Origin of the sequence: Rathayibacter sp. AY1C6, assembly GCF_002931535.1 — a bacterium.
In the GTDB taxonomy this organism is placed as follows: domain Bacteria; phylum Actinomycetota; class Actinomycetes; order Actinomycetales; family Microbacteriaceae; genus Rathayibacter.
Genome location: NZ_PSWC01000013.1, coordinates 1 through 55,817, shown reverse-complemented (window position 1 = coordinate 55,817; position 55,817 = coordinate 1). Strand labels below are relative to the sequence as shown.

Genomic DNA, 55,817 nt, shown 5'->3' with positions numbered 1-55,817 from the left:
CGATCTGTCGCCTCTGCTCTGCTGGGCGATCGCCGCGGCGGTGTTCCTCGTCTGGGCCTGGTCGACGGCGTGGCCGGCCGGCCCGGAACGCACCCGCGACCTCGCCCGCCACGAGGACCGGTCCCGGAAGCTGGTCGACTCGCTCATCATCGCCGCCACCTTCTTCAGCCTCGTCCTCGTGGTCGTCGCACTCCTCCGCAGCCAGCAGAAGGACCCCGTCGGATCCGCGGCCGCGATCCTCGCGGTCGTCGGGGTCGTCGCGGCCTGGGCGCTCGTCAACACCGTCTACGCCTTCAAGTACGCGCGCATGTACTACCTCGACGACCGCCACCGCTTCGACTTCGACCAGGACGAGGAACTGTCCTACAGCGACTTCGCCTACACCGCGTTCTCGATCGGGATGGCCTACAGCGCGAGCAGCATCACCCAGTCCTCCACCCCCTCACGCCGCGTAGCCCTGGCCCACGCCCTGCTGTCCTACTTCTTCGGCACCTTCGTCGTCGCCGTCGCCATCAACCGGATCACCGGCCTCACCCAGGGAGGGTGAGGAGCGCCGCACATCCTCAGGCAGGCGTGTCGGAGCTCGATACTGAGGTCATGGCATCACCGCTCGTCTCCGACGTCGCTCACTCCGGTCTCACCGTGGCCGACCTCGACGACGCGCTGGTGCTGTGGTGCTCCGGTCTCGGGTTCGTGCTCGAGCGCACCTTCACGCTCGACGCCGACGTCACGGCGGCGACCACGGGCGTCCGTGGAGCCGTGATCCGCGCAGCGACGGTGACCCTCGGCCCCCACCGGGTGGAGCTGCTGCAGTACGACCCGCCCCGACAGCTCGAGTCCGCCGGCTCGCCCGCGCAGGTCGGCACGGTGCACATCGCGCTCACGGTCTCGGACCTCGATCGTGTCCTCGAACTCTGCGCTGGACACGGCTGGAGACCGGTCGGGACACCTCACCGGATGACCGGTGGCGCCCGAGCCGGCACGCGCATCATCTACCTCGAAGGTGCCCTCGGCGGATTCCTCGAACTGATCGCGCCCCCGCAGCTCCCGTAGGCCGCGTCGGCCGATCGCGTCGAGGGCCCGATCTCAGCCCGCCAACCTCGCCATCCACTCCTCCACCGCGTCGGGCGTGCGCGGCATCGCCGCCGAGAGCAGGATCGACGACGTCTCCGTGACCACGAGGTCGTCCTCGATCCGGATGCCCAGGCCCCGCAGCTCGGCGGGGACCGTCAGGTCGCCCGGCTGGAAGTAGAGGCCCGGCTCCACGGTGAGCGTGTGGCCGGCCGCGAGCACTCCGCCGAGGTACGTCTCGTGCGGAGCGTGGTTGCAGTCGTGCACGTCCATCCCCAGCATGTGCCCGGCGCGGGAGATGCTCCACCGGCGGTGGTACGACGCGGACGGGGCCATGGCCTCGTCGACGGAGCAGCGGATCAGGCCGAGGTCGATCAGCCCTTCGGTGAGGGCTCGCCCGCACGCGTCCTGGTAGTCCTGGAAGCGCACTCCCGCGCGCAGGGAGTCGATGCCGGCCTGCTGCGCGCGCAGCACGATCGAGTACACGTCCCGCTGCAGCGGGGTGAACTCCCCGCTGACCGGGAAGGTGCGGGTGATATCGGCGGCGTAGAGCGAGGGCAGCTCGACGCCCATGTCCATCAGGACGAGGTCGCCGTCGACGAGGGGCCCGGTGTTCCGCGTGTAGTGCAGGGTCGTGGCGTGCGCTCCCGAGGCGACGACCGATCCGTAGGCCGGCCCCTGCCCCTCGACCAGGGCGCGGCGGGCGAAGGTGCCCTCGAGGTAGCGCTCGCCGCGCGGCATCGCGCGGGCGACCTGCCACGCCTCGAGGCAGTCGTCGAAGCCCCGCGCCGTGCCGTCGACGGCGAGCTGCAGCCGTCCGATCTCCCAGTCGTTCTTGATGAGGCGCAGCTCGTCGAGCGTCCCCTTGAGCACGAGGTGCGGTCCGAGCTCCGGCCCGCAGATGCTCCGCACCAGCTCGTCGACGCTCTCGTCGAGGGTGGGCAGGACGCGGATGCGCCGGGCCCGCCGCGCGGCCCGCTCCACGTCGCGGGTGAAGTCGGCCAGCGGCCGGGTCTCGATGCCCAGCGCCGCCTGCGTCTCGGCGAGCGACGGCCGCGGCCCGACCCAGAGGTCGCCGAGCGCGTCGTTCTGCCAGAACTCGTCTCCGTCGCGGCCGGAGGGAGCACGCAGGTACAGGATCGAGCCGGCCTCCCCTCCCGTCGTGTCGACGACGAGCACGCTCTCGGCGACTCCGTTGCCCGTCAGCCACACGTGGTCGGTGCCCGGGCGGAAGCGGTGGTCGCTGTCGTTCGAGCGCACCCGCGGCAGGCCGGAGGGGATGATCAGCAGCTCGGCGGGCAGCGCCTGCGCCAGTCGCGACCGGCGCTCCGCGGTGTAGGCGAGCACCGGCTCGTCGGGGTCGATCACCGGCTCCGGATCGGCCCAGCCGGCGGTCATGAACGCGCCGTCCCCGGGGAGCGGACTGCGGTTCACGGCCCTCGGCATGCTCCAGAGAGCGGACTCCTCTGCCCGGGCCTCCTCCACCGCGCTCACGCGCCCGTCCGCTCCAGCGCGTCGGGCAGCTCCTCGAGCCAGGCCGCCCGGTCGGCGTCGAGCGGGGCCAGCGGCAGCCGCCCCAGCCCGTCCGGCAGCGGGATCGCCGCGAGCAGCGCCCGCGTGTACGGGTGCAGCGGGCTCTGCCACACCGTCTCGGTGTCCCCCGACTCCACGACCCGGCCGCGGTACATCACGAGCACCCGGTCGGCGATGCGCCGGACCACCGAGAGGTCGTGCGAGATGAACAGCATGCCCGCGCCGGCCTCGACGCTGAGCGAGCGCATCAGCGCGGCGACGCTCGTCTGGGTCGAGGCGTCGAGGGCCGAGATCGGCTCGTCGGCCACGAGCATCCGCGGCCTCGCCGCGAGGGCCCGCGCGATGGCGATGCGCTGCTTCTGGCCGCCGGAGAACTCGTGCGGGAACCGGCTCGCCATCGCCGGATCGAGCCCGACGCGGCGCAGCCAGTCGGCCGGATCCGAGCCCTCGGCGCCCCGGGCGAGTGCCGCCCGGACGCCGTCGCCGATCTGCTCGCCGATGCGGCGACGGGGGTTGAGCGAGGAGTTCGGGTCCTGGAAGACCATCTGCACGCCGGTCATCGCCGGACTGCGCCGACGGAGTCCGAGCGCGGGCACGTCGACGCCGTTCAGGCGCACGTCGCCACCGCGGCGCTTCTCGATGCCGACCACGGCGCGCGCGAGGCTCGACTTGCCGCAGCCGCTCTCTCCGACCAGCGCCACGACCTCGCCGGCCGCCACCCGGAAGCCGACCCCGTCGACGGCACGCAGCGGCGGTCGCCGCCCGTACTCGACCACGATGCCATCGGCCTCGAGAACCACTCCCGCGCTCATCGCGCACCCCTCTCGACGTCGCCTGCCGTGGCTGCGCCCGGATCGTCCGCGGCGGCGGCCCTCTCGTGCCCCTCGACGAGCTCGGCGACCAGCTCCTCCGGGCTCTCCTCGAAGCTCGAGCCGGGCAGAGCCGCGAGCAGCGCCCGCGTGTACTCGTCCTCGGGCGCGGTGAACAGCCGCTCGCGCGGAGCCGACTCCACGACGAGCCCCTGGCGCATCACCGTCACCTCGTCGGCCACGGCGCTCATCACGCCGAGATCGTGGGTGACGAGCAGGATGCTCAGCCCGCCGTCGTCGACCAGCTCCCGCAGCAGCTGCAGCACTCCGGCCTGCACGGTCACGTCGAGCGCGGTCGTCGGCTCGTCGGCCAGCAGCACCGAGGGCTCGCACGCGAGCGCCACCGCGATCGCGATGCGCTGCCGCTGACCGCCGGAGAACTGGTGGGGGTAGCGCCCGAGGGAGGCCCGGGCGTCCGGGACCCGCACCCGCTCGAGCAGGGCCTCGGCCCTGGACCGCGCGGCCTCCTTGCCGAGACCGAGGTGGTGGCGCAGGTGGTCGGTGAGCTGGCGGCCCACGGTGAGCTGCGGGTGCAGGCTCGTCGACGGGTCCTGGAAGACCATGGCGACCCGGCGTCCGCGCACCGCGCCGAGCACCTGCCGGGACGCGCCGACGAGCTCCGTCGTGCCGTCGCCGGTGTCGTCGGCGAGGCGGATGCTCCCGCTGGCCGTCATCGATCCGGGCAGCAGTCCGAGCACCGCCAGGGCGGTCATCGTCTTGCCCGAGCCCGACTCGCCGGCGAGGCCGTGGATGCCGCCGCGGCGCAACGCCAGATCGATGCCGTCCACGACGGCGTGGCTGCGGGTGCGGATGCGCAGCCCGCTGATGGTCAGTGCGTCGCTCACAGCGTGGCGCCTCCTCCGCGGATCGTCTGCGACCGCGGGTCCAGGGCGTCGCGCAGGGCGTCGCCGACGAAGTTGAACGCGATGACGACGGTGAGGATGGCCAGGCCCGGGAAGACGCCGATCCACCACGCGTCGAAGTTCTGGATGGCGTCCGACACCATCGAGCCCCACTCGGCGGTCGGCGGCTTCGCGCCGAGCCCGAGGAACGACAGGCCCGACAGCAGGAGGATGGCCGTGCCGATGTCGAGGCTCGCCAGGACGAGCACCGGGCCGACGATGTTGGGCGCGATGTCGCGGACGAGCGAGCGCAGCGGCGAGAAGCCGAGCAGCTGGCCGGACACGACGTAGTTCGACGAGCGGAGGCCGAGCACGAGGCCTCGGGTCAGCCGGGCGTAGGACGGCCACGACACGATCAGCGCCGCGAGCACCGCGTTCAGGAGCGACGCTCCGAGCGCGGCCGCGATCACCATCGCCAGGATGACCGTGGGGAACGCCATCACGAGATCGGTGATGCGCATCGCGACCTCGTCGACCGCACGGCCGAAGAATCCGGCGACGGATCCGACGATCGCGCCGATCAGCACCGACATCACGACGAGCAGCAGGGCGAGCGGGATCGTGACCCGGGCACCCCAGATCACCCGCGAGAACACGTCCCGGCCGAGCGCGTCGGTCCCCATCAGCGTGCCCTCGCCGGGCGCCTGGAGGAGGGGCAGGTCCTGCGCGAGCGGATCGTGCGGGGCGATGACGGGGGCGAGCACGGCGATGAGGATCCAGAGCACGCCGACGGCGGCGCCGAGGAGTCCGAGCGGCGCCGACCAGCGACCCAGGCGCAGGCGGGGGCGGCGCAGGCGGAGGCCGGGGGCGGCGACCGGGTCGAGCACTCCGGCACCGACGCCGTCGCGCGGACCGGCCGGAGCGCCGTCGCGCGGGTCGGACCGGGTGGTTCGCGGATCCGTCACGAGGCCAGCCTCACTCTCGGGTCGAGCACGCCGTACAGCAGGTCGACGATCAGGTTCACGAGCAGGTACATCACGCCGATGAGCAGGCCGACGCCCATGATGCCGCGCAGGTCGAGGTGCGACGCGGCCTGGTAGGCGTAGGAGCCGATCCCGGGCCAGCCGAAGACCGCCTCGACGAGCACGGTGCCGCTGAGCAGGCTGCCGAAGGCGAGGCCCACGACGGTGAGGATCGGGATGCTCGCCCCGCGCAGCACGTAGGAGAAGGTGACCGCGCGGTTCGGCAACCCCTTCGCGCGGGCGGCCCGCACGTAGTCCTGGTCGAGGATCTCGAGCACCGCGGTGCGCACGAACCGGGTCAGCAGGCCCACCGTGTAGAGCGTCAGGACGAGGACGGGGAGGAAGAGGTGCGACGCCGCGTCGAGGAAGGTGTCGAGCTGGCCGGCGAGCAGGGCGTCGACCGTGTAGAGGCCCGTCACCGTCGGCGGCGTGGTGAAGTCGCTGCTCAGCCGGCCGGATCCCGGCGCGATCCGGAGCTGGAAGTAGAGGACGTAGTAGAGGACCAGCGCGAGCCAGAAGGTCGGCACGCTGAGGCCGGCCAGCGACACGACGCGCAGAACGTGGTCGGAGGCCCTGCCGCGCCGGTAGGCGGCGACGGTGCCGAACAGCACGCCGATGATCACGCTGAGCACGATGGCGCCGAAGGCGATCTCGAGGGTGGCCGGCAGCGCCTTCGCCAGGTCGGCGACCACCGGGTTGTGCGTGGTGGTGGAGACGCCGAGGTCGCCGTGCAGCAGGTTGCCGAGATAGGTGAAGTACTGCACGACGAGCGGCTGGTCGAGACCGTACTGGGCGCGGAACTGCGCGACGATCTCCGGATCCTCCGCAGCGCGCTGGCCGAGGGCGGCCGCCACGGGGTCGCCCGGCACGAGGTTGGTCAGGATGAAGGTGACGAGGGTCACGCCCACCACCAGCAGCAGCGAGGTGAGCACGCGGCGGAGCGCGTAGCGGAGGAACGGGTGGGCCGCCCGGCCCCCGCGCTGACGCGGGGTCCGGACGGCCGTCGTGGTGGTGGACACGGACTACTGCGCGGCGAGGGCCGCGATGTCGATGGTCCACACCGCGTTGTAGACGACACCCGAGACGTCCTTCGCCGCGGCGATGTTGTTGCCGGGCTGGAGCAGCGGGATGAAGGGGCCGTCGGCGTTCAGCGCGGTCTGCAGCTCCTCGAAGCGCGACTGGCGCTCGTCGTCGCTGCCGCCGGTGGCCGCGGCGTCGGCCAGCGCCGAGATCGCGGGGGCCGCACCGTCGGTCCAGCCGGAGCGGAGGCCCACGACGTCGCCCGGGGTGAAGACGAGGTAGTCGCTCGGGTCCGGGTAGTCCGGGCCCCAGTACCAGAGGCCCATGGTCTCGGTGCCGTTGCGGTAGGCGTCGAGCTCGGTGGCGACGGGGGCCGGTGCGAGCTCGACGGTGATGCCGGCGTCCTTCAGCTGCGACTGGATGCGCTGCGCGATGGTCGGGAAGTCGATGCCGTTCAGGCTGATGTCGCTCGGGAAGTTGAGCGTCACGGACTCGCCGGCGTAGCCGCTCTTCGCGAGGTCCGCCTTCGCGGCGTCGAGGTCCTGGGTGAGCGCGCCGCTCTCGGGCAGGGCGCCGAGCAGCATGCTCGGGATGACGCCGGACGCCTGGGCGGTGCCGTTGCCGGCGATCGAGACGAGGTCGTCGTAGTCGACGGCCTCCTTCACGGCCTTCACGAAGTCGGGGTTCGACGTGATCGCCGAGACGCTCGGGTTCTGGTTGAGCAGCAGGAAGATCACGTTCGCCGACGGGTCGCTGGTCACCGCGACCGAGTCGCCGAGCGCCTCCGCCTGAGTGCCCGAGAGGTCCAGCGCCACATCGGCGCTGCCGCCCTCGACGTTGATCTTCTGGGTCGCACCCTCGACGTTCTGGATGACGACGCGGCCGTAGCCCGGGGCGTCGCCGTCGTAGTTCTCGTTCGCGGTCAGCACGACCTGCGAGGCGAGGTCGAGCGTGTCGAGCACGTACGGGCCGGAGCCGGCGGAGGTGGTGTTGAGGAACGTCTCGGCGGTGTCGGTCTCGTCGGTGGTGCCGCCGTTCTCCTTCACGACCTTCGAGTTCAGGATGCCGAGCGCCGGGTTCGCCAGGATCGCCGGCAGGGCGGGCGTGGGGTTCTCGGTGGTCAGCACCACCGTCGTGTCGTCCTTCTTCGTGACGGTGACGCCGTCGAGGAGGAACGAGGGGTTGCCCTTGAGGCCGATCACGCGCTGCAGCGAGAACACCACGTCGTCGGCGGTCATCGCGGTGCCGTCCGAGAAGGTGTGCTCGCCGTTCAGGGTGAGGGTGAAGGTCTTCGCGTCGTCGGACTGCTCGAGGCTCGCGAGGCCGTCGACGACCTGCGAGACGTCGCCGCCCTCGAAGGTGAGGAGGGTCTCGTAGAGCGCCTTGTCGACCATCTGGCCGGTCGGCTCGTACATGCGGCCCGGGTCGGCGGTCTTGAGGTCGAACGCCTTGTTGATGGTGAGCGTCGCGCTGCTGCCGTCGGCGGTGTCGACGCGGCCCGAGGAGCAGCCCGCCACCAGAAGGGCGAGGGAGACCGCCGCAGCGGCGATCACCACTCGCGTCGGGGCGGAGCGCGGGGTGCGGGTGGAGCGGACAACCATGGAGGCCTCCTGGCGAGGGTTCGGCTGGACGTGTTGCGAAACGATGGCACATCGCGACGCACTCCGTTTCCAGAGGGCCGCTATCGTGGACGAACTGCCGCCCGCAGCGACGAAGGAGTGGATTATGTCGATCACCGATCCGGCCGCCGGTGCGGTCGCTGGACAAAGCGCGGGCGGGCTCGACGACCTCAATCTGCGCATCCTCGCCGTCCTGCGCGAGAACGGGCGCATCTCGATGTCCGCCTTGGCCGAGCGGGTGAACGTCTCGCGGGCGAGCGTCTACAACCGGGTCGAGCAGCTGACCGCATCCGGCGTCATCACCGGATTCTCGGCCCTGGTCGATCCGGGGAAGGTGGGGCTCGACGTCTGCGCCCTGGTGTTCGTGACGGTGCATCCGCAGTCGTGGCACCGGTTCCGCGAGGGCATCCTCCAGATGCCCGACGTCGAGTACTGCTGCATCACGACCGGCGAGCACGACGCGATGCTCCTGGTCCGCTCGCTCGACATCGGCGGCGTGCACGACTTCGTCACCGGCGTGGTCGCGGCCCGGCCCGAGGTGAAGTCGGTGGTCTCGGTCGTCGTGCTCGACGAGGTGGTGCGCAAGGCCTACCTGCTGCCCTCCGACATCCCCGACCGCTCCGGATCGACGAACCGGCTCGGCATGACGCGGTTCACCACCGCGGGGAACGGCCGCGACGCGGCGCGTTGAGCGTCAGACCTCGACGCAGATGCTGACGTGGTCGTCGCCGTCGATCTCGAACTCCTCGACGAGCCGCAGCAGGCCCTCGCCGTCGAGCTCGACGCGGCTGCCGCCGGTGCCGCTGACCACGGTCCCGCCGTCGATCAGCTGGTGCACGAACGAGACCTGCAGGGCGTCACCCGTGCGCGTGCCCACGAACCGGCCGAAGGTCACGGTGTCGCCGACGTAGTCGCCCCACACCACTCCGTCGCGCTCGGAGTAGTGGAACCGCGACGGCGACTCCGGGTCGACCGCGCTGTTGGTAGAGGAGGTCATCACGAACTCGCGGCCGTCGAGACTGGGGGCGGTGGTGGCGTCGTTCACGTCATGGAGTATGCCGGAGAGGTCGAGGTGTCCTGGCCGCACGCCGGTTTCGTCTCGTTCTTCGGGTCCGCGACCCCCGGGGCTGGACGAAAGTGCCATCTGCGGGTCTCTCGACGGTCCATTCGTCTGCGATCCTCCGCCGCCCGTCCCGATCCACCGAGCGACTCCGGGATCGGACGGACGATCTCCGCGGACAGGCGGCGGCGAGGCGTCCGGACTTCCCTTGCCGCCTCGATACTCCATCGACTCGTCCGTGATCGGAAACTTTCCCGTACTCTCAGGACCCGTACGGGAAATGAACCGGGGGCTCATTCGCATCCGGTTCGAATTCGACATCTTGGGGGCGCAATGGATCCGCAGCAATCGGTGAACAGTGATCGCGCCGTGTGCGCCCACGCGAGGAGCGGCGGATGACCGGGTCGAGTGCGACCGGCGCCGTGGTGAAGCGCCCCGAGTCGCGGGAGTGGATCGACTTCGCCAAGGGCGTCGCGATCAGTCTCGTCGTGCTCTACCACTCGTCGTTGTTCCTGGGATTCTTCGGCCTCGAGGGGTACGTTCCGAAGCTCCGCACTGTGCTGCTCTACTTCCCCATGCCCGTGTTCTTCTTCATCGCGGGCCTCACGGCCGCCCGGATGCTGACGTGGACGTTCGCCGAGCTGTGGCGCCGCCGGGTCCTCGCGCTGGTGTACCTCTATCTGCTGTGGTCGTTCATCCGGGTCGTCTTCTACCTCATCGTCCCGTTCTCACGGTCGGAGGCCACCTCACCGACGGACCCGCTCAACGTGCTGGTGCTCCCCATCCTGCCGTCGAGCAGCTACTGGTTCATCTGGGCTCTCGCGATCTTCAGCATCCTCGCCTGGGCGATCCGCAAGGTGCCCCGGTGGATCCAGCTCTCTGTGGCCGGGCTGCTGTCCGTCGCGTCCACGACCACGGGCCTGCTGGACACCGACAACATCGGCTGGGACCGGGTGCTCCAGAACTTCATCTTCTTCCTCGTGGCGATGTTCATCCCCCGCACGTTCTACCGCTTCGCCGCCCGCGTGAAGGTCTGGCAGGCGCTCGCGCTCGCAGTGTCCTACATCGGCATCATCGCGGTGATCGTCGCCTTCGACGCCAACCGCATTCCGGGCGTCATCCTGATCGCCAGTTCGGTCGCGATCGTCCTGGGCATCGCCGGCTCCCAGTACCTCGTCAAGGTCCGCGCACTGAAGATCTTCGTCACCATGGGGCAGCAGAGCTTCCAGATCTATCTCCTGCACCTCTTCGTGATCGCTGTCGTCGTCGCGTTCGTCCCCCTGCTCGGCGAGACGAATGTCCCGACCGGCCCGGCGACGGTCTTCCCGTTCGCCCTGACGGTGTTCTCCCTCTGGGCGTCGCTGTTCCTCTTCCAGTCGCTGCGGCGCTTCTCCTGGTTGTGGGTGAGCCCGTTCAGCACCGGCAAGTCCCAGAAGAAGCGCCTCGCCGCCAAGGAGGCGAGATCGGCCGCGGTCCAGCCCACCGCGGTCGAGTCCGCAGCTCCTGTCGCCCCGGCCGATGAGCCCGCTGACGCGGGGACTGCGGGCAGACCGGAGAAGGACTGACCGGCGAGCACCTCCCGGGTGACTCCCCGGGCGACCCTTCTGCAGGCCCGAGTCGTCTCGGGCGCTGGTGAGTCCGCCTCAGACCGGGCCGGCCCGCGCTGCTCGGTCTCGGGTGAGCCGAGGGAGCAGTCGGACGAGGACGACCATGCCGACGAGTTCCACGAGGGTCTGCGTGACGACGACGACGGGCGCGAGCGACAGCGGTGCCGGGAGCGCGAGTGCGAGGGGCAGCACGACGAGCGAGTTGCGGGTCGCGCCGCTGAACACGAGGGCGCGCGTCGCGGGCACGTCGAGTCGGAAGACGCGTCCAGCACCCAGCCCCAGAGCGGTCATGACCACGAGGAATCCCGCGTAGAGCGGGACGAGAACGAGAAGCCGGCCGGCCGAGGCGCCCACGGCGCCGGACTGGGAGGCGACGACGGCGAAGAGCGTGGCCGTCATGAGCGGCACCATGAGCCCGAGCATCGTGGACTCGACGATCCGGCCGGACACGTGTCGGCGCGCCAGGGCCTGCACCAGCCCGGCCGCGGACAGCGGCACCACGATCAGCAGCAGGAACGCCCGCGCGAACGGACCGGCGTCGACCACCGCCACCCCCGCAGGACCGATGAAGAGCACCAGATACACGGGGAGGGGAGGATCTGCGCGAGCATCAGCAGCGGTGCGGCGGCGAGCAGCCGGTCGGACGCCCCTCCGGCGAGCCCGGCGAACACGATCACGTAGTCGATGCACGGCGTCAGGAGCACCAGGAGGACCCCGAACAGCAGCACCGGAGTGTCGGCGACGAATCGGGACAGCCCGTAGGCGACGAGCGGCACGACGACGAAGTTCAGCACCCCGACCGCGGCGAGGAAGCGGCCGTCGCGCAGAGACCGTCCGATCGCGGCGAACGGGACACCGAGGAACGTGGCGAACAGCAGCAGCGCGAGCACCGGTTCGATCGCGACCTCGAGGTGGTGCGCGGCGGGCAGCAGCAGTCCGAGAGCGGCGCCGGCGGCGATCGCGGCGAGGTAGAGCGGGATCTGGCGGTGCTCGAGCCAGGCGACGAGCGCTCTCACGACAGCAGGTCGGCGAGAAGGAGGGGCACGGGTGCAACGGTAGAGGCTCGCCGCCCGGCTCACCGACGTGGCCGAGACCACCCGCGAACCGCCGGCGCTGACCTGATCGCGCGTCGAGCGGAAGCACCGCCGCACAGTGAGTCCGCTGACGACCGCGACCTGGCGCGCCCGGGCGGATGATGGTCGGGTGAACCGCACCGATCGTCTCTACGGGCTCGTCGAGGAGCTGCGGGCGGTCTCGCCCCGGCCGCGGAGCGCGCGCCGTCTCGCCGAGCGGTTCGAGGTGTCGGTGCGGACCATCGAGCGGGACCTGTCCGCGCTGCAGCAGGCGGGTCTGCCGATCTGGGCGGAGCCCGGCCGCACGGGCGGCTATGTCATCGACGCGTCCGCGACCCTCGGGCCGGCCGGATTCACGGTGGAGGAGGCCGTCGCCGTGCTGATCGGCCTCAGCGCGCTGCAGCGCAGTCCGTTCCGGCAGGCAGCCAGGACCGCCGCCCGGAAGACGCTCGCGGTCCTGCCGGACGACGTGGCCGCCCGCGCCGGCGCGGTCGCGTCCCGGGTGCACTTCCTCGAGAGCGAGGAGGAGGCGGTCGTCCCGGCGGAGTTCGCGACGGCCCTCCGAGCGGATCGTGTCGTCCGGCTGCGCTACCGCGACAGCAGCGGCGCGGAGTCGGTCCGCGACGTCGAACCGCTCGGCTCGATCGGGAAGGAGGAGCACTGGTACCTGATCGCGTGGTGCCGGCTGCGGGAGGGGGTCCGGGCGTTCCGCGGCGACCGGATGCTGTCGGTCGAGGTGACCGACGAGCGGCCTCCGCAGCGCACCCTGCGAGCCGAGGACCTCGCGCTCCAGTACGGACGGCTGCGGTCCGTCGTCGACGACTGACCCGCTCCGGGGACGGCCGCCGCGGACCTCGCGGAGTCGCGGACGATCTTCGGAAACACCGACAGGACGGTGTCGCGACGACCGGCGAGCCTGGTGCCATCACCTCATCCCGGCCCTGAAGGAGCCCCATGTCGTTCACCTCCCTCCGCATCGTCACCGACGACCTCGACGGCCTCGTCGCCTTCTACGAGCAGGTCGTCGGCCGACCGGCCGAGCGCCCGGCGCCGGTCTTCGCGCAGTTCACGGGAGCGGGTGCGACCCTCGCGATCGCCCGCACCTCGACGGTCGCGATGCTCGACGGCGCCGTCGTCCCCGCGTCGAACCGCTCTGTCCTGCTCGAGTTCGAGGTGGCCGACGTCGACCGCGCCTTCGCCGAGCTCGCACCCCGGAGCGAGGACGTGGTGCTCCCGCCGAGCACCATGTCGTGGGGCAACCGCTCCACCCTCGTCCGCGACCCGGACGGGAACGTCGTCAATCTGTTCAGCAGGCCCGCCGGCTGATCGGGCGCACTCCGTCGGTCCGAGCACGCCCATGCCTGGCCGGTGGGACCCGACGGGGATCGCGGAGACCACCGGGGATCCTCTCTCTCGCGACGCGATCCTCCCGAGCGGGCGTGGCGTCGGGCCGAGCGCGACCGGTCTGCGGTTCGCAGGCGGGAGCACGGCGACTCCGTCCAGCGTGACGTCCCGACCGCACTCCGACCGGCGAGACGGCCACCCGCCGCCGGTGTCCTCGGCGGTACCCTCGCGGCATGACCTTCGTGAACGTCGGCACCCTCGGGGCCGTCCCCGGCAGACGCGACGAGCTCGTCGCCGTCCTCACCGAGCACAACGACGACCTCGTCGACGCCGGCTGCCTACTCTACGAGGTCGGGGTCGACGACGAGCAGCCCGACACCGTCTTCGTCGTCGAGCTGTGGGAGAGCGCCGAGGCGCATCGGGCCTCCCTCGCCCTCCCCCGGGTCCAGGCCGCGATCGCGACGGCGCGCCCGCTGCTCAGCGGCGCCTTCGGCGGCTACCGCTTCGACGCAGCAGGCTCTCCCCTCCGGAGCTGACTCGCGCCGAAGGCCTGCCGGCCGTCGGCACAGGCCGACCTGGAGTGAGCGGGCCGTCCGTCAACGGAAGACCTCTTCCTCTCCCGCCACCCCGACACCTCGAAGCGGAGCACCGTGATCAGCACGTTCCTCGTCGACCACGCCGCGCTCGTCCCGATCGCCTTCTGGATCGCGGTCGCGGTGGTCACGGCGATCGCCTGGCTGCTGCACCGGCGCGGCGCGGAAAGGTTTCTTCTCGTCCTCGCCGCGCTCGCCTTCGTCGTGGGGATCGCGCTGACCGTGTATCCGCCCGACGGGACGCCGCGGGTCTTCTGCACCGTGCAGTTCTCGGTGCCGTTCGACGGCATCGACACCCTCGCGAACATCGCGCTCCTGCTCCCCGGGGCCCTGCTGCTCGCGGTCGCGGTCGGCCGGCCCCTGCTCGTCGCCGCCGCCGTCTCCGGCCTGTCCGCCCTGATCGAGCTGGTCCAGGCGGGCGTTCCGGCGATCGGCCGCTCCTGCGACACGAACGACTGGTTCATGAACACCATCGGCGCAGTCCTCGCCGCGTTCCTCGCCGCCCTGATCCTCAGAGGGGAGAAGCGGCGCGGGCGTCGGCGAATGGTCCGCTGACACCGCCTGTCACGTCGCCCTGCTCTCGGCCGGGTGTCTCGGCGGCCGACATCAGCACGGGTCCGTCGATCCACGTCCCTGTGACGCGGACCTGCTCAGAGGACGGCCGACGCCACGGGTGCCGTCTCGGCGACGCCGAGGACGACCGGGCGCGACCGGGCGTCACCGGGTGGCGCGGTCGCGTCTGTCGACCGCCCCAGGAGCTGTCAAGTCTCTCCCCCGTCGGCCTCGGCGCTGCGCACGCTGGGGGCATGAAGCATCTCCTCTTCGCGAACAAGACGATGCTGGTCGGAGACGACGCGGCGGACGCTCTGATCGAGTACGGCGTCGCCCTCGCCGCGAGCAGCACGGCGGACCGCGTGGAGTACACCGGCATCGGCGGCGACGGCGGCACCGTGCAGTCGGTGTTCCTGCTCAACGCCGGCGCCGCTCTGGTCGCCGAGACCACTCCCTCCGATCTCCCGGAGCCGGACAACACGGCCGAGGTCGCCCGCATCCGCGAACGCACCAGGACGCTCACGGGAGTGTTCCCCGTGCAGCCGAGCGAGGACGACGTCACCTTCGACGTCGAGCTCGAGCACGGCTTCGGGCACTGACCGGCCCGCCCATGCCCTCCCTCCACGCCCCCTGGCCGACGCTCTGACCGGGGACACGGACGACGCCGAGGTCCGTCGCTGGGCGGCGTCCCGCGCCCCGCTCACGCCGGGGACGATCGCCGTGCTGCAGGCCGTCGGCTTCATCAGCGCAGCGCAGCGGGTCCCCGCCGACACGGCCCTCGCTCTCCTGCTGACGGCGGCGGAGCACGACCGGCGCGATCCGCCCGACGTGGCTCGCGATGTCCTCGCGCGCCGCCATCCCCTGGCCGATCCCGGTGACGATCGCGGCGCGTCGGTGACCCCGTGATCACCGCCCTTCCAGAGCCGTGGTCGGTCCGCCGCCGGAGGCGCTGTCTCCCGAGTCCGCGACGTGAAGCGCACCGCGCGCCGCCCGCCCCGCGCGCTGGATGCGCGCCCGCACCAGCCGCTGCAGCAGCGCGGGGTAGAGCTGAACGGCGATCGTCGACCCGAGCAGCCAGGCCGCGCCGCCCGTCGCACCCGTGACTGTCGCGGCGAGGGCGAGCGCGACTCCGACGGCCGTGCACGCGACGTGCACCGCCTCGGAGCGGCGGGTGTGCTGATCGAGAGCGGCCAGCCCCGCGCGCGTGCCGTCGAAGCCGCGCTCGCGGGTGACGAGGCGGTTCCACCCGACGACGTCGAGCAGCCGACCGAAGACGCCGACCCCGAGCGCTCGCAGCAGCGCCGGCTCGCGGCGACCCACGTCGAACCAGGACTGCTCGAGCGGACGCGTGCGCCCGCCGAAGGTCAGTGCCGCCCAGCTGGTGAGGACCATCTGCGCGACCGCGGCGAAGACCGGATGCGAGGGTCCGATCGCGGTCCAGCCGGCCGCGAGGAGGGCGGCCGCGAGGACGGTGGCGACGAGGATCCGGATCACGTCCGCTCCCTCCTGCTCGTGCTGCTGTGCTCGAGGCCAGTCCAGCAGATCCGCGGCATCCGTGCGCCGAGTCCTCCTCCGGACGCCCCGCGCCGGGCATCCACCGCCTACTCGGCAGCGCTTCCTTGACACCGCCGCCGGCCGGTCATCATCATGCAGTCACGACCGGCGGCGGCGCGCCACCGGCGTCCCGACAGGAACGGTGCACCGATGCCCACCATGCTCTTCGTCAACCTGGCCGTCGCCGATCTCGCCCGGGCGAGGGCCTTCTACGAGTCGCTCGGCTACTCGATCAACGAGGGCTTCAGCGACGAGAACGCCGTCAGCGTGGTGATCAGCGACACCATCACCGCGATGCTGCTCACGAGGGAGTTCTTCGCCGAGTTCACCAGCAAGCCGATCATCGACGCCACCACCTCGACCGAGGTGCAGCTCGCCCTCAGCGCCGACAGCAGGGAGGAGGTCGACACCCTCCACGGGAAGGCCCTCGCCGCGGGCGCGACTCCGGCCGGCGAGCAGGACCACGGGTTCATGTACTCGAAGAGCTTCGACGACCTCGACGGCCACCACTGGGACTTCGTCTGGATGGACCCGGCGGCCGCGGCGGGCGGTGCGCCGGAGCTGTCCGTCGAGGAGATCCGGGCGAACACGACGCACAGCTGAGTCACGACCCGCGGACTCCGAGCGGTCGACGTCCACGACCCGCGACGGCGCGCCCGCGCAGTCACACTCCGTCACGATCCGGCGCGCACTCCCCTCGGCCTGACAGGCTCCCGGCATCCGCCTTCAGGGCGTCTGGACAGGAGCAAACCGTGACGATCACTGCACCGGCGACCACCGCGACCACCGCTGCGGCGACCACAGCGACCACTGCGGCGAGCGCCGCGACCTCGACCCCGGCGCCCGAAGACCGTGCCTCCGCGGCGGCCGGCTTCACCACGCGCCAGGTGCACGCCGGTGCCGCGCCCGACGGCGCCCACGGAGCGCGCGTCACGCCCGTGCACCTCAGCGCCGGCTTCGTGTTCGACAGCTTCGAGCACGCCCGCGAGCGGTTCGCCGGCGAGGACGAGGGCTACCTCTACACCCGCAACGGGAACCCGACCACCGAGGAGGTCGAGCGTCGGCTCGCCGATCTCGAAGGCGGCGCCGAGGCGATCCTGGTGGCGAGCGGCCAGGCGGCGACCGCCTCCGCTCTCCTGGGGATGCTGCAGGCCGGCGACCGGGTGCTCTCGTCGCGCCGCTTGTACGAGGGCAACCGCGGACTGCTGGTGCAGAACTTCGGTCGGCTCGGGATCGGCGTGGACTTCGTCGACGACGCGTCGGACCTCGGCGAGTGGGAACGGCGGATCGGGCCCGACACCCGGGTCCTCTTCGGCGAGCCGATCCCGAACCCGAAGAACGATCTGCTGGACCTCCCGGCGCTGGCCGCGATCGCGCATCGGCACGGGCTGCCGTTCGTGGTCGACAACACGCTCGCGACCCCGTACCTCCTCCGCCCGATCGAGCACGGGGCCGACGTGGTCGTGCACTCGACCAGCAAGTTCCTCGCCGGGCACGGCTCCGCCCTCGGCGGCGTGATCGTCGACGCCGGCACGTTCGACTGGGCGGCGCGCCCCGCGCTCTTCCCGCACCTCAACCAGGAGGAGCGGTCGTTCGGCGGCCGCAGCTGGACCGAGCAGCACGGCCGGCGCGCCTTCGTCTCGTACACGCGGGACATCGTGGTCTCCCGTCTGGGACCGACGCCGTCACCGCTGAACTCCTTCCTGCTGCGGCAGGGCGTCGAGACACTGTCGCTCCGGGTCGAGCGCCACTCGTCGAACGCCCTCGCCGTCGCCCGCTTCCTCGAGGGGCGGCCCGAGGTCGTGTCGGTCGACTACTCCGGCCTGGAGTCGAGCCCGTCGTTCACCCTCGCGCAGCGCCTGCTCCCCCGCGGGCAGGGCTCCGTCTTCTCCTTCACCGTGGCCGGAGGCGAGGCGGGCGCGGCCGCATTCATCGACGCCGTCGAGCTGTTCAGCCACATGACTCACCTCGGCGACGTGCGCTCGCTGGTGCTGCATCCCGCGTCGACCACCCACGCCGGACGCACCCCCGCCGAGCGCGCCGCCGCCGGGATCCACCCCGGGCTCCTCCGGCTGTCGATCGGGATCGAGGACGTCGACGACCTCCTCCGCGACCTCGAGCGCGGGCTCGCCGCGGTGCGCGCACGCGCCCTCCCCGCGCTCGCGGAGGTGTGAGCGTGGCGCGCCGTCAGCACTTCGGCTGGTTCTTCTCCCGGGGCTTCGGACCGCAGGGATGGGGGCACCCCTACCGGGAGTGGAACCACGACTGGACGAAGCCCGGCCTCTACCAGCAGTCGGCCCGCGAGCTGGAGCAGGCCGGCTTCGAGCTGATCGTGATGGAGGACGCCGTCTCGCTCGGCTCCCCGGAGACGCTCGACCTGCGGGTGCGGGGAGCGTACGGCGGGCCGAAGCACGATCCGCTCCTCCTGGCGCCGTACCTGTTCGCGGCGACCGAGCGGATCGGGCTGGCGCCGACGATCAACGCCGGCATCACGCCCCCGTACCTCGCCGCCCGGCAGGCGGCGACGCTGCAGCACCTCAGCTCCGACCGCTTCGGGATCAACCTCGTCACCGACGTCGGCAGCGCCCGCCACGTGGGCCTGGAGCCGCTGTCGCACGACGCGGCCTACGACCGGGCCGACGAGTGGATGGCGGTCGTCCGCCGGCTCTGGCACAGCTGGGGCGAGGGCGCGCTGGTCGCCGACCCCGAGTCGGGCCGCTACGCCGACGGCACCCGGATCGACGCGTTCCGCCACCGCGGGGAGCACTTCCGCGTGGACGGACCCCTGAACGCCGTCCCCTTCGCGAACGGCGACCCGATCGTCGTCTCCCCCGGCGGGTCTCCGCGCGGCCTGGCCTTCGCCGGCACGCAGTCGGACGTGCAGCTCGCCCTCGCGCCGCTGGAGGCCCGGGCGGTGCGCGACTACCGGGCGCGCGTGCTCGCCGCGGCCGAGCAGCACGGGCGGACCGCGGACGACCTGCGCGTGCTCTTCGTCGTGAAGCCCGAGATCGTGTCGAGCCCGGAGGAGGCCGCGCGCGTCGTCGAGGCGTCGCGCCACCCCGACGAGGACGCGCTGCGGCGGATCGCGCTCGGCTGGTCGAGCGACCTGGAGACCGACCTCACCGGGCTGGACCTGGACCTCCCCGTCCCGCGGTCGGTGTTCGGCGAGCACGTCTCGCACGGCACCATCGCCGGCCTCTACGGCGGTACGGAGGACGCTCCGCTGCGGGAGCTGCTGACAAGGAAGGCGCGCAAGGGCCGCGTCGCCGAGCGCGCCGGCTTCGTCGGCACCGCGGAGGAGTTCGCCGACTTCGTCGAGGAGCTCGGCGACGACGGCGGCAGCGACGGGCTCCTCCTCTCCGGGGACCTGCACCCGGTCACCCTGCACCGGATGCTCGACGACCTCGTCCCCGTCCTGCGCCGCCGCGGGATCCTCCGCGACGAGCTCGCTCCCGGCGGGACCCGCGCCAACCTCTTCGGGACGTAGGGGGGGGTCCGCCCCGTCTCACTCCGGATCCTGCGCCCGGCCGGGCACCGGGCGGAAGAGTCCGTGCTCGATCTCGTGGGCGAGCTGCACAGCCTCGACACGCGAGGCCGCCCGGTCCACCGCCGGCGGCCCGGCCTCATCGGGGGTGCAGAAGGAGCGGAGGCGCTGAAGGACGGCTCCTCGCCACTGTCGTGCGATGCCGCCCGCCTCGGTGCTCCGCCGTCCCACCTCGTCGAGTCCCCGCGAAGGCGCTCCGCCGTTCACACGGCGGCCCGCACGGCTTCGAGCGTCTCGAGGAGGAGGGGACGCGGCATGGCGAAGACGAGACGCACGTGGTCGGCGTAGCCGGCGCCGCACAGGCGTCCGGAGGTGAGCGTCACTCCCGCCTCGCGCTGCAGGTGCTGCGCGGGATCGGCGAGGCCGAGAGCACCCAGGTCGAACCAGGCGAGATACGTCGCCTCCGGGGTGCGGTGCCCGAACTGGGGCAGCTCGGAGGCGAGGAAGTCGGCGATGAGTCGCCGGTTGCCGTCGAGGTAGTCGACGACCTCGTCGAGCCACGCTCCGCCCTCCCGGTAGGCGGCCGTCGAGGCGATCACGCCGAGATTCGAAGCGCCGTGCTGCACCGCGAACCCGAAGCGCGAGTAGACGTCCTCGTCCGCGTCGTTCGTGGTGATCAGCTGCGCGGCCTTCAGGCCGGGGATGTTCCACGCCTTCGAGGCGCTCGTTCCGGTGACGGAATGCCGGGCGGCCTCCTCCGAGACCGAGGCGTAAGGGATGTGGGGGACGCCGTCGAACCGCAGCGGCGCGTGGATCTCGTCGGCGAAGACCCGCCCGCCGTGGCGCTCGACGACAGCGGCGAGACCTTCGAGCTCGGACCGTGGCAGGACCGAGCCCGTCGGGTTGTGCGGATTGCAGAGCAGCAGGGTGCCCGCTCCCTGCGCGAAGGCCGCATCGATCCCGTCGAGGTCGTGCTCCCAGCGGCCGTCGACGATCGTTCCCGGGACCTCGATCACCTCGCGTCCGATGGCCGACAGGTAGGTGAGGAACGGCATGTAAGCGGGGGTAGGCACGATCACCGGTGAGCCGGGGCGGGAGAACTCGGTGACGGCCACTCCGAGCGCGGCCATGACATCCGAGACGGAGTGCACGCGGGCGGGGTCGACCGTCCACGCGTACTGCTCAGCGAGGTACTCCGCGGCGGCCTCGCCCAGCTCGCCCGCAGTCGAGGGGGACAGATAGCCCAGCACGTCGCCGGCCACGGCGTCGTGCAGTGCCCTCCGAACGGCCGGCGCCGTACCGAAGTCCATCTCGGCGACCCAGGCTCCGATGGTGCCGGGGCGGAGGCTCCACTTGCGGCTCGTCGGGCGGTCGAGTCGTTCGCGCGTGAGCGAGTCGAACAGGTGCATGGGAGTCCTCGGGGAAGCGGGCGGAGGGCGCCCCGCTGGTCGATCGGGGCGCCCGAGGCGGGGGCGGCTCAGCTGTTGTCGAGCGGGAGCCCGGGCGGGTTCACCAGGGCCTCGTCCACGGCCTCGTCCTGCAGGCCGTAGGCCGACAGCCAGTCCTGGTACTGACCGTTCCCGATGAGGTAGCCGAGGGCCTGAGCGATCGGCTCGGCGAGTCCGGAGTCCTTCTTCACAGTCGCCGCGATCAGCCCGTCGAGCGATTCGCCCGCTCCGGAGAACGTGCCGGCGTTGCGGGTCGGGTCGGCGCCGTCCTCCGAGATCCGGTTCTGGTAGACCGTCGTCGGGTTGGGCCCGAAGTAGGCGTCGATCCGGCCGGAGCCGAGAGCGAGAGTGACGGAGTTGGCATCGGGCAGTCGCGTGATCTCCAGGGACCTGCCCTCGGACTGCAGACGGGCCTGCCACTCGAGCAGGATCTTCTCCTGGTTGGTGCCGCTGCTGACCGCGACGGTGAGTCCGTCGAGGTTCTCGTAGTCGCCGTCGAACTCCCAGTCGTTCGAGGCGAGGACCTGGAACGCGAGGGTGTCGGCGCGGTAGGAGGCGAAGTCGTACTTCTCCTTGCGCTTCTCCGTGACGGTGATGTTCGAGAACCCGACGTCGCTGCCTCCGGTGTCGATGCCCACGAAGAGGTTGTCCCAGGTGGAGTTCTCCACCTCGGGCTGCAGCCCGAGGACGGCGGCGACGAGGCGGCCGAGATCGGGCTCCGAGCCGGTGAGGGTCTCGGTGTCGGTCCCGGTGAACGCGAGCGGAGGGAAACCTGCGGGGAGAGCGCCGACGCCGATCGTCAGGGTCCCGCGGTCGAGGATCTCCTGCGGCAGCGTGCCGCGGATCTCGTCGACGACCGGCACGTCGATGTCCGTCTCGGTCGCCGCTCCGTTGGAGAGGGCACCCACGGTGACGGTGGTGGTGCCGGAGGCGGCTCCCGGGGAGGCCGGGTCGGAGGCGGCGGCACCGGAGCAGGCCGCGAGGCCCGTCGTCAGCGCGGCGGCAGCGAGAAGCGCCCCGACTCTGGTCCAACGAGTGATGTGCGGTCTGGTCATGATTCGATTCCTGTGTCTGTCGTGCGGATGGAGAGGAGGAGTGCGGGGGCTCAGCCGAGGACTCGGCCGAGGAAGTCGCGGGTCCGCGGATTCTGCGGGCGGTCGAGGACCTCGCTCGGGCTGCCCTGCTCGACGACGAGGCCGTCGTCGACGAACACCACCCGGTCGGCGACCTCGCGGGCGAAGCCGATCTCGTGGGTCACGACGATGAGGGTGCGGCCGCTCTCGGCCAGCGACCGGATGACCTGCAGCACCTCCCCGACGAGCTCGGGATCGAGAGCCGAGGTCGGCTCGTCGAAGAGGATCACCTCGGGGTCGAGCGCGAGCGCACGCGCGATGGCCACGCGTTGCTGCTGGCCGCCGGAGAGCTGCCTCGGATAGGCCGTCGCCTTGTCGGCGAGACGGACGTGCTCGAGCAGGGCGCGTGCCCGCTCGCGGGCCTCCGCGGGCGGCTGCCCCTGCGAGATCGGCGCCTCGGTGACGTTCTCGAGGATCGTCAGGTGCGGGAAGAGGTTGAAGCTCTGGAAGACGAAGCCGATCCTCGCCCTCTGGCGCAGGATCTCCTTCTCGCGCAGCTCCTTGAGCCGACCGCCGCGCAGCCGCACCCCGATCAGCTCGCCGTTCACGGAGACGAACCCCTCGTCGAGCTTCTCGAGATGGTTGATCGCCCGCAGCAGGGTCGACTTGCCCGAGCCGCTCGGACCGAGGATGACCGTGACGGTGCCCGCCTCGACGCGCAGGTCGACTCCCCGGAGCACGGTCCGGTCGCCGTAGGACTTGGTCGCGTTGTGGATCTCGATGGCGGCGGTCATCGCGCACTCCTCAGGCCGGCGAGCGAGCGCCGCACCCGCTGGAGGGGCGTGGGCGCGAGCTCCCGGTGCGCGCCGCGGGCGTAGAAGCGCTCGATGTAGAACTGCACGACCGAGATCGCCGAGGTCAGCACCAGGTACCAGATCGTCGCGACGACGAGCAGGGGGATGATGTCCGTCGGGTACGTGCTGCCGAGGTTCTGAGCGACCCCGAACAGGTCGAGCAGCGAGACGTAGAACAGCAGTGAGCTCGCCTTCAGCAGGCCGATGATCTGGTTCACGTAGGCGGGCACGATCGAGCGGAGCGCCTGCGGGAGGACGATGCGGGTGAACTGGCGGCGCTGCGGGATCCCGAGCGCCTTCGCCGCTTCGTGCTGCCCCTGATCGACCGCGAGCACCCCGGAACGGACGACCTCGGCGCTGTAGGCGATCTCGGACAGGCTCAGGCCGATCACGCCGAGGGCGAGCGGAGGCAGCAGCGACACCGTCGGCACCGACCACTGCGGACCGAAGGGGATGCCGATGCCGACGGTCGGATACAGGTTGCCGAGATTGAACAGGAAGATGAGGACGAGGATCAGCGGCACCGAGCGGAACAGCCAGATGTAGACCCAGCTGAGCGTCGACAGCACCGGATTGCCCGAGAGCCGGGCTACGGCGACGACGATGCCTCCGACGAAGCTGATCACGGCGCTGATGGCGGTGGCGAGGAGCGTCAGCTGCAGCCCCTTCAGGATCGCCGGACTGAAGAGCCAGGTCCCGACCTTCGGCCACTCCCACGACGGGTTCGTGAAGAGGGTCTGTCCGGCGTTCAGCAGGAGCACGAGGACCAGTGCGGCGACCACCCAGCGCACCGGGTGGCGCAGCGGCAGCACCGGCCGCTCGCCGAGTCGGGCGAGGTCGATGCCTCCGGGAAGGGGGCCGGACGTGTCCCGCGGTCGAGGCGGCGCGATCGTGCCGCTCATGAGGCACGCCCCGTGACGCCACCGCGCAGGCGTGCTCCGCCGTCGGGCAGGGACGCGGTGAGCTGCGCGAAGGAGTCGTCGTGCGCGGTCCGGATCCTCGCGACGTCGAGCGGCCGATCGGTGAGCGTCCGCGCATAGCCGTGCAGGACGACCACCTCCGGAGGCTGGGTCACGTCGTAGAGCGGTGTGTAGCCCGCGGTGAGGTAGAGCCGCTGCGCCTCCGGCTGGAGCGGCCCGGTCGTGAGGTAGACGGTCGAGTAGCCGAGCCGGCGGGCCTCCGCCTCGAGCTCTGCGACCACGCGCAGGGCGAGTCCCTGCCGACGGTGCGCCGAGGATGTCCAGATGCGCTTGAGCTCGGCGGTCGTGTCGTCGAATCTCTTCAGCGCGCCTCCGGCGATCGCGGTGCCGTCGCGCAGAAGCAGGACGAAGGATCCCTCCGGCGGGGCGAACACCTCGCTCGGGTAGCGCGCGAGCTCGGCCGATGCCGGCTCGCCCCAGGCGGTGCCGTAGCGGGTGTCGTACTCGCGCTCGAGCTCGTCGAGCAGGGGCCGGGCCCGCGGGTCATCGGCCCGCACATGGACGAACTCGTCGGCCGCGACGGTGTCAGACGAGGACACGAGCGGCCTCCTCGGCGGCCTGGACGGCCACGGCGTCGCGTCGAGCGACCTCCTCGCGCACCAGCGGTATCACGTGGCGACCGAAGTCGAGGGTGTCGTCGACGTAGTCGTAGCCGCGCGCCGAGATGATGTCGACCCCGAGATCGACGTAGTCGAGCAGCGCGGCGGCCACCGTCTCCGGTGTCCCGACGAGGGCGTTCGAGTTGCCGCGCGCTCCCGCGGCGACTCCCGCCCTGGTCCAGAGCGCGCGATCGAAACGGTCGCCTGCGGCGGCGATCGCGAGGAGGCGCTGCGAGCCGGTGTTCTCCGGCGCGGCGAGGCCTCCGGGGGCGGTCTCGCGGGTGCGCGCCTCGATGCGGCGGAGGATCCCCTCCGCCTTCTCCCAGGCCTGCTCCTCGGTGGCCCCGAGGATGGGTCGGAAGGCGACCTGGATGCGCGGCGCGACGTCGCGGCCGGCCGCCGCCGCCGCCTCCCGGATGCTGCGGATCTGCTCGGCGGTGTCCCGCAGCGGCTCGCCCCAGAGCGCGTAGACGTCGCTCTCGGCGGCACCGACGGACAGAGCGGCGGGAGAGGAGCCTCCGAACGAGATCTGCGGCCGAGGCTGCTGCACCGGCCAGACGTCGCTGACGAACCGGGAGAAGCGGTAGTGCTCCCCGACGTGATCGAACGGCTCACGGGTCGTCCAGACCTGCTTGACGATCCTGATGTACTCGGCGGTGCGCGCGTAGCGCTCGTCCTTGCTCAGGTAGTCGCCCTCCGCGGCCTGGTCCGCGTCCGACCCGCCCGTGATCACGTGGACGCTCAGGCGGCCTCCACTCAGCTGATCGAGGGTCGCGAAGGCTTTCGCCGCGACCGTGGGGTAGGAGACGTTGGGCCGGTGCGCCAGCAGCAGCTGGATGCGCTCGAGCCGCGACGCGATGAAAGCGGCGGCGACGGCGGGGTCGGGGGCTCCGGAGTGGTAGGCGAACAGGATGCGGTCCCACCCGCTGTCCTCATGAGCCGCGGCCAGACGCACCGTGTACTCCGGGTCGAAGCTCGCGCCGCTGCGTGCTCGTGTCTCGCTGCCGTCGTTGAGCGCGGCGATGCCGAGGAATTCGATGGGCACTCGAGGCTCCTGCCTGTCGGGGCGCACCGTTCTGCACGCCGTGGGGGCCGACGCTAGGGTCCGCGGCCACCCGGCTCCAACCCGCCGCTACACACTTCTTCACATCGTCACGAGTCGTCACAGAGCGGCGTCCTCACGGGGGAAGGGTCATCGTGGACGCATGTCAGCGCCATCGGACGGGACCCGCTCCCTCGTGATCGTCGGGGGAGGTCCCCGCGCGGTCGGGGTCCTCGAGCGCCTCGCCGCGAACGCCGCCGAGGACGCCCTCGGGCCGGCCGCGCTCGTCGTCCACGTCGTCGACCCGTACCCCGTCGGCCCCGGCCGGATCTGGCGCTACGAGCAGTCGCCGCTGCTGAAGCTCAACTCGCTCGCAGCCGACGTGACGATGTTCACCGACGCGAGCGCGACGATCGAGGGGCCGGTGCGCCCCGGGCCCTCGCTGATCGAGTGGGCGGAGGCGGTGCGGGCCGGCCGGATCGCGCTCGCAGAGGGCGACGAAGCCGTGCGCCGCGAGCTCGACGGGCTCCGCGCCGACAGCTTCCCCACCCGCCGGCTGCAGAGCCTCTATCTGCGCTGGTTCCACCGGGAGGCGCTCGCCGCTCTCCGCCCTGACGTCGAGGTCCGCGAGCACGCGGCGCGTGTCGTCGAGGTGCTCGGCCGCGACGACGGTGCGCAGCGGGTCGTCCTCGACTCCGGCGACGTGATCGAGGCGGACCTGGTCCTGTTCTCGCTCGGGCACAGCGGCGCTCTGCCGACGGTCGACGAGACCCGGCTGGCCGGGTTCGCCGAGCGCCACGGCCTCGCCTACCTGCCGCCGTCGTTCACGGCCGACGCCGACCTCGGATCCCTCCGCGCCGGACGCGACGTGATCGTGCGCGGCTTCGGCCTCGTCGCGGTCGATCTCCTGGTGCTGCTCACCGAGGGCCGGGGCGGCCGCTTCGAACGGGACGACGCCGGCGGACTGCGCTACCACCCGTCGGGACGTGAGCCGCGCATCCTGATCGGCAGCCGCCGCGGGGTCCCCTACCACTCGAAGATCGGCTCGACGCTCCAGGGAGCCGCGCCCGAGCCCCGCTGGTTCTCGGCGTCCGTCGTCGAGGAGCTGCGCTCGCGACACCGCCCGCTCGACTTCAGCGAGGACGTCTGGCCCCTGATCGCCCAGGAGATGCTCTGGGGCTACTACCGTGAGCTCTTCACCGGGCACCCCGACCGGGTGAGCACCGACTGGACGCACTTCTCGGAGGTGTTCTCGCGGCTCGACCCGCGCGCCTCGGTCCTCGCCGGCTCCCGCGGCCCGCGACCCGAAGCGGGACAGGGGTACGCTCTCCCCGCACTCGGGGCCGACGCCGAGCGGGTCCTCGGAGATGCGCGGACCCTGACCGCGCTCGTCGCGGACACTGTGCCGGACAGCCTCGACAGGCTGCTCCTCCCCGATCTCGACCGCCCGTTCGCCGATGTGCGGTTCGCCGACGGCTCGGCGCTGCAGGAGGCGGTGCGCGCCTACATCCGGGACGACCTGGCTCTGCGCAGCCGGCAGGAGCACAGCGCCACGATGGCGCTCTTCCTCGCGCTTCTGCGCAGCCACTTCCTCGTCGCCGATCTCACCGCGTCCGCGAGGTGGACGCCCCGCTCGCGGATCGAGGATCTGCACGGATGGTGGCTCGGCTGGTTCAGCTTCCTCGCGAGCGGGCCGCCCGCGCACCGTCTCGAGGAGCTGCTCGCACTCTCGGACGCGGGCGTCGTCGACTTCCTCGGCCCGGGCATCCGTGTGGAGACCTCCGAAGAGGAGGGCCGCTTCGTCGCGAGCGGCGGGGCGACCGATCAGGTCGTCCTCGCTGACGCTCTCGTCGACGCGCGCCTCCCCCGGACGTCCGTTGCGAGGAGTGACGACGCGCTGATGCGAGCGCTCGTCGCGTCGGGGTCGGCGGTCGAGGACCTCGTCGACGTCGGCGACACTCTCCTGTCGACCGGGAGGCTGCGCGTGCACCAGGACGACACCCTGCTGCGCTCGACGGCGGGAGGCCGCGTCGGCCGCCGGTACGCGATCGGCCCGTACACCGACTCGCCGTTCGTCGGCGCCTTCTCCCGGCCGGGCACGAACGCGGTGTCGTTCCGCGAGAACGACAAGGTCGCGCGCGCGCTGCTGCGCCGCCTCCGCGCACTCGACGACGAGGAGCTCGTCCGAGCCGGCACCCTGATCCGAGGAGCACGATGACCGCCGCCCCACCCCTCAGCCTCGCCGTCGCCCTCGAGGGCGCCGGCTGGCACCCCGCGTCCTGGCGCGAGCCTGGCGCCCGTCCCGACGCGCTCTTCACCGGCGCGTACTGGGCGGACATCGTGCAGCGGGCGGAGCGCGGCGGGATCGACTTCGTGACGATCGAGGACTCCTTCGCCCTGCAATCGGCGGACCCCTTCCTGGCCGACGACCGCACCGACGAGGTCCGCGGCCGGCTCGACGCGCTGCTGATCGCCTCCTACGTCGCCCCCCTCACGAGCCGCATCGGTCTCGTGCCCACGGTCACCGTGACGCACACGGAGCCCTTCCACGTGTCGAAGGCCGTCGCGACGCTCGACCACCTGAGCCGGGGGCGGGGCGGTTGGCAGGTCAGGGTGTCGTCACGCGTCGACGAAGCCTCGCACGTCGGACGACGAATCGCGGCGATCGTGCCGCCGGAGCCGGGCACGCCCCTTCTCGAGGACCCCGCGATCCGCGCCGTCGTCGACGAGCTCTTCGAGGAGGCGGCCGACGCCGTCGAGGTCGCACGGAGACTCTGGGACAGCTGGGAGGACGACGCCGAGATCCGCGACGTCGCCACCGATCGCTTCCTCGACGCCGACAAAGTGCACCGCGTCGACTTCGCAGGACGCTGGTTCTCGGTGCGCGGCCCCGCGATCACTCCCCGGCCGCCGCAGGGGCAGCCCGTCGTCGCCGCGCTCGCACACGCCGACATCCCGTACCGTTTCGCCGCGCGCTCGGCCGACGTCGTGTTCGCGACGCCTCAGAACGCAGCGGACGCCGAGAGGATCCTCCAGGAGATCGCCGAGGCGGAGCGCGGGGCGGGGCGCACGGGCGAGCGCCTGCGGGTCCTCGCCGACCTCGTCGTCGTCCTCGACACCCCGGCGGAGTCCGCCGCGGCCAGACTCTCGCGCCTCGACGCTCTCGGCCGACCGCTCACCGGCGACGCCGCCGTCGCCGCCGGGTCGGCCGCGTCCGTCGCCGACCGCATCGCCGAGCTCTCACGGCTCGGCTACGACGGCGTCCGCCTCCGACCCGCGGTTCTCGCCACCGATCTGCCGCTGATCGCCGACGACCTCGTGCCCGAGCTGCGCCGACGCGGTCTGCTCGTCGGGACGGAGGAGGGCCGCACCCTCCGCTCAGCCCTGGGCCTGCCCACGTCGATCCCGAACCGCTACGCCTCCGAGGAGCAGTCATGACGCGGCGACCGAAGCAGATCGTCCTCGCCGCCTACGTGGGCGGGGTGAACGAGCACACCCTGTGGGAGCACCCCGACGCCGGCAGCCAGGTCGACTTCTCGACGTTCCGCCGCGTCGCAGAGACCGCGGAGCGCGGGCGATTCGACTACTTCTTCCTCGCCGAGGGTCTGGCACTGCGGGAGCGCGCGGGGCGCCCGTTCGACCATGACATCGCCGGACGACCGGACACTCTGCCGCTCCTGGCCGCGCTGGCCGCGGTCACGGAGCACATCGGCCTGGTCGGCACGCTCAACGCGACGTTCAACGAGCCCTTCGAGCTCGCCCGTCAGATCGCGACCCTCGACCACCTCTCAGGCGGACGAGCGGGGTGGAACGTGGTCACGTCCTTCGACGCCTTCACGGGCGCGAACTTCCGCCGCGGCGGCTTCCTCGACCGCGCCGACCGCTACGCCCGTGCCGAGGAAGCCGTCCGCGCGGTGACGACGCTCTGGGACACCTGGACCTCCGACGCCGTGCGAGCCGATGCCCCCTCCGGCGAGTTCCTCGCCGACTCGTCGACGGGGTCGTTCGCCGTCTCGAGCAGCCAGTTCGACGTCTCCGGCCGTTTCACCGTACCGCGCAGCCCGCAGGGCCGCCCGGTGATCGTGCAGGCGGGCGTCTCTCCGCAGGGTCGCGACTTCGCGGCGTCGAGCGCCGACGTGATCTTCTCCCCCTACCACCGGGGACCTGAGGCGCACGAGTTCGCGCGCGACATCGCGGCCCGGGTCGCGGCGGCGGGTCGCCCGGCCGGCTCCGTGCGGATCCTCCCGTCAGCCGCCGTCGTCCTCGGCGGCACCGCTGCGGAGGCGGAGGAGAGAGCGCGGTGGATCCGCGATCAGCAACTCACACCGCGCACGATCCAGGTGCTCTTCGAGCAGGTCTGGAACCGGGACCTGTCGGGCTTCGACGTCGACGGGCCGGTACCCGATCTCGAGCCCGACCTCGAGGCGCCGCCGCTGATCGAGGGCCGCGCACTGATCCACGGTGATCGCGCGGGGACCGTGCGCGCCTGGCGTGCGCTCGCTCAGGAGCGCGACCTCACCCTCCGCGGTCTCGCCGAGACCGTCTTCGACCGCACGGAGTACGTGGGCACGGCTGAGCAGGTCGCCGACCGTCTCGACGAGTTCGTGCAGAGCGGAGGCGGCGACGGGGTCGTCCTCGGATCGCACCTGCACCCGGGTGGTCTGGACGAGTTCGTCGACCGCGTCGTGCCGCTGCTGCAGGAGCGCGGTTCGCTGCGCACCGAGTACGAAGGCACGACCCTGCGGGAGAACCTCGGCCTGGAGATCCCCGCCCGGCCGTGACCTCATCCCCTCCGCCCCTTCTCCGACCTCCGAAGGAAGACCATGACCGACGCCTACTACGACCGCGCAGCCGACCGCCGCTACACCGCCGCCTACAAGAAGGAGACCCCCGACGTCCTTGCGGCGTTCACCGCCTTCGACACCGCCGTCTTCGCTGCGCAGGGTCGCGAGATCCCGCTCAAGTACCGCGAGCTCATCGCCTACGCCGTGGGCATCAGCAAGCAGTGCGTCTACTGCATCGACGGCCACGGCCAGAACGCCGTGCGCGCCGGTGCGACCGAGACCGAGCTCGCCGAATCAGCCTGGATCGCGGCCGCCATCGGAGCCGGAGCCGCCTTCGCGCACGGCCGACTCGGCTTCAAGCTGACCGAGGACCACCCGCACTGATCGTGCCCCCGCCCCAGTCCCTCCTACCGATCGGCCGATCATGACGAACGAACCCGCCTTCAGCATCACCCTCACCCCCTTCGACGAGGACTACTCGCCGGCCCAGAGCTCCCGGATCACCACCAACTTCGCGAATCTGGCCCGCGGCGAGCGCCGCCGGGAGAACCTCCGGACCGCGCTGCGGATGATCGACGACCGGTTGAACGATCTCGTGCCGGGCGACGATCCGAGCCGCGGCCGCTACACGGTCGGGCTCGACATCGTCTCCGTCGGGCTGCGGCTCACCACGGGCGGCGAGGACCGGGAGTTCCCCCTGCTGGAGGTCCTGCGCACCCGGATCCTCGACCGCCGCACCGGCCGATGTCAGCCGGGGACACTGGGGAACAACTTCTCCTCCTACCTCCGCGACCACGACTTCAGCGTGCGGCTGCCGGCGGTCAACGCCGCGCAGGCCGGCTTCACCGTCCCCGACGACTTCGGCGTCCTGCACGGCGCGCTCTTCCAGCACTTCCGGTACTCCGCGCAGTACGCGGAGCTCTCGTCGACGCCGCCCGTCATCTGCATCAGCGTCTCGACGAGCAGGACGTACCGGCGCACCGGGACCCTCCATCCGATCCTCGGCGTCGAGTACCGGCAGGACGAGCTCTCGCTGACCGACCGGTACTTCGCGGAGATGGGCCTCGGGGTCCGCTTCTTCATGCCGCCCGGCAGCACGGCGCCGCTCGCGTTCTACTGCGGCGGCGACCTGCTGGAGGACTACTCGGACCTCCAGCTCATCGCCACCATCAGCACGATGGAGACGTTCCAGAGGATCTACCGGCCCGAGATCTACGGCGCGCGCTCGGCCGCCGCCGACGTCTACCGGCCGGACCTGGAGCAGCAGGACTACGTGCGGCCCGCGGTCTCCTACGACCGCGAGGAGCGCGGCCGGCTCGCGGTCGAGCAGGGGCGGTTCGCGGAGGAGCATCTCATGAAGCCGCACGGGGAGCGGCTGCGGCAGTGGGCCGCCGAGTACGCGGAAGCGGTCCGATGAGCGCGCGCGGAGCCTCGGCGGCCCTCCCGCTCCTGCCCACCTCGATCGCCGGCAGCCTGCCGAAGCCGTCGTGGCTCGCGCAGCCGGAGACCCTGTGGTCCCCGTGGCGGCTGACCGGCGACGCCCTGGCCGAGGGCAAGCAGGACGCCCTGCGCGCCGCTGTCCACGAGCAGCACCACCGGGGCCTGGACATCGTCAGTGACGGGGAGCAGACCCGGCAGCACTTCGTCACGACGTTCATCGAGCACCTCACGGGCGTCGACTTCGAGCGGCGCGAGACGGTGCGCATCCGCGACCGGTACGACGCGAGCGTGCCGACCGTCGTCGGCGCCGTAGGGCTCGAGAGGCCCGTGTTCGCCGACGACGCCCGGTTCCTGCGCGAGCAGACCGATCAGCCGATCAAGTGGGCGCTGCCCGGCCCGATGACGATGATCGACACCCTCTCCGACCGGCACTACGGGAGCCGCGAGAAGCTGGCGTGGGAGTTCGCGACCATCCTCAACGAGGAGGCGCGAGCCCTCCAGGACGCCGGAGTCGACATCGTCCAGTTCGACGAGCCCGCCTTCACCGTCTTCTTCGACGAGGTGCACGACTGGGGTGTGGCCGCGCTGGAGAGGGCGGCGGAGGGACTCCGCATCGAGACCGCGGTGCACATCTGCTACGGCTACGGGATCAAGGCGAACACCGACTGGAAGGCGACCCTCGGGTCGGAGTGGCGGCAGTACGAGGAGTCGTTGCCGCTCCTCCAGCAGTCCTCGCTCGACATCGTCTCGCTGGAGAGCCACCACTCCCACGTGCCGATGGAGCTGATCGAGCTCGTCCGCGGCAAGAAGGTCATGCTCGGAGCGATCGACGTGGCGAGCGGGACCGTCGAGACGCCCGAGGAGGTCGCCGACACCCTGCGCCGCGCCCTCCGGTTCGTCGACGCGGACCTGCTCCTCCCCAGCACGAACTGCGGCATGGCGCCGCTGCCCCGCGACCTCGCCTGGGGGAAGCTCAGCGCGCTGAGCGCGGGAGCAGCGATCGTCCGCGAGGAGCTCGCGCCCTGACCGGCCTCCGGGGAGACGGGTCGCGGCCGGCCCGTCTCCCCGGAGGTCCCGCCCGCCTCACCCCTCCGCTCGCGCCTCCTGCGCCGCGATGTCCTTCATCGCCAGGTCCGCCCGGCGGAACTGGTCCGTCTCCGGAAGCGCGAGGTGCAGTCCGGCGACGGTCGTGAGCGAGACCGTCACCTCGGCCACGGTCACGTCGAGGACGTGCCCGCCCTTCTCGCGGGCGTCGTCGACGTAGTGCAGGTGGTACCCGGGGACCGACACGGCCTGCTCGAACTGCGGAGTGCGGAAGCCCGCGATCGTGCCGCGGGTGTCGGCGATGCCGGTGACGCTCTGGTGGGCGGTCGCCTCGATCAGGGGCGGGTACGGCTCGGTCTGCGCGCCCACGGTCCGGGTTCGGACCTCGGTGAACCGGCCGTCGATCCGCAGGGCGACGGGGATGTTCCCGCCGTCGACCGCGTCGTCGATCAGCCGGGTGAGGCCGGCGAGACCGGTCGGCTCCTCCACCGTGAACGTCGTGGTCGCGTGGAAGGGCAGCACGGCGGCGAAGGGCGTCCGGTCGTCGCCGTCCGCGACCTGGACGGAGCCGTCGCTGCGCAGGTGGTAGCAGACGCCGTCGACGATCACCATCTCGCCGTCCAGGTGGTTGAAGGTGCCCAGCCCGAGGTCGCCGTGGGTGAGCAGCTCGCCGATCGTCAGGTCCCCGTCGTAGACCCCGGCCAGCAGGGCGGCCATGGTCGAGCTCTGGTAGATCGCGTAGTCGTCGGTCGAGTCGACCGTGTGCGTGCTCATTCGAAGGCGTCCTCGACCAGGTGGGCGGCGATGTCGACGTTGCGGCTGTAGTCCACCGCGACGTCGATGATCGAGACGCCCGGCTCGGCGAGGGAGGCGCGGAAGGCCTCCTCGAACTCGGCGAGGCCGCTCACCCGCCTGCCCGTGGCGCCGAACGCCGCGGCGAACTTCTCGATGTCGTAGTCGCCGAGCTGGACCCCGGACTTGCGGCCGTACTTCAGCAGCTGCTGGAAGCCGACCATGTCGTAGGTGTCGTCCCGCATGATCACGTGCGTGAACGAGAGGCCGAGCCGCGTCGCCGTCTCGATCTCCGTCGCGGAGAACAGGAACCCTCCGTCACCCGAGACGGAGACCACCGGGGTCCCGGGGCGCAGGAGGCTCGCCGCCATGCCCCACGGGAAGGAGACGCCGAGGGTCTGCTGCCCGTTCGAGAAGAGCAGGTGCTTGGGCTCGTACACGCGGAAGTGCCGGGCCATGAAGATGTAGTTCGAGCCGATGTCGCACGCCACGGTGGCGTCGTCCGAGAGCAGGTCGCGCATCAGGAGCACGAGGCGGGCGGGATCGACGGTCCCGGGAGCCGCCTCGGCCGTCCGCGCCGCGTCGTCGATCCGCTCCAGCTCGCTCCGGTGCCGGGCGACCCGGTCGGCCGCGTCCTCGTCGAGCTGCAGGCCGGAGACGAGGGGCGTGAGGGCCGCGACCGTCTGCGCGAGATCGCCCTTCAGCTCCAGCGCCGGCAGGTAGTGGTTGTCCAGCGGGGCGTCGACGGAGTCGATGTGGACGATCCGGCGGTCGACGTCGCTGTTCCAGATCACCGGGTCGTACTCGACGGCGTCGTAGCCGATCGCGACGACGAGATCGGACTCGGCGAGGGCGAGGTCGGCGGGCTGGTTCTTGAAGAGGCCGACGCGGCCCAGGTAGTGGTCCTCGAGCTCGCGGGAGACGAGGCCGGCCGCCTGGAACGTCTCGATCACCGGCAGCTCCGTCTCGCTGATCAGGGCCCGCAGGGCCGCGACGGTCTCCGGCTCCGACGCGCGGAGGCCCACGAGGAGGACGGGCCGCTCCGCGGTGTTGATCAGGTCGGCGGCGTGCGTGAGGTCCTCGGCGCGCGCCGGACCGCTCGTCGGCCCCGTGGCCGCCCGGGTGATGACCTGCGAGGTCGGCGCGGCCATCACGCTGGCCGACAGGACGACCGCCGCGGCGCCTCGGGGCTCGGTGACCGCGGCGCGGAAGGCGTTGCTGACCGCCTCCGAGACGTCGTCCGGATCCGTCGACTCGACCGTGTACTTCGTCACGGTGGTGAGGAAGGCGGCCGCGTCCATCGACTGGTGCGTGCGCTTGAGGCGGTCGGAGAGCTGCACGGCCCCGGCGAGCGCGACGACCGGGTCCTGCTCCGTGTTGGCCGTGAGCAGGCCGGTGGCGAGGTTGGTCGTGCCGGGGCCGGAGGTCACGAGGACGACACCCGGGCTGCCCGTCAGCCGTCCCACCGCGGCGGCCATGAAGGCGGCGTTCTGCTCGTGCCGGCAGACGATCAGCTCCGGCCCCTCGTCGGCGAGGACGTCGAAGACCGCATCGATCTTCGCTCCCGGGATCCCGAAGACGTACTTCACGCCGTTGGCGGTCAGGGTCTCGATCACCCGCCGTGCACTGCGCGTCTCGACGTTCGGCTGCTCCATGGTCCGCTCCGCTCTCTCCTCGGTTGTACCGACGAGCGTAGGAACGGGGGCACCCGGAGCGACCCGGTCAGATGACTCGTTCCCACCGGTGCATCTCCGGCGGCGTACCGATCGCAGTGACGGAGCGCTCGGCCGGGACACGCTCGGCTCCCCCGCCGACGGTCTGCTCCGAGAGTCGTCCGACGCTCGCCGCGACGTCCCCGGTCGTGATGGACTTGCCCGCATGATGATCTCTCCGCGCGAGTCCGCGCACGACACGAAGGCAGGCGTCTGATGGCCGAGGAGCGCGCGATCCTCGCGGGCGGATGCTTCTGGGGGCTCCAGGAGCTCATCCGCGACATGCCGGGCGTCTTCAGCACCCGCGCCGGGTACGCCGGCGGCAGCACGCCGAACGCGACCTACCGCCACCACGGCGACCACGCGGAGGCGGTCGAGATCGAGTTCGATCCCGAGCAGCTCTCCTACCGCGACCTGCTCGAGTTCTTCTTCCAGGTGCACGACCCGACGACGAAGAACCGTCAGGGCAACGACATCGGCACGGCCTACCGCTCCGTGATCCTCTTCCTCTCGCCTGAGCAGGAGAGGGTCGCGCGCCAGACGATCACCGAGATCGACGCGTCGGGCCGCTGGCCCGGACCGGTCGTCACCGAGGTCGAGCCCGCCGGCGAGTTCTGGGACGCCGAGGAGGAGCACCAGGACTACCTGCGCAAGCACCCCGGCGGCTACACCTGCCACTGGGTCCGGCCGAAGTGGGCGCTCGACGCCTGATCCCGGTCACGCGGGACGCGGGGCCCCGGGCTCCGCTCCCGCGGGCACGGCTCGCGCGCGGTGCGCGAAGAGCAGCACGACGGCGAGCGCCGAGAGCACCAGAGCCGGCGTCGGGGCCCAGGCCGGAGCGAGCGTGACCGTCGCCGCTCCGATGACCGCCCCGCCCGCGAGGCTCGCGACGATGAGCGCCTGGAGGGTCCTCGACCCGGACGAGCGCTCGGCGAGCTCCTGCATCAGGCTCGTGAGCGTGCCCGTGACGAACGTGGTCGTCAGGCCTGCGGCGCCGGAGATCCGCTTCGCGAGCACGGTCTGCAGCCCGAGCGCCGCCGCGCTGGTCGCGATGAACGCGCAGTCCACGAGCAGCGATCTGCCGCCCTGCACCGTCGGCCAGGCGACCGCGACGGCGAGCTGGAGGACGACCCCCACGAGGGCGATCGCGCGGAGCGGACGTCTCCCGTCGCCGGTCGACGGCGTGCGCGCCCGGGTCGTGCGGAACCCGGCGTAGACCGCTCCGGCGAAGAAGACGATCGCCGTGACCGCTCCGGCCGCGGTCGTCAGCCAGGCGGAGCGGGGGTACAGCCCCAGCAGCACCAGGTTGCCCGTCATGTTCGCGGTGAAGATGCCGCCGAGCAGGAGGAACGCGAACGCGTCGGTCGCGCCCGAGGCGATGGCCAGCAGCACCAGGGCGAGCCTGAGGCGCGCGGGGCCGGTCACCGCCGTCACGCGCGGCCCTCACCCATGGAGCTGCCGCCAGGTGACGATCTGCTCGCCGCGGAGCTCGTAGCTCCCGAAGCAGCGGAGCCAGTGGCCCTCCCCCGTGTCCGAGCGGAGGTGCAGGGCGTGCTCGGTGAGGACGACGCTGCCGGCGACGGCGATCGTGACGAGGGCGATCCGGATCTCGGTGAACGCCCGGTGGACCTCGTCGCACATCTCGAGGACCCGCGCCCGCCCCGCGATCTCCTGCGAGCTCGACGCGCTGTAGACGACCTCCGGATGCAGGAACGGGATGAGCTGGCGGCTGTCGCGTGCGCTCCACACCTCGAGGAAGTCGCGCACGACCAGCTCGTTCTCGATCATCGCGACGCCCCGCACCGACGCGTCCTGCCAGCTCTCGGCCATGGGTCCTCCCGCCGTCCCCGCACCGACACTCGTCGATGGCGACGAGCCTGCCCGAGAGCGCCCCGGGCGCCTACCCGTCGGATGACCCGATCTCCCCGCCGGCGGGCTCACCGCGCGTGGGCCGTCGCCAGCTCGCCCCAGTGCGTCGTCGCCCGGAGCGAGAGGGCGTCGCGCTTCATCGTCCACACCGGCCCCGTGCGGATGCCCGCCAGCCCGAGGCCGACCGCGGACCGGCCGTGGCGCTTCGTCACCGCGTCGATGGTGGCGCCGAGGCCCTTCGTGTCGAAGGCGGTGTCGAAGATCTCGAGCAGCGCGTGGGAGTTCCGCGGCGACAGGTTCGTGAGGATGACGCCGGCCCGCACGTAGCGCGCGCCCTCCCGCAGCCGCGGGCGCAGGGTGCCGATCGCGGCCCTCACCATCGCCACCGGGTCGTCCGTGGGGACGGGGAAGCCGGCCAGGCCGCCGGCGGACTCGTAGGGCGCGTCCGCGAACGGCGACGTCGACGCGAACACGCTCATCGTCCTGGTGACCGACTCCTGCGCTCGGAGGCGGTGGGCGGCGCGCTGCGCGTAGACGGAGAGCACCTGCTCCATGTCGCTGATCGTCGTCACGGGAGTGGCGAACGACCGGGAGAAGATCAGCTGGTCGCGGACGGTGCGGGCGGCCTCGAGGGGGATGCAGTCGACGCCGCGCAGCTCGTAGACGGAGCGCTGCAGGACGACCGAGAACTTCTTGCGGATAAGCACGGGGTCCGCGTCGCGGAGGTCGCGGACGGTGTGGATGGACAGCTCCGCGAGGCGCTTCCCTGTGCGGCCGGCGACTCCCCACAGCTCGGTGACGTGCTGCGAGGCCATGAGCGCGTCGAGCTGCTCGGGCGTGTACCAGTCGGTGTCGCAGACGCCCCCCAGGCGCGGGTGCTTCTTCGCTCCGCCCTTGTTGACGAACTTCGCGAGAGTCTTGCTCGGCCCGAATCCGACGCAGACGGGCAGGCCGACGTTCTTCGCGACGGCCGCCCGCATCGCCCGGCCGATCTTCGCCCGCTCCGCCACGTCGCCGTCGACGCCGAGGAAGGACTCGTCGATCGAGTACACCTCCTGCCAGGCGGAGTAGCGGCCCAGCAGCTCCATCACGCGCGCGGACAGCTCGCCGTACAGCTCGTAGTTGCTCGATCGGGCGATCACCTCCGGGAGGCGACCGGAGCGGATGAGCGGCTCGATCTGGAACCAGGGCGTGCCGTTCTCGATCCCGAGCCTCTTCACCTCGTCGGAGCGGGCGACCACGCAGCCGTCGTTGTTCGAGAGGACGACGACCGGCCGGCCCGCGAGCCTCGGATCGAACAGCCGCTCGCAGGAGACGTAGAACGAGTTCACGTCGACCAGGGCGATGCGCCGCTCAGAGCGCACGGTGCAGCCGGTGGAGGCAGACGGTGACGACGCCCCACACCTGGAGGTCGCTCAGCTCGGCGACGTGGATCGGCGGGTACTCCGGGTTCTCGGCCCGCAGCACCACTCCCCCGGGGTGCAGCTCGAGGCGCTTGACGGTCAGCTCGCCGTCCAGGATCGCGATGACGACGCTCCCGTGCGTCGGCGTGATCGACCGGTCGACCACGAGTTCGTCGCCGTCGCTGATGCCCGCGCCGACCATGCTCTCGCCCGAGACGCGGACGATGAACGTCGACGTCCTGTCGCGGATCAGGTGGTCGTTGAGGTCGAGGGACCCGTCGAAGTAGTCCTGCGCCGGCGACGGGAACCCCGCCGCCACCGCCTCGCTGGTGACGAGGAAGGTGACGGCGACGGCGTCCGAGGCCGGAGTCGCGATGCGTTCCACGACGGTCACGCTCATGGTCGACTCCCTCCTCGTGGTATGGAACGTGTGTTCGAACGCGTCCGAGTGTAGGTCGGGGGCACCGACATTCGGGGGGCGCTCGGCGCCGTCCTCGACCGCCGGCGAGGAGGATCACCGGCGACGCCGCTGGGCGCACGGAGGAGTGGCGCGTCGGCCGACGCGGGCCCAGCCTCCCTGGAGCCTTCTCCGGCACGATCCGACCTCATCCCCTCGGAAGGAGCCCCTCCCATGCGCGCATCCCGTCCCCTTCCCGGCGACCCCTGGCCGTCGGAGATGGTCATCACGGTCGAGGACAACCCCTCGGCGCTGCTCGAGCTCCTCTGGATCCGCGAGGCGCGGGGCCTCACCCCGGCGGGCGACGGGCCGCCGCCGCTCGAGCGGTCCCCGGAGCGGGTCGGGTCGGCGGAGCCCGGCGCCGACGAGCAGCGCGCCTGGCCTCAGCTGTGGCAGGACTGCGTCGAGCATCTGGCGGTCGAGACCGGCCCGCTCCTCCGACGGCTCTCCAGCACCGCCGACGGATCGCCCGAGCGCGCACGCCTCCTCGACCTTGCTCGCGGCCCCGGCTGGCGCGAGCACTTCGGCGACGACTCCCTTGGAGCCCCATTCCGCGCCTGGCACGACGAGCTGCGGTCCGCCCGGATGGACGCGCGGGACGTCCCGCTGGACGCCGCCCCGGAGCGGCGCTGCCTCGGCTCCCTCGTCCCCGCCTGGGTGGCCGGACTGAGGACGGTGGTCACCCTCCCCTGCCGCGGCGAGTACACGCGCGCCGTCTCCGGCTCGGTGCTGCTCCTGACCGACAGCGACCACCGGGACCCGGACCGCTACGCGGCCGCGCTCCGCCGGTTCGCCGACGGCTCTCTGGAGTGACGGGGCACGGATCTCCGGATCGGATGAACGCTCGCGCGCTCCGGACGGTATCCCCCTCCGAGCCGCCGATCTCCGGCGACCGCAAGTCTCGAGGAGTGCACGATGACCAGGAACATCAGAGTCGGTATCGCAGCTGTCGCCGTCGCGGGCGTGATGGCGGTGGCACCCGTGCTCGCCGGTGCGAGCAGCGTCGCTCCCGCCGCGGCGACCAGCGACTCCAGCAGCGCGTCGGACAGGAACCTGATCAACGCGGTCCGCTCCGTAGCGGCGAAGCTGCGGGTCGTCGGACTCTCCGACGGCGGCACGAAGCTCGTGCAGTTCAACCCGACCAAGCCCGGCAAGGTCACGAACCGCGTCGCCGTCACCGGCCTCACCGGCGGCGACACCGCGCTCATCGGCATCGACTACCGGGTCCAGGACGGCGCCCTCTACGGCGTCGGCGACAACGCGGCGAGCGCCGGCGTCTACTCCATCAACCCGTCCACCGGCGTGGCCACCCAGGTGACCCGTCTCACCGTGGCGCTGAGCGGCACCTCCTTCGGCGTCGACTTCAACCCCGCCGCGAACGCGCTCCGCGTGGTCAGCGACACGGGCCAGAACCTCCGTCAGCCGTTCGCCACCGCGGGCGCCGCGACGGTCGCCGACGGCACGCTCAGCTACGCCGCGCCCGCCGTGGCCACCGGTGTCGCCGGGGCCGCGTACACGAACAACGACCTCGACGCGAACAGCGCGACCACCCTGTTCGTCCTCGACACGGCCCTCGACCAGATCGCCATCCAGTCCCCGGCCAACGCCGGCACCCTGGCGCCGACCGGGAAGCTCGGCCTCGACGCAGCGGGTGCGACCGGCTTCGACATCTACTCCGTCCTCCGCAACGGCAGCTCCATCGGCTCGGTCGGCCTCGCCGCCGTCAACGGGTCGCTCTACGAGATCGGACTGCTGAACGGCACGGCGACTCCGCTCGGCGCCATCGGCGCGGACGTCACGGACATCGCCGTCCCGCTCGTCCAGCGCTGACCCGAAAGGCTCCCGGCGACCGCGCCCCTGCCGACCGACGCTCCCGGTGAGCGCCGGTCGGCAGGACGCCGGTCGGCAGGACGCTCCGGCGGGCCGCCGGGGCCGAGAGCCCTCGTCGGAAAGTTCACTCAGCTATGCATCACCGTTCACCCACCGATGCGGCGATGAGGAGTGAGATGAGCGTGCCCCTTTCCGGGGTCTCACCTCTCAAGGAGTCCACGACGTGACACGACTGTTCCGCTCCGCGAACCGCGGACGCTCCGCTCTGGCCCTCTCGGCCGCTGCTCTGGTCTGCGCCGCCGCCCTGGCCGCACCCGGCGCCGCCACTGCCGTCGGTGCCGCCGACCTCTCCGCCACCGGCGGAGCCGCCCGCATCTCCCCGGTCGACGCCGACCTCTCCGACTCGCTGCGCGCAGCGGTGAAGGAGCAGGACGCGAAGAACGTCATCCTCCTCATCGGGGACGGCATGGGCGATTCGGAGATCACCGTCGCCCGCAACTACCAGTACGGAGCGGCCGGCCGCTTCCCCGGGATCGACGCCCTGCCGATCACCGGCCAGTACACGACCTACTCGCTCTACCGCGCGGACGACCCGGCGACGGGCGCCGTCAAGGGCGCCCCGGACTACGTGCCCGACTCCGCCGCCACCGGCAGCGCCTGGGCCACCGGCACCAAGACCTACGACAACGCCATCTCGGTCGACATCGACCAGCAGCGCAAGGACACCCTCCTCGAGATCGCGAAGGCGAACGGCCTGAAGACCGGCAACGTCACCACCGCCGAGATCCAGGACGCCACCCCGGCCGTGCAGGCCGCCCACGTCGACGCCCGCAGCTGCTACGGACCCGACAGCGCGAGCTGCGGCGACGACGCGCTGGAGAACGGCGGACTCGGCTCGATCAGCGAGCAGATCCTCGACACCCGCGCCGACCTGACCCTCGGCGGAGGGTCGGCCAGCTTCGCGCAGGTCGCCCGCGCCGGCGACTGGAGCGGCGAGCCGCTGTTCCAGCAGGCCGCGGAGCGCGGCTTCCAGGTGCTCGGGGACGCCACGACTCCCGCCACCGCCGCGCAGCTCGACGCGCTGACCGTCGCCGACCAGGACGCGCCCGTGCTCGGACTGTTCAACTCCGGCAACCTGCCCGTCCGCTACGCGCCCACCCCGGCGACGGTCGGCGGAGCGGACGCCGCCCCGCAGACCTGCGTCGCGAACCCCGACCGTCCGGCCGAGCAGCCGACGCTCCGCTCCATGACCGAGAAGGCGATCGACCTCCTCGACACCGGCGACAAGGGCTTCTTCCTCCAGGTCGAGGGCGCGAGCATCGACAAGCAGGACCACGCCGCGAACGCGTGCGGCCAGATCGGCGAGACCGTCGACCTCGACGAGGCCGTCCAGGCCGCGCTCGCGTTCGCCGAGGCGGACGGGAACACCCTCGTCATCGTCACCGCCGACCACGCCCACTCCAGCCAGATCGTCGACTCGACCCCGCCGACCTCGCTCAGCACCGCGCTGAAGACCGCCGACGGCAGCACCATGAAGGTGTCGTACGGCACGGCCGCCGAGGGCGGATCGCAGCAGCACACCGGAACGCAGCTGCGCATCGCCGCCTACGGGCCGGGCGCGGCGAACGTCGCCGGGCTCACCGACCAGACCGACACGTTCTTCACCATCACGAACGCGCTCGGAGTGGACCGCGACATCCGCTCGATGAGCTTCGGAGCCACCGCCGAGCTCTCCGGCTCGTCGTTCGCCCCCGGAGCCGACGTCACCCTCACCGCGAAGGGCTTCAACGGGGACACGCAGCTGATCGGCTCCGCGCCCCTCTTCACGGACCGCACCGCGACCCGCGACCTCGCCGGCGGCGGCCTCACCGTCACGGCGAAGGCGCCCACCACGCCCGGCGACTACAGCGTCACGGTGACCGGCGACCAGACCGGCAAGGCGATCACCCTGCCGTTCACCGTCACCGAGCGCCCGAAGTCGAGCACCCCCATCACCGACAAGGTCAAGGACCTCGGCGGGAAGCTGATCGACAGGATCCGCCAGCACTGAGCACTCGTCGGCCCGGCTCCTCTGGAGGAGCGCGGGCCGACGGAGTCGCGGGAAGGGCCGTCCCTCGGGGCGGCCCTTCCTGCGTCGGGGGGGGTGTCGGCACGACCGGACCGGTGAGCCCGCCTCCGATCAGGACGCGCCGGCTCCCGGCGACCGGTCGCGATGCGGCACGGCCCCCGCGCGCTGCACGATCGAGCGGATCAGCGCTTCGAGCAGCAGCGCCGCCCGGCTCGCTGTCAGCGGAGTGGGCTGCCGATCCGACGAACCACTGCGACTCCCCTCGGAGGAACAGCCCGCTGCTCGAAAAGGTCCGGCTCATCAGAGGGAAGCGGGACTCGGCGGTCGGTGCGGTTGATGTAGAAATCGAATCCGCTGCCGTCGATCGTCCGCCGCGAGTGGAAGACGGCGCCGACCATCTCCGACGGGAGCTCGGAGGCCACTCCGGCGGCCTCGAGAAGTTCGGCGACGACATCGAGGAGGTCACCCCCTCGGAGACGGGTCGAGACGTAGGAGGCGCTGCCCGCTCCGGCCGCGCGCCGCGTCACCGCCGGCTCGCCGGCGTGCGGTCCTGTCGCGTAGCGGCGGACCACCCGCGTCTCAGGACTGCGGAGCTGGATCCCCTCGTTCCACAGGGATCCGCGCAGGTCACCCTCCAGCAGGACGTGCTCCTCCTCGAGGAGCGGGTGGAACTCCTCCACTCGGATGCCGAGGAGGTCGCGCAGAGCACCCGGGTAGCCGCTGGCGACGACGTGGTCGTTCTCGTCGGCGATCCCCGAGAAGTACGTGGTGATCAGGTTCCCGCCGCCCTCGACGTAGCCGGTCAGCTCGCGACCTGTCCGCCCGGAGACGAGGTAGAGCATCGGAGCGACGACGACGTCGTACGGGGTCAGGTCGGTGCCCGGGGTGATCACGTCCGCGCGGACGCCCGCGTCGGCGAGCGCGCGCCACCAGTCCAGCGCCTCGCGTCGGTAGCGCAGCAGCGTGCTGGGGTGCGATTCCAGCTCGCTCGCCCACCAGGAGTCCCAGTCGAACAGGACGGCGACCGGGGCCGCCTCGCGCCGGCTCCCCGCCACATCGTCCAGCCGGCGCAGCCGCTCCCCCAGCTGGACGACGTCGCGGAACAGCTGGCTGTCCTCGCCGGCGTGGGGCAGCATCGCGGAGTGGAACTTCTCCGCTCCGGCGACGGACTGCCGCCACTGGAAGTAGCAGACGGCGTCGGCGCCGTAGGCGACGTGGGTGAGGGCGTCGCGCGCCATCTCCCCCGGCTGCTTGGGCTGGTTGACCGGCTGCCAGTTCACCGCGCTGGTCGAGTGCTCCATCAGGAACCAGGGCGATCCCTGCGCGACGCCTGAGGTCAGCGCCGCTGAGAAGGCCAGCTCGTCGAAGGACTGCTCCCCGGCGAAGCGGTAGTGGTCGTTGGAGACGAAGTCGACCTCCCGCGCCCAGTCGTCGTAGGCGGCGTGGTTCTTGCCCTCCATGATCATGAAGTTGGTCGTGACCGGGATGTCGGGGGTGATCCGCCGCAGCACCTCGCGCTCGGCGACGAGGTACTCCTTCAGGGCGTCGGAGGAGAAACGGAGGAAGTCCAGGCGCTGGGTCGGGTTCGGCAGGGCCGCCACCAGACGCGGAGTGAGCACCTCCTCGAACGAGCTGTAGCGCTGCGACCAGAACGCTGTCCCCCACGCCGCGTTGAGGCCGTCGATGCCGGTGTAGCGGCGCTCGAGCCAGGTGCGGAACGCCCGCGTGGCGTCCTCGGAGTGGTCCCAGGCGTTGTGGCAGCCGAGCTCGTTGCTGACATGCCAGGCGACGATCGCGGGGTGGTCCCGGTAGCGCTCGGCGATGCGCTCGACGAGCCCGAGGGCGTGCGCTCGGAAGACCGCCGAGGTGGGACGCCAGTGCTGCCGGCCCCCGGGCGAGAGGATCCTGCCGTCGGCGGTGACGGGGAGGATCTCCGGGTGGGCCAGCGTGAGCCAGGGCGGCGGGGAGGCGGTCGCCGTCGCCAGATCGACTCCGATGCCTCCGGCGTGCAGCAGGTCGAGGACCTCGTCGAGCCAGGCGAAGTCCCACTGGTCGGGGGCGGGCTGGATCTTCGCCCAGGAGAAGATGGCGACGGAGACGACGTCGACCCCGGCCTCCTGCATCAGCCGGACGTCCTCGGCCCAGACCTCGCGCGGCCACTGATCCGGGTTGTAGTCGGCGCCGAAGGAGATGCGCGGGGTGCGCTCCTCGCCGGTGCGGAGCCATCGGTGGTTCATGGGAGCCTCTCGTCGGTGTCCGGGCGCAGTGAAGACGGCGACCGCGGGTCGTGTGGGGTCGGGTCGGGTCGAGCGCGGGTCGAGCGCGATCAGGCGGAGCGCTGGGAGAGCGGGGAGATGACGAGCTCGTCGATCCGCACGTGGCGGGGTGCGTCGACCACGAACATCGCCGAGCGGGCGATATCGGCGGGCGCGAGCATCACCGAGCGGGCCGCCGCGCCGGGGACCTCGGGCCGCTGGCGCAGGAAGTCGCTGTCGATGTCCCCGGGGCAGAGGAGTGTCGCGCGGACGCCCGAGTCCGCCTCCTGGTCGTTGAGGGTGCGGACGACCGGCGCGAGCGCCGTCTTCCCGGCGCTGTAGGCGACTCCGGCGCCGGGCGAGGGGCGCCATCCCGCGATCGAGGAGACCACGACGATCACGCCGGATGCGGCGCGCAGTCCCGGAAGTGCGGCGTCGGCACTGCGGACGACGCCGAGGAGGTTGGTCTGCACGACGCTCGCGAACTCCGCCATCGACTGGTCCGCCCACGCCCGCCGCGGGGTGTTGGCACCGGCGGAGAGAATGACGGCGTCCAGGCGGTCGGTGCCGGTCGCGGCGGCGATCGCCTCGACGCGCTCACGGGCGTCGTCCGCGGCGACGTCGAACGGCAGCTCGAGGGCGGTGCCGCCTGCGGCGCGGACGAGTCCCGCCGTCTCGGACAGCTCGGGCGCCCTGCGCCCCGAGAGGGCGACGGTCCACCCCCGCTCCCCCAGGGCCGTCGCGCAGGCGCGCCCCACTCCGCTTCCGGCTCCTGTCACCCAGGCGACTCGCATCTCCGCGTCCATGAGATCTATAATAAGCAGACTTTTCAGAACGACGGGGGTAGGACATGCTGATGGATCTCACTGATCGGGTCGTCCTGGTGACGGGTGGCGGCCGGGGCATCGGGCGGGTGCTCGCTGAGCGGTTCGCCCTCGAGGGTGCGAAGGTGGCGGCGTTCGACGTCGCCTTCCCGGAGGGCGCGCCCGAGGGCGTCCTCCAGATCGAGGGCGACGTGACCGAGCCCGACTCCGTGGCGAGCGGCGTCGCTCGCGTCGCCGAGGAGTTCGGCGGTATCGATGTCCTGGTCAACAACGCGGGCATCAACGTCGAGGGCCGGGTGGAGGATCTCGATCTGGCCGCCTGGCGCCGCTGCTTCGACGTGAACGTCGGCGGCGTGTTCCTGATGTCGCAGGCGGTGCTTCCGCATGTGAAGGCCTCCGGTCATGGACGCATCCTCAACGCGGCCTCGTTCGCGGCGATCGTCCCCTCGGTGGGCGCGGCCGCCTACGGCGCATCGAAGGCGGCCGTCGTGCAGTTCAGCCGGGTGCTCGCCGGCGAGCTGGGGCCGTGGGGCGTCACGGTCAACGCCTACGCTCCCGGTATGATCCCGAGCGCCATGAACGGTTTCGAGACGATGCCCCAGGCGGCTCAGGACCGGCTGCTCGACACGCTGACCCTCCGCCGCTGGGGCACCGCCGACAGCATCGCCGATCTGCTCGTGTTCCTCGCGAGCGACGCCGCCGACTACATCACGGGCACGCTCATCGACGTGAGCGGCGGAAAGCTCGCCACGCAGCTCCCGCAGCGCGCCTACGAGGGAGTGGTCCCACCCGTCTCATGACTCATCAACGCTCCCTCGTCGACACCATCGGCACCGCCATCGTCGGTGGAGATCCGCCGACGGGCACAGTGCTGAACATCGAGACGCTCACCCGCGAGCACGGCGTCTCGCGGTCGGTGATCCGAGAGGCTCTGCGCATCCTCGAGACGCTCGGGATGATAGTCGCCCGCCAGCGGGTGGGGATCACCGTCCTCGGCCGCGAGCACTGGCAGCTCCTGGATCCGCGGGTCATCGCCTGGCGGTCGCACACGGACGACGCGCAGATCCAGCTCCGCGAGCTCATGCAGCTGCGCACCATCATCGAGCCGGCGGCGGCGGAGCTCGCCGCGGTCCAAGGCACGGAGGAGCAGCTGACCGCGATCGTCCGGGCCGCCGAGGAGATGACCGCGACCTACCGCGACCGGCGCGTCGCCGCGTTCACGCGGGCCGACCTCGACTTCCACTCCGCGATCGTCGTCGCGGCCTCGAGCTCCGTCCTCGCGCAGCTCTCCGACACCGTCCTCGCCGCCCTCCGGCTGCGCTACTCCGGCAGCGTGCCGGTGTTCGACGAGGAGGGCGAGCGGGCCCTGGCCATCCACGTCCGGCTCGCCGACGCGCTCACCGCACGCGACGCCGCAGCAGCGGTCGGCCTCACCCGTGCGCTCGTCGATCAGACCCGGGGCCGCCTGGAGGAGCCCGTGGAGCACCCGGACGACGCGGTCGCGGCGACGCCGGGAGGCGGCGCATGAGCTCCGCCGTCCCCGCCTACTGGGAGGCCGCGGTGTGCATCCCGCCCGTGTCGCATCACGCCGAGGGCCCGCTCTGGGACCCGCGCGGCGACACGCTGATATGGGTCGACCAGTACGCGGGACTCGTCCGCTCCGCGACCCCGGAGGGTACGAGCTTCCTGCTCCGCCCCCCGATCGCCTTCGACGGTCCCGTGGGCGCCGTCGTCGGAGACGTGCGCGGCGGCTGGCTCGTCGCGGCTGCGGACGGCCTGTGGTCCCTCTCCCCAGAGGGCACCGTCTCCCCCGTCGTCGACGTCCTTCCGCGCGACGGCGTGCACCGGCGCATGAACGACGGGAAGGTCGATCCGGCCGGCCGGTTCTGGTTCGGCACGATGGCGATGGACAAGCGCTCGGGCGCCGGCTCCCTCTACGCCCTCGACCAGGGCGTCGTCACGGAGGCGGTCCCCGAGGTCACGATCTCCAACGGTCTGGCCTGGTCCCCAGACGGCGGCACGATGCATTACATCGACACCCCGACCCACCGCATCGACCGGTATCTCACGGAGGGGTCCGCCCTCCGTCGTGAGGGATCGCTCGATCTGTCGTCGCGGCCAGGGAGCCCGGACGGCATGACGATCGACGACGAGGGGGCGCTGTGGGTAGCGATGTGGGGTGCTTCGGCAGTGCATCGCTACGACCCCTCCGGCGAGCTGATCGGTGTCGTCAACGTCGACGCCCCGCAGGTCTCCAGCGTGACCTTCGGCGGACCCGATCTGGACACCCTGTTCATCACGACGTCCCGCGAGGACTACTCTCCCGCCGATGCCGCCGCGCACCCTCTCGCCGGAGCGCTGTTCCAGGTGCGGCCGGGAGTCCGCGGCACAGCGGCCGTCCTGTACCGGCCCTGATCGCTCCGCGCCGATCCTCTCCGGTCCCGCGGAGCGCGGCGGCTGTCGCGGGACAGTCGATCGCGCCCTCGACCGCGCAGGAGAGCGCGGCGCGGGGAAGCCCCGCGCCGCGCTCTCGTATCGCTCAGCGACTCCGTATCACTTGTTGACGGAGAAGCCCTGCTGGTCGCCGTACTCGACGAGCTGGTCCTGCCAGTCCATCAGTCCGCTGCCGATGTCCTCGTGGTTGACGAAGGACTGACCGACGGTGTCCGGGAAGACGCTGTTGGCGTAGACCTGGAAGGGCAGGTACTGCCAGCCCGTGCTGACGGTGCGGGACGCCTCGACGAGGATCTCGTTGATCGCCTGCCCGCCGAAGTACTCGGGGGTCTGCGCCAGGAACTCGTCCGACTCGAGGTCGGCGACGGTCGCGGGGAAGCCGCCGGACTGGAGGAAGATGTCGAGGCCAGCCCGACCGCCTTCACTGCGTAGGCGGCGGCGCCGAGCGCGTGAGCTCCCATGTGGGCGACGCCGGACGCCTGTCCCGCCGACCGCGCCGCAGCCTTCGCCGCCGGAGAGATCGCCGACTGCGCCGCACGACCCGCGACGAAGCGGAGCCGGATCTCCCCCGCCGCGTCCGACTCGCCCCGCGAGAAGGCTCGGGCGCGGGCGATGCCGTCCCGTGCCCGGACGTCGTCGGGGGCCTCGGCCTCGAAGAGGGGGAGCACCCTCTCCGCGCAGTCGGCGGCCCACGCGGCGACGAGGCGACGATCGGCTTCGGACAACGACTGCGGGGACATGCCAGCACTCTCGCAGACGGCTCGAGCGTCCGTCCGTCCGGAGCCGCCCGTGGCCGCGGTCGTCGGGGCGGATGTGCCGGTAGTTCCCGCTCATCGGCGCCCGACCCGCGGAGGGGCTCGCGGCTAGAGCACGTCGGCGATCGCGGCGAACGTCCTGTCCGGGTCCTCGAGCTGCATGTCGTGGTGCACGCCCGGGAGCCGGCGCACCTGCCAGCCCCGCTGCTCGAGCCGCGCGGCCAGGGCGTCCGGCAGCACCGCCGGCGACTGGTCGGAGAGCACGATCGTCGACGGGACCGCCGGCGCCTCGACCGGGACCGGGTGGAAGGCGACGTCCCGGAACACGCCGACGGCCATCCGCACGTCGAACCGCTTCTTCGCGTCGTCGAGGAGCGCGCGGGTCTGGGGGCTGTAGGCGGCGCGGACCGCGGCGCTCGCCCGCGCCTGTCCGAGCTGGGCGATGCCCAGCGACAGGAGCGGCGCCGCCCAGAACAGCCGTCCGCGCAGGCCGCTCGTGGGGAGCGACAGGGCGAACCCGGGATCGAGGTAGACGGCCCGGCCGGGCGCGAGTCCGGCGACGGCACGCTGCAGCACCGCGCCGCCGAGCGAGTGGCCGACCACGCTGTGGAGCCCTGCCGGCAGCGTCTCGACCAGATCGGCGGCCATGTCGTCGATCCGGTACGACTCGGCCCGCGGGCTCTCGCCGTGCCCGCGCAGATCGACGGCGGTGACGGTGTGACGGCCGGTCGCGACGAGCCGCTCGACGAACGGCCCCCAGGTCGCCGCCGACGCACCGAGCCCGTGCACCAGCCCGACGTGTCGCGGTCCGGATCCGGTGGTGATCGTCTGCAGGAGCATCCCCTGATCCTGCCCGAGACAGTGCCCGAGGCCGAGGTGCCGGGTGGATGCACCCATGAGGCCGACCGATCTTCGTCCGATCATCACTCCGATGCCGAATCGCGACCGGAGAGCGCACGAAGAGCCTTGAATCCGATCTCTGCACCGGCGGGTGATATCGGCGCGGCGGAATTCGAGGATCCATTCCCGTCGGTTCTCGCCGGATGCTCCACGAGAAGTGTCGTGGATCGACTGTCGGCCGCTCGACGCGCTTCTGACATACTCCTGAGCACTCCCCACAAGACGCGCTCGGCGCGAGTGCTTTCACTGCGCCATCACTCATCGAGAATCCGGAAGAACACGAGAATGCCCCACGAGACGCCCGCCGGCTGGTATCCCGCTCCCCACGCGAACAATGAGCAGCGTTACTGGGACGGTCAGCGCTGGCACGACGACGCGCCGCCGCCGCCTCCCGCACAGCCCGGCGGCTACGGCTCCTTCCAGCAGACCCAGCCGACCGCCGCTTCCTGGGGTGCCTCCGCTGCCCCGAAGCCGAAGGGCCCCGCAGCTTTCGCCATCCTCGCGCTGGTCCTCGGGATCCTCGCTTTCCTGACGGGTCTGGTCCCCGGCCTCGGTCTCGTCCTCGCCATCGCAGCGGTCGCTCTCGCCGTTCTCGCTCTGCTGAGGAAGCAGCCGAAGGGCCTGGCTGTCACCGGACTCGCACTGGGAGCCGTCGCCCTGATCAGCGGAATCTTCGCCACCACTCTCTCGCTCGTCCCCTCCGACACGCGGTCGTCGGAGACGGCGGCGGTCGAGCCGGCCGACCCCGCTCCGGCCGCAGCCGCGCCTGAATCGGAGGCCGCGGAAGCGCCTGCCGAGCAGGCCGAAGCGCCCGCCGAGGACGCTGTGGAGCCGGAGCCGGCACCGGAGCAGACCGAGGCGGCCGCGCCGACCGCGGACGGTTCCGCGCAGCAGCCGCTCCCCCAGCCCTACGTCGCCGAGGGACTGTTCGGAGGAGACAAGTACAGCCTCACCGCGAAGGTGGTGGACGCGAACGCCGGCGCTCTCGTGACGGAGGGCAACATGTTCAATGACGAGGCGCCCGCAGGGTTCAAGTACGTCGTCGTCGAGCTGACGATGACGGGCATCGACCCCGACGGCGTCGAGCCCTCTCTCGCCAGCTTCGATCTCTCGCTGGCGACGCCCGAGGGCAATCGCTACGACAACGAGTACGTGATCCTCGGCGACTCGATGCCGTCGATGTCGGACGGGCCGACCCTGTACCCGGGCACGAGCTTCACCGGATACACCGCTTACGTCGTTCCCGAGAGCGCTCAGAGCTTCCTTCTGCACGACAACGGGAACTACATCGCTCTCTGAGCCGATCAGGTGGACAAGGGCTGAGTACTCCCCGCCGAGGCGGTCTGCGCTTCTCGCAGGCCGCCTCGGCGTCTTTCCTCCTGAGTAGTTCTGCTCCTTGGAGACATTCCTCCCGCTCGAGGCGATCGCGCTCGTCCCGCGTCGCTCGATCGAACTGCACGAGCATGCATTCCAGTCGACGTGCGAGGACTCATCGCCGGCCTCGCACCACCTTTCGAGAACGCGCCGATCCTCCCCCGGAATGCCCACCGGACAGGGGTCTTCGCAGGGGGTCCGCTCCGGTGCGGTCCGGTCCTACGCTCGCCCCATGCACCTCCGCACTGTCGCGATGAGGCCCGGCGCCGCCGCTCTCGGGCCGGTCGGCGCGCCCCCACGGACCGCGCTGGACGACGTGCTCGCCCACCTGGTCGCGGCGCTCGCGATCGGATCCGGCCTGCTGCTGATCCCGACGGGCGTCGGCGGAGTGCCGCTGCTCGCCACAGGATCGACCGGAGCGAGCGCCTTCGAGGCCTGGACGCTGATCCGCACCACCGTGGCGCTGCAGGTCGGCATCGCCGTGCTCGCGATCGGTCTCGGCGCCGTGGCGCGGACGCGCGGACCCGCGGGAACCCGAGCGGAGCGCTGGTGCGTGGTCGCCGCGATGAGCGCCGCGATCGGCGTGGTGCTGCTGGTCGTGCCGCCGGTCTGAGGACCCCCCGGGGAGCGTCGCCCACCAGTCTGTCCGGGTCGCCGCGCGCGCCCGTGACCGGACCGTCACCTCGCGCCGAGCGGCGTGATCGGATCGTTGCAGGATCCGGCACCGGCTGAGGTTCCGCATAGGACACACTCAGCGGCAGGGGGCGAGCGTCCCCCGCTCATGGGGAAGCCGACCGCGATCAGCGGCTCGGAGGAAGCAGGAATCGTGCGCTCTGCGCGACGACGCCACGGCGTCACCGTCATCACCACTGCGGCACTGCTGGGGGCGCTCGCGTTCCCGTCCGTCGCTCTGGCCACCGAGGTCGTCCCGGACGCCGCCTCGAGTCCTGCACCGGCCGAGCCGGCTCCCACCGCGGAGCCGACCGCGACTCCGGAGCCCACGGCGACGCCGCAGCCGGCCTCGACTCCGGCGCCCACTCCGGCTGCGACCATCACGCCCGTCGAGAGCGCGCAGTCGCCCCTGGCGATCGCCCTCGACCGCACCACCTACGAAGCGGGCTCGGCGTTCTCCGCGATCCCCTCGGCGGAGGGCTGGGCCGGCGGCCTGGACGTGTCCGGGACCGGTTTCCAGCCCGGCACCGTCGCCGTCGTCGTGCTCCGCGACGGCGCCTCGGAGGAGGCCGTCACCACCAGCGTGATCACCGCCTCCGGCGAGCTCCGCCTCCAGGACTGGCTCCCCACCGACGCGGACGGCGTCGCGGTGGACCCCCACCTCCCGCTCCCCGGCGAGACGATCTCCGTCGTCGCGGAGGGACTCGACGCCTCGGGCGCCCGTGTCGCCTCCGATGCCGTCGAGCTGACCGTGACGCAGCCCGACACGAGCGTCGCCTTCCAGAACCGGGAGGACGGCGGGGTGCTCCCGGCCGGTGCGGACATCCAGGTCGGTGAGTTCCGGATCTACGGCGTCGTCGCCTCGTTCCGCGGATTCGACCGCGGCGAGGACGTGTCCGTCACGCTCACCGCGCCCGACGGCAGCACCTCCGCCCTCGTGCCCCCCGCGCCGACCCCGCTCTCGGGCGAGGCCTTCGTCCTGCTCGACGCCGACACCATGGCGGACCAGCTGGGCACCTTCTCCGTCACCGCCACGGGAGAGACCAGCGGACGCTCCGTGACGTCGTCGCTCGAGCAGATCCCCTCGCGCACCGCGATCCGGATCTGGCCCCAGGGGGCTCCGCCCGAGCCCGCCCCGGCGGACGGACAGCCCACCAGCGGTGGCGCTCTCCTCGGCTTCGGCGCGGACGAGACCGTCTCGATCGGCGTCTTCTCGACCTCGGGTGCGCGCCAGAGGCTGACGGGCGGCGGCTCGAGCCTCGAGGTCGGCGTCGACGCGCTCGGCTGGAGCCTGATCTCCCTCGGCCAGTACCCGCTGCAGGACCCGGCGAGCGAGATCTACTGCGTCATCGCCCGCGGCACGTCGAGCGGTCTCGTGGCGAGCACCTCCTACGACTACACGCTGACGGAGGAGGACCCGATCGCCGGAGAGGCCGACTGCTCCGCCGCGGTCGCCGCGGTCACGGCGCACCCTGCCGGCGCCGGGCCCGCAGGGCACCCGGCCGGCTCCGGACCCGCTGCGCAGACGGGCGGCCACCGCCCCGTCCTCGCCTCGACCGGCGTCTCGACGACCGCGCCGCTCGCCCTGGCCGCCTTCGGCGTCCTCGGCGGTCTCGCCCTGACGATGCTCCGCCGCCGCCGCGCGTAGACGGCCGCGCACCACGCACGACGAAGGCGCCCGGGCACACCGCCCGGGCGCCTTCGTCGTCGCGAGACCCGTCGGGTCAGTCGGACGGCACCGCGCAGGTCTCCTCCGCCGCGGTCTGGCCCGGAGCGTCGACGGCGACGGGAGCGGGATCCGTCGGAGCCGCGCCGCCCTCCGCGGGCGCCTCCTCCGCCGGAGCGTCGGACGCGAGGGTCACCGGCTGGTCGTTGAGGACGCGGTTCATGAGCTCGGCGCCGACCTCGGCGTTCGGCACGACCTTGCCCGGATAGTCCGGGTCGTCGAGCGCCGGGTACTGCACGAACACCATCTTCGAGAGGTCGACGTCCTTCAGTGCGAGGGCGAGCGAGATCATCGTCGCCGGGCTCGTGAGCGACGTCGACAGGTGCACGTTCGACGAGGTCGCCTGCGCGAGTCCGTAGAGGGCGGGGATGTTCGAGAGGGTGTCGGCCGAGCGGACGGTGCGCATCAGCGAGGCCAGGTACTGCTGCTGCGACGAGATGCGGCTGAGGTCGCTCTGGTCGCCGACGCCGTGGCGGCTGCGGAGGAACGAGAGGGCCATCGACCCGGAGACGGTGGAGGTGCCGGCGGGCAGGTCGAGGCCCGAGTCGGTGTCGAGGATCGGACCCGTGAGGCAGATCGGGACGCCGCCGACGGCGTTGCTCATCTCGATGACGCCGTTGAAGGACACCCAGCCGGCGTAGGGCACCGTCAGGCCGGTGAACTGCTGCAGGGTGTCGTTGACGCAGGCGAGCCCGCCGTACTGGAACGCGGAGTTGAGCGGGACGCCGGCGGCGGCCTCGGTGACGACGCCCGTCTCGGGGTCGGTGCACGCGGGACGGTCCAGGATCAGGTCGCGCGGGAAGCTGATCACCGTCGCGCTGCGGTGGTCGGCCGAGACGTGGAGCAGGATGTTGACGTCGTTGAGCGTGTCGTCGCGGACGCCGAACGTGTCGCCCTGCGTGGCGTCGTTGTCGGTGCCGACCACCAGGACGTCGAAGCCGCCCTCGACCGCGCCCATCTGCACGTTCCCGGCGGTGGGAGGAGCGACGCCCAGATCGACCGCGTTGTCGGCGACGTTCCGGCTGATGCTCACCGTCGCGATCGCCACGAGCGAGGTGGCGCTGACGGCGAGGACGCCGACCACCGCCGCGATCCCGACCACCACTGTCCGCACCCCGGACCGCCGCCGGAGCCGCCCGTGCCGCACCGCGCGCTCGTGAACCCTCATGCGCTCCCACCCCTCGCCCCGCCCGCCCGTCCGCGGACGCAGTCGCTCGCCAGTGTAGGCAGGCCCCCTCCGATGCGGCGCGGAACGGCCCTGCTACCGTCGTGCGCGCATCGAGGAGCGGAGGAGGAGCCGTGCAACACCGAGTCGTCGATCCCGTCACGCAGATCGAGTGGATCGTCCCGCCGTTCGCGACCGAGGAGGACACCCTCGCCCGCGCGCGGGCCGATCGGGAGGGGCGGCTCGCCGACCTCCGCCTGTACCCGGACCACTGCGCGGAGTATCCGCTCTGGGCGGTCGACGGCCCGATCGACGATCCGGGTGCGATCGGCGTCCCGGAGGCCCTGCACGCACCGCTGCTCCGCTGGCAGGAGCTCTGGGCCGCCGGATGCGACGTGTTCGAGGGCTGGAGGAGCGCCGAGGCGGAGGAGCGCTGGCTCGCCCTCGGCCGGGAGCTGCACACCGAGCTCGAGGCCGCCCTCTGGCTGACGACCCGCGTGCTCGCCTGCTTCTGAGGACTGCTGCTCGGACATCCGCGGGAAAGCCGGCGCAACCCGTCCCCGGACCGGCCCCCGCGTGCCTACCCTGGACGGTGCGCTCTCCTCGTCTTCTGCAGCAGGTCGTCGGCAAGCTCGGCGGGCAGCGGCCCGCGGCCCCGGTGAGCCGTCGAGCGCAGCGCGCGCTCCTCGCCGAGCAGACGGTCCGCGGAGTGCTCGAGCTGGCCGTGCGGCTGGGCGAGACGCTGCTCTCGCTGGGGTCCGCGGCAGCCGAGGTGACCGAGACGATCCAGCGGGTGTGCCGCGCCTACGGCATCGAGTGCCAGGTCGACCTCACCTTCACGTCGATCCTGGTCGTGCACGACGGAGGCGACGACTCCCCCAGCGTGAGCGTGCTGCGCGTCGTCCCCTCCCGCAGCGCCGACTACGAGCGGCTCGCCCGCGTGACGGCGCTCGTCACCGCCATCACCGAGGGCTCGCCGGAGGTGCGGGTCGCCGACGCCGTCGACTCCGCCGAGGCCCGCGAGGAGGCCCGCCACCAGTTCGAGGCCGCGCAC

The 55,817-nt window shown here is 71.9% G+C and carries 56 protein-coding genes and 1 pseudogene (1 of these 57 running past the window's edge); 31 read left to right on the top strand and 26 right to left on the bottom strand.

Annotated features, from left to right (window positions below):
* Positions 1-547, top strand: partial view of a DUF1345 domain-containing protein gene (locus C5D36_RS09690; RefSeq protein ID WP_104257599.1) — the 3' portion only. 44 nt of this gene lie to the left of the window's left edge; the window shows 547 of its 591 coding nt (coding positions 45-591); its start codon lies beyond the left edge, outside the window; its stop codon occupies positions 545-547.
* A 50-nt stretch (positions 548-597) separates the two neighbouring features.
* Positions 598-1,053, top strand: coding sequence for a VOC family protein (locus C5D36_RS09685; protein ID WP_104295720.1), 456 nt, complete (start codon positions 598-600; stop codon positions 1,051-1,053).
* Positions 1,054-1,086: 33 nt separating this feature from the next.
* Here C5D36_RS09685 and C5D36_RS09680 read toward each other — a convergent pair whose 3' ends face one another.
* The 6 genes from C5D36_RS09680 to C5D36_RS09655 are packed head-to-tail and all read right to left on the bottom strand — an operon-like array spanning position 1,087 to position 7,958.
* Positions 1,087-2,505, bottom strand: a complete 1,419-nt coding sequence (locus C5D36_RS09680) for an aminopeptidase P family protein (RefSeq protein ID WP_219812591.1) — start codon at positions 2,503-2,505, stop codon at positions 1,087-1,089.
* A 56-nt stretch (positions 2,506-2,561) separates the two neighbouring features.
* The gene (locus tag C5D36_RS09675) at positions 2,562-3,416 is read right to left on the bottom strand and encodes an ATP-binding cassette domain-containing protein (protein ID WP_104239496.1); all 855 of its coding nucleotides are present in this window, start codon (positions 3,414-3,416) and stop codon (positions 2,562-2,564) included.
* Positions 3,413-4,318 (bottom strand): ABC transporter ATP-binding protein, encoded by a 906-nt coding sequence (locus C5D36_RS09670; protein WP_104223256.1) that lies wholly within the window; start codon positions 4,316-4,318, stop codon positions 3,413-3,415. Before C5D36_RS09670 ends, C5D36_RS09675 begins: the two co-directional genes overlap by 4 nt.
* Positions 4,315-5,280, bottom strand: a complete 966-nt coding sequence (locus tag C5D36_RS09665) for an ABC transporter permease (RefSeq protein WP_244230527.1) — start codon at positions 5,278-5,280, stop codon at positions 4,315-4,317. The genes C5D36_RS09670 and C5D36_RS09665 overlap by 4 nt, the downstream gene beginning before the upstream one ends.
* Positions 5,277-6,356 (bottom strand): ABC transporter permease, encoded by a 1,080-nt coding sequence (locus C5D36_RS09660; protein ID WP_104223257.1) that lies wholly within the window; start codon positions 6,354-6,356, stop codon positions 5,277-5,279. Before C5D36_RS09660 ends, C5D36_RS09665 begins: the two co-directional genes overlap by 4 nt.
* A 3-nt stretch (positions 6,357-6,359) precedes the next feature.
* Complete coding sequence (locus C5D36_RS09655; RefSeq protein WP_104291804.1) at positions 6,360-7,958, bottom strand: ABC transporter substrate-binding protein; 1,599 nt, start codon at positions 7,956-7,958, stop codon at positions 6,360-6,362.
* 124 nt (positions 7,959-8,082) lie between these two features.
* On the opposite strand from C5D36_RS09655, the gene C5D36_RS09650 reads away from it, so the two are divergent.
* Positions 8,083-8,667 (top strand): Lrp/AsnC family transcriptional regulator, encoded by a 585-nt coding sequence (locus C5D36_RS09650; protein WP_104223259.1) that lies wholly within the window; start codon positions 8,083-8,085, stop codon positions 8,665-8,667.
* 3 nt (positions 8,668-8,670) lie between these two features.
* Here the strand turns inward: C5D36_RS09650 and C5D36_RS09645 are convergent, their stop codons facing one another.
* Positions 8,671-9,021 carry a hypothetical protein gene (locus C5D36_RS09645; protein WP_258060307.1) on the bottom strand — a complete coding sequence of 117 codons (351 nt, stop codon included), beginning with the start codon at positions 9,019-9,021 and terminating at the stop codon, positions 8,671-8,673.
* 410 nt (positions 9,022-9,431) lie between these two features.
* Here C5D36_RS09645 and C5D36_RS09640 point away from each other — a divergent pair, with 410 nt between their 5' ends.
* Positions 9,432-10,601 (top strand): acyltransferase family protein, encoded by a 1,170-nt coding sequence (locus tag C5D36_RS09640; protein ID WP_104291805.1) that lies wholly within the window; start codon positions 9,432-9,434, stop codon positions 10,599-10,601.
* 78 nt (positions 10,602-10,679) lie between these two features.
* On the opposite strand, the pseudogene C5D36_RS09635 reads toward C5D36_RS09640, so the two are convergent.
* Positions 10,680-11,659: pseudogene (locus C5D36_RS09635) on the bottom strand (arsenic resistance protein).
* 187 nt (positions 11,660-11,846) lie between these two features.
* Here C5D36_RS09635 and C5D36_RS09630 point away from each other — a divergent pair.
* The 6 genes from C5D36_RS09630 (at position 11,847) to C5D36_RS09605 (ending at position 15,111) form a co-directional block, all read left to right on the top strand.
* Positions 11,847-12,542 (top strand): YafY family protein, encoded by a 696-nt coding sequence (locus tag C5D36_RS09630; protein WP_104262256.1) that lies wholly within the window; start codon positions 11,847-11,849, stop codon positions 12,540-12,542.
* 128 nt (positions 12,543-12,670) lie between these two features.
* The gene (locus tag C5D36_RS09625) at positions 12,671-13,042 is read left to right on the top strand and encodes a VOC family protein (protein WP_104291806.1); all 372 of its coding nucleotides are present in this window, start codon (positions 12,671-12,673) and stop codon (positions 13,040-13,042) included.
* A gap of 251 nt (positions 13,043-13,293) precedes the next feature.
* Positions 13,294-13,596, top strand: coding sequence for a putative quinol monooxygenase (locus C5D36_RS09620; RefSeq protein WP_104226533.1), 303 nt, complete (start codon positions 13,294-13,296; stop codon positions 13,594-13,596).
* A 114-nt stretch (positions 13,597-13,710) separates the two neighbouring features.
* Positions 13,711-14,208 (top strand): VanZ family protein, encoded by a 498-nt coding sequence (locus C5D36_RS09615; protein ID WP_104295719.1) that lies wholly within the window; start codon positions 13,711-13,713, stop codon positions 14,206-14,208.
* Between the two features lie 251 nt (positions 14,209-14,459).
* The gene (locus C5D36_RS09610; protein WP_104291808.1) at positions 14,460-14,804 is read left to right on the top strand and encodes a hypothetical protein; all 345 of its coding nucleotides are present in this window, start codon (positions 14,460-14,462) and stop codon (positions 14,802-14,804) included.
* 121 nt (positions 14,805-14,925) lie between these two features.
* A complete protein-coding gene (locus C5D36_RS09605; RefSeq protein WP_104247105.1) occupies positions 14,926-15,111 on the top strand; it encodes a hypothetical protein in 186 nt (61 codons plus the stop codon).
* On the opposite strand, the gene C5D36_RS09600 is transcribed toward C5D36_RS09605, so the two are convergent.
* Positions 15,112-15,699, bottom strand: coding sequence for a hypothetical protein (locus tag C5D36_RS09600; RefSeq protein WP_104291809.1), 588 nt, complete (start codon positions 15,697-15,699; stop codon positions 15,112-15,114).
* Positions 15,700-15,909: 210 nt separating this feature from the next.
* Here C5D36_RS09600 and C5D36_RS09595 point away from each other — a divergent pair, with 210 nt between their 5' ends.
* From C5D36_RS09595 to C5D36_RS09580, 3 genes are all read left to right on the top strand, one after another.
* The gene (locus C5D36_RS09595) at positions 15,910-16,362 is read left to right on the top strand and encodes a VOC family protein (RefSeq protein WP_104250854.1); all 453 of its coding nucleotides are present in this window, start codon (positions 15,910-15,912) and stop codon (positions 16,360-16,362) included.
* 284 nt (positions 16,363-16,646) lie between these two features.
* Positions 16,647-17,933, top strand: a complete 1,287-nt coding sequence (locus C5D36_RS09585) for an O-acetylhomoserine aminocarboxypropyltransferase/cysteine synthase family protein (RefSeq protein ID WP_104295717.1) — start codon at positions 16,647-16,649, stop codon at positions 17,931-17,933.
* A 2-nt stretch (positions 17,934-17,935) separates the two neighbouring features.
* Positions 17,936-19,246 carry an LLM class flavin-dependent oxidoreductase gene (locus tag C5D36_RS09580; RefSeq protein WP_104233980.1) on the top strand — a complete coding sequence of 437 codons (1,311 nt, stop codon included), beginning with the start codon at positions 17,936-17,938 and terminating at the stop codon, positions 19,244-19,246.
* Positions 19,247-19,506: 260 nt separating this feature from the next.
* On the opposite strand, the gene C5D36_RS09570 is transcribed toward C5D36_RS09580, so the two are convergent.
* From C5D36_RS09570 to C5D36_RS09545, 6 genes are all read right to left on the bottom strand, one after another.
* Positions 19,507-20,652, bottom strand: a complete 1,146-nt coding sequence (locus C5D36_RS09570) for a MalY/PatB family protein (RefSeq protein WP_104295715.1) — start codon at positions 20,650-20,652, stop codon at positions 19,507-19,509.
* A 68-nt stretch (positions 20,653-20,720) separates the two neighbouring features.
* The gene (locus C5D36_RS09565) at positions 20,721-21,746 is read right to left on the bottom strand and encodes a transporter substrate-binding domain-containing protein (protein WP_104223286.1); all 1,026 of its coding nucleotides are present in this window, start codon (positions 21,744-21,746) and stop codon (positions 20,721-20,723) included.
* A gap of 50 nt (positions 21,747-21,796) precedes the next feature.
* Complete coding sequence (locus C5D36_RS09560) at positions 21,797-22,558, bottom strand: amino acid ABC transporter ATP-binding protein (protein WP_104295714.1); 762 nt, start codon at positions 22,556-22,558, stop codon at positions 21,797-21,799.
* On the bottom strand, positions 22,555-23,520 hold the full coding sequence (locus C5D36_RS09555; protein WP_104233982.1) for an amino acid ABC transporter permease: 966 nt from the start codon (positions 23,518-23,520) through the stop codon (positions 22,555-22,557). The genes C5D36_RS09560 and C5D36_RS09555 overlap by 4 nt, the downstream gene beginning before the upstream one ends.
* Positions 23,517-24,137, bottom strand: coding sequence for a GNAT family N-acetyltransferase (locus C5D36_RS09550; RefSeq protein WP_219812286.1), 621 nt, complete (start codon positions 24,135-24,137; stop codon positions 23,517-23,519). Before C5D36_RS09550 ends, C5D36_RS09555 begins: the two co-directional genes overlap by 4 nt.
* The gene (locus C5D36_RS09545; RefSeq protein ID WP_104295713.1) at positions 24,124-25,242 is read right to left on the bottom strand and encodes an LLM class flavin-dependent oxidoreductase; all 1,119 of its coding nucleotides are present in this window, start codon (positions 25,240-25,242) and stop codon (positions 24,124-24,126) included. Before C5D36_RS09545 ends, C5D36_RS09550 begins: the two co-directional genes overlap by 14 nt.
* A 160-nt stretch (positions 25,243-25,402) precedes the next feature.
* Between C5D36_RS09545 and C5D36_RS09540 the strand changes: the two genes are divergently transcribed.
* From C5D36_RS09540 to C5D36_RS09515, 6 genes are read left to right on the top strand one after another with little or no spacing between them, the layout of a single operon-like run.
* Positions 25,403-27,457: an FAD/NAD(P)-binding domain-containing protein gene (locus C5D36_RS09540; protein ID WP_104257615.1), complete on the top strand. Its 2,055-nt coding sequence runs from the start codon at positions 25,403-25,405 to the stop codon at positions 27,455-27,457.
* Entirely contained in the window at positions 27,454-28,677 is a 1,224-nt protein-coding gene (locus tag C5D36_RS09535) for an LLM class flavin-dependent oxidoreductase (protein ID WP_104226542.1), read from the top strand. The genes C5D36_RS09540 and C5D36_RS09535 overlap by 4 nt, the downstream gene beginning before the upstream one ends.
* Complete coding sequence (locus C5D36_RS09530; protein ID WP_104223292.1) at positions 28,674-30,020, top strand: NtaA/DmoA family FMN-dependent monooxygenase; 1,347 nt, start codon at positions 28,674-28,676, stop codon at positions 30,018-30,020. Before C5D36_RS09535 ends, C5D36_RS09530 begins: the two co-directional genes overlap by 4 nt.
* A 42-nt stretch (positions 30,021-30,062) precedes the next feature.
* Positions 30,063-30,407 (top strand): carboxymuconolactone decarboxylase family protein, encoded by a 345-nt coding sequence (locus tag C5D36_RS09525; RefSeq protein WP_104295712.1) that lies wholly within the window; start codon positions 30,063-30,065, stop codon positions 30,405-30,407.
* A 40-nt stretch (positions 30,408-30,447) separates the two neighbouring features.
* A complete protein-coding gene (locus C5D36_RS09520) occupies positions 30,448-31,440 on the top strand; it encodes a putative oxygenase MesX (RefSeq protein WP_104295711.1) in 993 nt (330 codons plus the stop codon).
* Positions 31,437-32,489 carry a methionine synthase gene (locus C5D36_RS09515; protein ID WP_104262243.1) on the top strand — a complete coding sequence of 351 codons (1,053 nt, stop codon included), beginning with the start codon at positions 31,437-31,439 and terminating at the stop codon, positions 32,487-32,489. Before C5D36_RS09520 ends, C5D36_RS09515 begins: the two co-directional genes overlap by 4 nt.
* 57 nt (positions 32,490-32,546) lie before the next feature.
* On the opposite strand, the gene budA is transcribed toward C5D36_RS09515, so the two are convergent.
* On the bottom strand, positions 32,547-33,281 hold the full coding sequence (gene budA / locus C5D36_RS09510; protein WP_104226545.1) for an acetolactate decarboxylase: 735 nt from the start codon (positions 33,279-33,281) through the stop codon (positions 32,547-32,549).
* Complete coding sequence (gene alsS, locus C5D36_RS09505; RefSeq protein ID WP_104255917.1) at positions 33,278-34,954, bottom strand: acetolactate synthase AlsS; 1,677 nt, start codon at positions 34,952-34,954, stop codon at positions 33,278-33,280. The genes budA and alsS overlap by 4 nt, the downstream gene beginning before the upstream one ends.
* 273 nt (positions 34,955-35,227) lie before the next feature.
* Between alsS and msrA the strand changes: the two genes are divergently transcribed.
* A complete protein-coding gene (gene msrA / locus C5D36_RS09500) occupies positions 35,228-35,722 on the top strand; it encodes a peptide-methionine (S)-S-oxide reductase MsrA (protein ID WP_104226547.1) in 495 nt (164 codons plus the stop codon).
* A gap of 6 nt (positions 35,723-35,728) precedes the next feature.
* Here the strand turns inward: msrA and C5D36_RS09495 are convergent, their stop codons facing one another.
* The 4 genes from C5D36_RS09495 to C5D36_RS09480 all read right to left on the bottom strand — a co-directional run bounded on the left by C5D36_RS09495 (position 35,729) and on the right by C5D36_RS09480 (position 38,683).
* Positions 35,729-36,445: a YoaK family protein gene (locus C5D36_RS09495; RefSeq protein WP_104295710.1), complete on the bottom strand. Its 717-nt coding sequence runs from the start codon at positions 36,443-36,445 to the stop codon at positions 35,729-35,731.
* Positions 36,446-36,454: 9 nt separating this feature from the next.
* Positions 36,455-36,841 carry a nuclear transport factor 2 family protein gene (locus tag C5D36_RS09490; RefSeq protein ID WP_104247117.1) on the bottom strand — a complete coding sequence of 129 codons (387 nt, stop codon included), beginning with the start codon at positions 36,839-36,841 and terminating at the stop codon, positions 36,455-36,457.
* A gap of 107 nt (positions 36,842-36,948) precedes the next feature.
* Entirely contained in the window at positions 36,949-38,244 is a 1,296-nt protein-coding gene (locus tag C5D36_RS09485) for a Y-family DNA polymerase (protein ID WP_104295709.1), read from the bottom strand.
* Positions 38,234-38,683: a LexA family transcriptional regulator gene (locus tag C5D36_RS09480; RefSeq protein ID WP_104233991.1), complete on the bottom strand. Its 450-nt coding sequence runs from the start codon at positions 38,681-38,683 to the stop codon at positions 38,234-38,236. Before C5D36_RS09480 ends, C5D36_RS09485 begins: the two co-directional genes overlap by 11 nt.
* 231 nt (positions 38,684-38,914) lie before the next feature.
* Between C5D36_RS09480 and C5D36_RS09475 the strand changes: the two genes are divergently transcribed.
* The 3 genes from C5D36_RS09475 to phoA all read left to right on the top strand — a co-directional run bounded on the left by C5D36_RS09475 (position 38,915) and on the right by phoA (position 42,620).
* Complete coding sequence (locus tag C5D36_RS09475) at positions 38,915-39,553, top strand: hypothetical protein (RefSeq protein WP_104267709.1); 639 nt, start codon at positions 38,915-38,917, stop codon at positions 39,551-39,553.
* A 102-nt stretch (positions 39,554-39,655) separates the two neighbouring features.
* On the top strand, positions 39,656-40,570 hold the full coding sequence (locus C5D36_RS09470) for a DUF4394 domain-containing protein (RefSeq protein ID WP_219812590.1): 915 nt from the start codon (positions 39,656-39,658) through the stop codon (positions 40,568-40,570).
* A gap of 223 nt (positions 40,571-40,793) precedes the next feature.
* Positions 40,794-42,620 (top strand): alkaline phosphatase, encoded by a 1,827-nt coding sequence (phoA, locus tag C5D36_RS09465; RefSeq protein ID WP_308471103.1) that lies wholly within the window; start codon positions 40,794-40,796, stop codon positions 42,618-42,620.
* 236 nt (positions 42,621-42,856) lie between these two features.
* Here phoA and C5D36_RS09460 read toward each other — a convergent pair whose 3' ends face one another.
* Entirely contained in the window at positions 42,857-44,875 is a 2,019-nt protein-coding gene (locus C5D36_RS09460) for a beta-galactosidase (protein WP_104295708.1), read from the bottom strand.
* An 89-nt stretch (positions 44,876-44,964) separates the two neighbouring features.
* On the bottom strand, positions 44,965-45,699 hold the full coding sequence (locus C5D36_RS09455; protein ID WP_104223304.1) for an SDR family oxidoreductase: 735 nt from the start codon (positions 45,697-45,699) through the stop codon (positions 44,965-44,967).
* Positions 45,700-45,749: 50 nt separating this feature from the next.
* On the opposite strand from C5D36_RS09455, the gene C5D36_RS09450 reads away from it, so the two are divergent.
* From C5D36_RS09450 to C5D36_RS09440, 3 genes are read left to right on the top strand one after another with little or no spacing between them, the layout of a single operon-like run.
* Complete coding sequence (locus tag C5D36_RS09450; protein ID WP_308471104.1) at positions 45,750-46,517, top strand: SDR family NAD(P)-dependent oxidoreductase; 768 nt, start codon at positions 45,750-45,752, stop codon at positions 46,515-46,517.
* The gene (locus C5D36_RS09445) at positions 46,514-47,245 is read left to right on the top strand and encodes a FadR/GntR family transcriptional regulator (RefSeq protein WP_104238877.1); all 732 of its coding nucleotides are present in this window, start codon (positions 46,514-46,516) and stop codon (positions 47,243-47,245) included. The genes C5D36_RS09450 and C5D36_RS09445 overlap by 4 nt, the downstream gene beginning before the upstream one ends.
* Complete coding sequence (locus tag C5D36_RS09440) at positions 47,242-48,132, top strand: SMP-30/gluconolactonase/LRE family protein (protein WP_104295706.1); 891 nt, start codon at positions 47,242-47,244, stop codon at positions 48,130-48,132. Before C5D36_RS09445 ends, C5D36_RS09440 begins: the two co-directional genes overlap by 4 nt.
* Positions 48,133-48,332: 200 nt before the next feature.
* Here the strand turns inward: C5D36_RS09440 and C5D36_RS17350 are convergent, their stop codons facing one another.
* Entirely contained in the window at positions 48,333-48,911 is a 579-nt protein-coding gene (locus tag C5D36_RS17350) for a putative immunity protein (protein WP_374953777.1), read from the bottom strand.
* A 123-nt stretch (positions 48,912-49,034) separates the two neighbouring features.
* Positions 49,035-49,766 (bottom strand): alpha/beta fold hydrolase, encoded by a 732-nt coding sequence (locus C5D36_RS09430; RefSeq protein ID WP_104295705.1) that lies wholly within the window; start codon positions 49,764-49,766, stop codon positions 49,035-49,037.
* A gap of 345 nt (positions 49,767-50,111) precedes the next feature.
* Here C5D36_RS09430 and C5D36_RS09425 point away from each other — a divergent pair, with 345 nt between their 5' ends.
* The 3 genes from C5D36_RS09425 to C5D36_RS09415 all read left to right on the top strand — a co-directional run bounded on the left by C5D36_RS09425 (position 50,112) and on the right by C5D36_RS09415 (position 53,520).
* On the top strand, positions 50,112-51,125 hold the full coding sequence (locus tag C5D36_RS09425; RefSeq protein WP_104295704.1) for a DUF2510 domain-containing protein: 1,014 nt from the start codon (positions 50,112-50,114) through the stop codon (positions 51,123-51,125).
* Positions 51,126-51,432: 307 nt separating this feature from the next.
* Positions 51,433-51,813: a hypothetical protein gene (locus tag C5D36_RS09420; RefSeq protein WP_104295703.1), complete on the top strand. Its 381-nt coding sequence runs from the start codon at positions 51,433-51,435 to the stop codon at positions 51,811-51,813.
* A gap of 168 nt (positions 51,814-51,981) precedes the next feature.
* Positions 51,982-53,520: a hypothetical protein gene (locus tag C5D36_RS09415; protein ID WP_104295702.1), complete on the top strand. Its 1,539-nt coding sequence runs from the start codon at positions 51,982-51,984 to the stop codon at positions 53,518-53,520.
* 76 nt (positions 53,521-53,596) lie between these two features.
* Here C5D36_RS09415 and C5D36_RS09410 read toward each other — a convergent pair whose 3' ends face one another.
* Positions 53,597-54,766, bottom strand: a complete 1,170-nt coding sequence (locus tag C5D36_RS09410; protein WP_104295701.1) for an LCP family protein — start codon at positions 54,764-54,766, stop codon at positions 53,597-53,599.
* 131 nt (positions 54,767-54,897) lie between these two features.
* Here C5D36_RS09410 and C5D36_RS16815 point away from each other — a divergent pair, with 131 nt between their 5' ends.
* Together C5D36_RS16815 and C5D36_RS09400 are read left to right on the top strand one after the other, a co-directional pair.
* Positions 54,898-55,278 carry a hypothetical protein gene (locus C5D36_RS16815; protein ID WP_104295700.1) on the top strand — a complete coding sequence of 127 codons (381 nt, stop codon included), beginning with the start codon at positions 54,898-54,900 and terminating at the stop codon, positions 55,276-55,278.
* Between the two features lie 77 nt (positions 55,279-55,355).
* On the top strand, positions 55,356-55,817 hold a 462-nt coding region (locus tag C5D36_RS09400; RefSeq protein ID WP_181072841.1), incomplete at its 3' end, for a threonine/serine exporter family protein.

Coding starts and splice junctions, on each gene's coding strand:
- C5D36_RS09685 (WP_104295720.1), top strand. CDS start 598: ATGGCATCACCGCTCGTCTCCGACGTCGCTCACTCCGGTCTCACCGTG.
- C5D36_RS09675 (WP_104239496.1), bottom strand. CDS start 3,416: ATGAGCGCGGGAGTGGTTCTCGAGGCCGATGGCATCGTGGTCGAGTAC.
- C5D36_RS09655 (WP_104291804.1), bottom strand. CDS start 7,958: ATGGTTGTCCGCTCCACCCGCACCCCGCGCTCCGCCCCGACGCGAGTG.
- C5D36_RS09650 (WP_104223259.1), top strand. CDS start 8,083: ATGTCGATCACCGATCCGGCCGCCGGTGCGGTCGCTGGACAAAGCGCG.
- C5D36_RS09640 (WP_104291805.1), top strand. CDS start 9,432: ATGACCGGGTCGAGTGCGACCGGCGCCGTGGTGAAGCGCCCCGAGTCG.
- C5D36_RS09625 (WP_104291806.1), top strand. CDS start 12,671: ATGTCGTTCACCTCCCTCCGCATCGTCACCGACGACCTCGACGGCCTC.
- C5D36_RS09620 (WP_104226533.1), top strand. CDS start 13,294: ATGACCTTCGTGAACGTCGGCACCCTCGGGGCCGTCCCCGGCAGACGC.
- C5D36_RS09610 (WP_104291808.1), top strand. CDS start 14,460: ATGAAGCATCTCCTCTTCGCGAACAAGACGATGCTGGTCGGAGACGAC.
- C5D36_RS09595 (WP_104250854.1), top strand. CDS start 15,910: ATGCCCACCATGCTCTTCGTCAACCTGGCCGTCGCCGATCTCGCCCGG.
- C5D36_RS09570 (WP_104295715.1), bottom strand. CDS start 20,652: ATGCACCTGTTCGACTCGCTCACGCGCGAACGACTCGACCGCCCGACG.
- C5D36_RS09565 (WP_104223286.1), bottom strand. CDS start 21,746: ATGACCAGACCGCACATCACTCGTTGGACCAGAGTCGGGGCGCTTCTC.
- C5D36_RS09560 (WP_104295714.1), bottom strand. CDS start 22,558: ATGACCGCCGCCATCGAGATCCACAACGCGACCAAGTCCTACGGCGAC.
- C5D36_RS09555 (WP_104233982.1), bottom strand. CDS start 23,520: ATGAGCGGCACGATCGCGCCGCCTCGACCGCGGGACACGTCCGGCCCC.
- C5D36_RS09540 (WP_104257615.1), top strand. CDS start 25,403: ATGTCAGCGCCATCGGACGGGACCCGCTCCCTCGTGATCGTCGGGGGA.
- C5D36_RS09535 (WP_104226542.1), top strand. CDS start 27,454: ATGACCGCCGCCCCACCCCTCAGCCTCGCCGTCGCCCTCGAGGGCGCC.
- C5D36_RS09530 (WP_104223292.1), top strand. CDS start 28,674: ATGACGCGGCGACCGAAGCAGATCGTCCTCGCCGCCTACGTGGGCGGG.
- C5D36_RS09525 (WP_104295712.1), top strand. CDS start 30,063: ATGACCGACGCCTACTACGACCGCGCAGCCGACCGCCGCTACACCGCC.
- C5D36_RS09520 (WP_104295711.1), top strand. CDS start 30,448: ATGACGAACGAACCCGCCTTCAGCATCACCCTCACCCCCTTCGACGAG.
- C5D36_RS09515 (WP_104262243.1), top strand. CDS start 31,437: ATGAGCGCGCGCGGAGCCTCGGCGGCCCTCCCGCTCCTGCCCACCTCG.
- budA (WP_104226545.1), bottom strand. CDS start 33,281: ATGAGCACGCACACGGTCGACTCGACCGACGACTACGCGATCTACCAG.
- alsS (WP_104255917.1), bottom strand. CDS start 34,954: ATGGAGCAGCCGAACGTCGAGACGCGCAGTGCACGGCGGGTGATCGAG.
- msrA (WP_104226547.1), top strand. CDS start 35,228: ATGGCCGAGGAGCGCGCGATCCTCGCGGGCGGATGCTTCTGGGGGCTC.
- C5D36_RS09490 (WP_104247117.1), bottom strand. CDS start 36,841: ATGGCCGAGAGCTGGCAGGACGCGTCGGTGCGGGGCGTCGCGATGATC.
- C5D36_RS09480 (WP_104233991.1), bottom strand. CDS start 38,683: ATGAGCGTGACCGTCGTGGAACGCATCGCGACTCCGGCCTCGGACGCC.
- C5D36_RS09475 (WP_104267709.1), top strand. CDS start 38,915: ATGCGCGCATCCCGTCCCCTTCCCGGCGACCCCTGGCCGTCGGAGATG.
- C5D36_RS09470 (WP_219812590.1), top strand. CDS start 39,656: ATGACCAGGAACATCAGAGTCGGTATCGCAGCTGTCGCCGTCGCGGGC.
- C5D36_RS09460 (WP_104295708.1), bottom strand. CDS start 44,875: ATGAACCACCGATGGCTCCGCACCGGCGAGGAGCGCACCCCGCGCATC.
- C5D36_RS09455 (WP_104223304.1), bottom strand. CDS start 45,699: ATGGACGCGGAGATGCGAGTCGCCTGGGTGACAGGAGCCGGAAGCGGA.
- C5D36_RS09450 (WP_308471104.1), top strand. CDS start 45,750: ATGGATCTCACTGATCGGGTCGTCCTGGTGACGGGTGGCGGCCGGGGC.
- C5D36_RS09445 (WP_104238877.1), top strand. CDS start 46,514: ATGACTCATCAACGCTCCCTCGTCGACACCATCGGCACCGCCATCGTC.
- C5D36_RS09440 (WP_104295706.1), top strand. CDS start 47,242: ATGAGCTCCGCCGTCCCCGCCTACTGGGAGGCCGCGGTGTGCATCCCG.
- C5D36_RS17350 (WP_374953777.1), bottom strand. CDS start 48,911: ATGTCCCCGCAGTCGTTGTCCGAAGCCGATCGTCGCCTCGTCGCCGCG.
- C5D36_RS09430 (WP_104295705.1), bottom strand. CDS start 49,766: ATGCTCCTGCAGACGATCACCACCGGATCCGGACCGCGACACGTCGGG.
- C5D36_RS09425 (WP_104295704.1), top strand. CDS start 50,112: ATGCCCCACGAGACGCCCGCCGGCTGGTATCCCGCTCCCCACGCGAAC.
- C5D36_RS09420 (WP_104295703.1), top strand. CDS start 51,433: ATGCACCTCCGCACTGTCGCGATGAGGCCCGGCGCCGCCGCTCTCGGG.
- C5D36_RS09415 (WP_104295702.1), top strand. CDS start 51,982: ATGGGGAAGCCGACCGCGATCAGCGGCTCGGAGGAAGCAGGAATCGTG.
- C5D36_RS09410 (WP_104295701.1), bottom strand. CDS start 54,766: ATGAGGGTTCACGAGCGCGCGGTGCGGCACGGGCGGCTCCGGCGGCGG.